This is a genomic window from Sulfitobacter sp. CW3 (genome assembly GCF_019392245.1).
Lineage (GTDB): Bacteria > Pseudomonadota > Alphaproteobacteria > Rhodobacterales > Rhodobacteraceae > Sulfitobacter.
Genome location: NZ_JAHXRL010000003.1, coordinates 502904 through 558644 on the forward strand (window position 1 = coordinate 502904; position 55741 = coordinate 558644).

The 55741-nt window shown below is 58.5% G+C and carries 58 protein-coding genes, 1 tRNA gene and 1 riboswitch (2 of these 60 cut by a window edge); of the genes, 37 read left to right on the forward strand and 22 right to left on the reverse strand.

The window, feature by feature from the left end:
- Positions 1-456 carry the 5' end (the start) of a valine--tRNA ligase gene (locus tag KZZ06_RS09390; protein ID WP_219579767.1) on the reverse strand. It extends 2559 nt beyond the left edge of the window, so 456 of the gene's 3015 nt are visible here — the first part of the coding sequence; it begins with the start codon at positions 454-456; the stop codon falls past the left edge of the window.
- 184 nt (positions 457-640) lie between these two features.
- Here KZZ06_RS09390 and KZZ06_RS09395 point away from each other — a divergent pair, with 184 nt between their 5' ends.
- Positions 641-2938 (forward strand): xanthine dehydrogenase family protein molybdopterin-binding subunit, encoded by a 2298-nt coding sequence (locus KZZ06_RS09395; RefSeq protein WP_219579768.1) that lies wholly within the window; start codon positions 641-643, stop codon positions 2936-2938.
- A 94-nt stretch (positions 2939-3032) separates the two neighbouring features.
- Here the strand turns inward: KZZ06_RS09395 and KZZ06_RS09400 are convergent, their stop codons facing one another.
- Together KZZ06_RS09400 and metF are read right to left on the reverse strand one after the other, a co-directional pair.
- On the reverse strand, positions 3033-3518 hold the full coding sequence (locus KZZ06_RS09400; protein ID WP_219579769.1) for a PaaI family thioesterase: 486 nt from the start codon (positions 3516-3518) through the stop codon (positions 3033-3035).
- A gap of 73 nt (positions 3519-3591) precedes the next feature.
- A complete protein-coding gene (metF, locus tag KZZ06_RS09405) occupies positions 3592-4458 on the reverse strand; it encodes a methylenetetrahydrofolate reductase [NAD(P)H] (protein ID WP_219579770.1) in 867 nt (288 codons plus the stop codon).
- A gap of 95 nt (positions 4459-4553) precedes the next feature.
- On the opposite strand from metF, the gene KZZ06_RS09410 reads away from it, so the two are divergent.
- On the forward strand, positions 4554-5459 hold the full coding sequence (locus KZZ06_RS09410; RefSeq protein ID WP_219579771.1) for a LysR family transcriptional regulator: 906 nt from the start codon (positions 4554-4556) through the stop codon (positions 5457-5459).
- A gap of 33 nt (positions 5460-5492) precedes the next feature.
- On the opposite strand, the gene KZZ06_RS09415 is transcribed toward KZZ06_RS09410, so the two are convergent.
- The gene (locus tag KZZ06_RS09415; RefSeq protein ID WP_219579772.1) at positions 5493-6533 is read right to left on the reverse strand and encodes an NADP-dependent oxidoreductase; all 1041 of its coding nucleotides are present in this window, start codon (positions 6531-6533) and stop codon (positions 5493-5495) included.
- A 185-nt stretch (positions 6534-6718) separates the two neighbouring features.
- Between KZZ06_RS09415 and KZZ06_RS09420 the strand changes: the two genes are divergently transcribed.
- A complete protein-coding gene (locus tag KZZ06_RS09420; RefSeq protein WP_219579773.1) occupies positions 6719-7504 on the forward strand; it encodes an inositol monophosphatase family protein in 786 nt (261 codons plus the stop codon).
- Between the two features lie 89 nt (positions 7505-7593).
- Here the strand turns inward: KZZ06_RS09420 and KZZ06_RS09425 are convergent, their stop codons facing one another.
- A complete protein-coding gene (locus tag KZZ06_RS09425; RefSeq protein WP_219579774.1) occupies positions 7594-8337 on the reverse strand; it encodes a rhomboid family intramembrane serine protease in 744 nt (247 codons plus the stop codon).
- Between the two features lie 60 nt (positions 8338-8397).
- Here KZZ06_RS09425 and KZZ06_RS09430 point away from each other — a divergent pair, with 60 nt between their 5' ends.
- Positions 8398-9021: an aspartate/glutamate racemase family protein gene (locus tag KZZ06_RS09430; RefSeq protein WP_219579775.1), complete on the forward strand. Its 624-nt coding sequence runs from the start codon at positions 8398-8400 to the stop codon at positions 9019-9021.
- A 4-nt stretch (positions 9022-9025) separates the two neighbouring features.
- Here KZZ06_RS09430 and putA read toward each other — a convergent pair whose 3' ends face one another.
- Positions 9026-12445 carry a bifunctional proline dehydrogenase/L-glutamate gamma-semialdehyde dehydrogenase PutA gene (gene putA / locus KZZ06_RS09435; RefSeq protein WP_219579776.1) on the reverse strand — a complete coding sequence of 1140 codons (3420 nt, stop codon included), beginning with the start codon at positions 12443-12445 and terminating at the stop codon, positions 9026-9028.
- A gap of 128 nt (positions 12446-12573) precedes the next feature.
- Here putA and KZZ06_RS09440 point away from each other — a divergent pair, with 128 nt between their 5' ends.
- The 19 genes from KZZ06_RS09440 to KZZ06_RS09530 all read left to right on the forward strand — a co-directional run bounded on the left by KZZ06_RS09440 (position 12574) and on the right by KZZ06_RS09530 (position 28275).
- Positions 12574-13029 carry an Lrp/AsnC ligand binding domain-containing protein gene (locus KZZ06_RS09440; RefSeq protein WP_219579913.1) on the forward strand — a complete coding sequence of 152 codons (456 nt, stop codon included), beginning with the start codon at positions 12574-12576 and terminating at the stop codon, positions 13027-13029.
- A 31-nt stretch (positions 13030-13060) separates the two neighbouring features.
- Positions 13061-13612 (forward strand): hypothetical protein, encoded by a 552-nt coding sequence (locus KZZ06_RS09445; RefSeq protein ID WP_219579777.1) that lies wholly within the window; start codon positions 13061-13063, stop codon positions 13610-13612.
- Positions 13613-13653: 41 nt separating this feature from the next.
- Positions 13654-13740 (forward strand) — tRNA-Leu (locus KZZ06_RS09450).
- A 185-nt stretch (positions 13741-13925) separates the two neighbouring features.
- Positions 13926-14025: riboswitch (TPP riboswitch) on the forward strand.
- 58 nt (positions 14026-14083) lie between these two features.
- Positions 14084-14890, forward strand: a complete 807-nt coding sequence (gene thiD / locus KZZ06_RS09455) for a bifunctional hydroxymethylpyrimidine kinase/phosphomethylpyrimidine kinase (protein WP_219579778.1) — start codon at positions 14084-14086, stop codon at positions 14888-14890.
- Complete coding sequence (locus tag KZZ06_RS09460) at positions 14890-15885, forward strand: FAD-dependent oxidoreductase (protein ID WP_219579779.1); 996 nt, start codon at positions 14890-14892, stop codon at positions 15883-15885. Before thiD ends, KZZ06_RS09460 begins: the two co-directional genes overlap by 1 nt.
- Positions 15869-16066, forward strand: coding sequence for a sulfur carrier protein ThiS (gene thiS / locus KZZ06_RS09465; RefSeq protein ID WP_219579780.1), 198 nt, complete (start codon positions 15869-15871; stop codon positions 16064-16066). The genes KZZ06_RS09460 and thiS overlap by 17 nt, the downstream gene beginning before the upstream one ends.
- Before the next feature lie 3 nt (positions 16067-16069).
- Positions 16070-16843, forward strand: coding sequence for a thiazole synthase (locus KZZ06_RS09470; protein ID WP_219579781.1), 774 nt, complete (start codon positions 16070-16072; stop codon positions 16841-16843).
- Positions 16840-17436 (forward strand): thiamine phosphate synthase, encoded by a 597-nt coding sequence (locus tag KZZ06_RS09475; protein WP_219579782.1) that lies wholly within the window; start codon positions 16840-16842, stop codon positions 17434-17436. The genes KZZ06_RS09470 and KZZ06_RS09475 overlap by 4 nt, the downstream gene beginning before the upstream one ends.
- On the forward strand, positions 17433-18431 hold the full coding sequence (locus KZZ06_RS09480) for a HesA/MoeB/ThiF family protein (protein WP_219579783.1): 999 nt from the start codon (positions 17433-17435) through the stop codon (positions 18429-18431). Before KZZ06_RS09475 ends, KZZ06_RS09480 begins: the two co-directional genes overlap by 4 nt.
- A complete protein-coding gene (locus KZZ06_RS09485) occupies positions 18428-19366 on the forward strand; it encodes an ABC transporter substrate-binding protein (RefSeq protein ID WP_219579784.1) in 939 nt (312 codons plus the stop codon). The genes KZZ06_RS09480 and KZZ06_RS09485 overlap by 4 nt, the downstream gene beginning before the upstream one ends.
- The gene (tenA, locus tag KZZ06_RS09490) at positions 19366-20046 is read left to right on the forward strand and encodes a thiaminase II (protein WP_219579785.1); all 681 of its coding nucleotides are present in this window, start codon (positions 19366-19368) and stop codon (positions 20044-20046) included. Before KZZ06_RS09485 ends, tenA begins: the two co-directional genes overlap by 1 nt.
- A complete protein-coding gene (locus KZZ06_RS09495) occupies positions 20043-20768 on the forward strand; it encodes an ABC transporter ATP-binding protein (protein WP_219579786.1) in 726 nt (241 codons plus the stop codon). The genes tenA and KZZ06_RS09495 overlap by 4 nt, the downstream gene beginning before the upstream one ends.
- Positions 20765-21514: an ABC transporter permease gene (locus KZZ06_RS09500; protein ID WP_219579787.1), complete on the forward strand. Its 750-nt coding sequence runs from the start codon at positions 20765-20767 to the stop codon at positions 21512-21514. Before KZZ06_RS09495 ends, KZZ06_RS09500 begins: the two co-directional genes overlap by 4 nt.
- 97 nt (positions 21515-21611) lie before the next feature.
- Entirely contained in the window at positions 21612-22454 is an 843-nt protein-coding gene (locus KZZ06_RS09505; RefSeq protein WP_257884271.1) for a hypothetical protein, read from the forward strand.
- Positions 22451-23392, forward strand: a complete 942-nt coding sequence (gene cbiB / locus KZZ06_RS09510) for an adenosylcobinamide-phosphate synthase CbiB (protein ID WP_219579788.1) — start codon at positions 22451-22453, stop codon at positions 23390-23392. Before KZZ06_RS09505 ends, cbiB begins: the two co-directional genes overlap by 4 nt.
- Positions 23393-23402: 10 nt before the next feature.
- Positions 23403-24392, forward strand: coding sequence for a threonine-phosphate decarboxylase CobD (gene cobD / locus KZZ06_RS09515; protein WP_219579789.1), 990 nt, complete (start codon positions 23403-23405; stop codon positions 24390-24392).
- 879 nt (positions 24393-25271) lie between these two features.
- A complete protein-coding gene (gene dctP, locus KZZ06_RS09520; protein WP_219579790.1) occupies positions 25272-26315 on the forward strand; it encodes a TRAP transporter substrate-binding protein DctP in 1044 nt (347 codons plus the stop codon).
- An 83-nt stretch (positions 26316-26398) separates the two neighbouring features.
- Positions 26399-26965, forward strand: coding sequence for a TRAP transporter small permease subunit (locus KZZ06_RS09525; protein WP_219579791.1), 567 nt, complete (start codon positions 26399-26401; stop codon positions 26963-26965).
- The gene (locus KZZ06_RS09530; protein ID WP_219579792.1) at positions 26962-28275 is read left to right on the forward strand and encodes a TRAP transporter large permease subunit; all 1314 of its coding nucleotides are present in this window, start codon (positions 26962-26964) and stop codon (positions 28273-28275) included. Before KZZ06_RS09525 ends, KZZ06_RS09530 begins: the two co-directional genes overlap by 4 nt.
- 76 nt (positions 28276-28351) lie before the next feature.
- Here KZZ06_RS09530 and KZZ06_RS09535 read toward each other — a convergent pair whose 3' ends face one another.
- From KZZ06_RS09535 to KZZ06_RS09565, 7 genes are all read right to left on the reverse strand, one after another.
- Positions 28352-29449, reverse strand: a complete 1098-nt coding sequence (locus KZZ06_RS09535) for a C45 family autoproteolytic acyltransferase/hydolase (RefSeq protein ID WP_219579793.1) — start codon at positions 29447-29449, stop codon at positions 28352-28354.
- 1 nt (position 29450) lies between these two features.
- Positions 29451-30545: a PHB depolymerase family esterase gene (locus tag KZZ06_RS09540; RefSeq protein ID WP_219579794.1), complete on the reverse strand. Its 1095-nt coding sequence runs from the start codon at positions 30543-30545 to the stop codon at positions 29451-29453.
- A 30-nt stretch (positions 30546-30575) separates the two neighbouring features.
- The gene (locus KZZ06_RS09545) at positions 30576-30992 is read right to left on the reverse strand and encodes a CopG family transcriptional regulator (protein ID WP_219579795.1); all 417 of its coding nucleotides are present in this window, start codon (positions 30990-30992) and stop codon (positions 30576-30578) included.
- A gap of 208 nt (positions 30993-31200) precedes the next feature.
- A complete protein-coding gene (locus KZZ06_RS09550) occupies positions 31201-31572 on the reverse strand; it encodes a response regulator (RefSeq protein WP_219579796.1) in 372 nt (123 codons plus the stop codon).
- On the reverse strand, positions 31572-32663 hold the full coding sequence (locus KZZ06_RS09555; RefSeq protein WP_219579797.1) for an HWE histidine kinase domain-containing protein: 1092 nt from the start codon (positions 32661-32663) through the stop codon (positions 31572-31574). Before KZZ06_RS09555 ends, KZZ06_RS09550 begins: the two co-directional genes overlap by 1 nt.
- Before the next feature lie 247 nt (positions 32664-32910).
- The gene (gene metG / locus KZZ06_RS09560) at positions 32911-34623 is read right to left on the reverse strand and encodes a methionine--tRNA ligase (RefSeq protein WP_219579798.1); all 1713 of its coding nucleotides are present in this window, start codon (positions 34621-34623) and stop codon (positions 32911-32913) included.
- 56 nt (positions 34624-34679) lie between these two features.
- On the reverse strand, positions 34680-35918 hold the full coding sequence (locus KZZ06_RS09565) for an MFS transporter (RefSeq protein ID WP_219579799.1): 1239 nt from the start codon (positions 35916-35918) through the stop codon (positions 34680-34682).
- 161 nt (positions 35919-36079) lie between these two features.
- On the opposite strand from KZZ06_RS09565, the gene KZZ06_RS09570 reads away from it, so the two are divergent.
- From KZZ06_RS09570 to KZZ06_RS09595, 6 genes are read left to right on the forward strand one after another with little or no spacing between them, the layout of a single operon-like run.
- Complete coding sequence (locus KZZ06_RS09570) at positions 36080-37120, forward strand: aldo/keto reductase (protein ID WP_219579800.1); 1041 nt, start codon at positions 36080-36082, stop codon at positions 37118-37120.
- Between the two features lie 22 nt (positions 37121-37142).
- A complete protein-coding gene (locus tag KZZ06_RS09575) occupies positions 37143-38051 on the forward strand; it encodes a 3-keto-5-aminohexanoate cleavage protein (RefSeq protein ID WP_219579801.1) in 909 nt (302 codons plus the stop codon).
- On the forward strand, positions 38048-38542 hold the full coding sequence (locus tag KZZ06_RS09580) for a lipocalin family protein (protein ID WP_219579802.1): 495 nt from the start codon (positions 38048-38050) through the stop codon (positions 38540-38542). Before KZZ06_RS09575 ends, KZZ06_RS09580 begins: the two co-directional genes overlap by 4 nt.
- Complete coding sequence (locus tag KZZ06_RS09585; protein WP_219579803.1) at positions 38539-40014, forward strand: carnitine 3-dehydrogenase; 1476 nt, start codon at positions 38539-38541, stop codon at positions 40012-40014. Before KZZ06_RS09580 ends, KZZ06_RS09585 begins: the two co-directional genes overlap by 4 nt.
- Positions 40011-40757, forward strand: a complete 747-nt coding sequence (locus KZZ06_RS09590; protein ID WP_219579804.1) for an SDR family oxidoreductase — start codon at positions 40011-40013, stop codon at positions 40755-40757. The genes KZZ06_RS09585 and KZZ06_RS09590 overlap by 4 nt, the downstream gene beginning before the upstream one ends.
- 43 nt (positions 40758-40800) lie before the next feature.
- Entirely contained in the window at positions 40801-41718 is a 918-nt protein-coding gene (locus tag KZZ06_RS09595) for a DMT family transporter (protein WP_219579805.1), read from the forward strand.
- 45 nt (positions 41719-41763) lie between these two features.
- Here the strand turns inward: KZZ06_RS09595 and KZZ06_RS09600 are convergent, their stop codons facing one another.
- Together KZZ06_RS09600 and KZZ06_RS09605 are read right to left on the reverse strand one after the other, a co-directional pair.
- Positions 41764-42459, reverse strand: a complete 696-nt coding sequence (locus KZZ06_RS09600) for an NUDIX hydrolase (RefSeq protein WP_219579806.1) — start codon at positions 42457-42459, stop codon at positions 41764-41766.
- A gap of 50 nt (positions 42460-42509) precedes the next feature.
- A complete protein-coding gene (locus KZZ06_RS09605; protein WP_219579807.1) occupies positions 42510-42911 on the reverse strand; it encodes a DUF983 domain-containing protein in 402 nt (133 codons plus the stop codon).
- A gap of 202 nt (positions 42912-43113) precedes the next feature.
- Here KZZ06_RS09605 and KZZ06_RS09610 point away from each other — a divergent pair, with 202 nt between their 5' ends.
- The 5 genes from KZZ06_RS09610 to KZZ06_RS09630 all read left to right on the forward strand — a co-directional run bounded on the left by KZZ06_RS09610 (position 43114) and on the right by KZZ06_RS09630 (position 45785).
- Positions 43114-43689, forward strand: coding sequence for an EF-hand domain-containing protein (locus tag KZZ06_RS09610; protein ID WP_219579808.1), 576 nt, complete (start codon positions 43114-43116; stop codon positions 43687-43689).
- Positions 43690-43744: 55 nt separating this feature from the next.
- Entirely contained in the window at positions 43745-44344 is a 600-nt protein-coding gene (locus KZZ06_RS09615) for an RNA polymerase sigma factor (protein WP_219579809.1), read from the forward strand.
- Entirely contained in the window at positions 44325-44678 is a 354-nt protein-coding gene (locus KZZ06_RS09620; protein WP_257884272.1) for a hypothetical protein, read from the forward strand. The genes KZZ06_RS09615 and KZZ06_RS09620 overlap by 20 nt, the downstream gene beginning before the upstream one ends.
- Before the next feature lie 3 nt (positions 44679-44681).
- Complete coding sequence (locus KZZ06_RS09625; protein WP_219579810.1) at positions 44682-45188, forward strand: periplasmic heavy metal sensor; 507 nt, start codon at positions 44682-44684, stop codon at positions 45186-45188.
- A gap of 78 nt (positions 45189-45266) precedes the next feature.
- Positions 45267-45785: a hypothetical protein gene (locus KZZ06_RS09630; protein ID WP_219579811.1), complete on the forward strand. Its 519-nt coding sequence runs from the start codon at positions 45267-45269 to the stop codon at positions 45783-45785.
- Between the two features lie 52 nt (positions 45786-45837).
- Here KZZ06_RS09630 and KZZ06_RS09635 read toward each other — a convergent pair whose 3' ends face one another.
- The 4 genes from KZZ06_RS09635 to KZZ06_RS09650 all read right to left on the reverse strand — a co-directional run bounded on the left by KZZ06_RS09635 (position 45838) and on the right by KZZ06_RS09650 (position 49366).
- Entirely contained in the window at positions 45838-46797 is a 960-nt protein-coding gene (locus KZZ06_RS09635; protein WP_219579812.1) for a hypothetical protein, read from the reverse strand.
- A gap of 139 nt (positions 46798-46936) precedes the next feature.
- A complete protein-coding gene (locus tag KZZ06_RS09640; protein WP_219579813.1) occupies positions 46937-47383 on the reverse strand; it encodes a hypothetical protein in 447 nt (148 codons plus the stop codon).
- 118 nt (positions 47384-47501) lie between these two features.
- Positions 47502-47960 (reverse strand): MaoC family dehydratase, encoded by a 459-nt coding sequence (locus KZZ06_RS09645; protein WP_219579814.1) that lies wholly within the window; start codon positions 47958-47960, stop codon positions 47502-47504.
- On the reverse strand, positions 47957-49366 hold the full coding sequence (locus KZZ06_RS09650; RefSeq protein WP_219579815.1) for an MATE family efflux transporter: 1410 nt from the start codon (positions 49364-49366) through the stop codon (positions 47957-47959). The genes KZZ06_RS09645 and KZZ06_RS09650 overlap by 4 nt, the downstream gene beginning before the upstream one ends.
- Before the next feature lie 193 nt (positions 49367-49559).
- Between KZZ06_RS09650 and KZZ06_RS09655 the strand changes: the two genes are divergently transcribed.
- Entirely contained in the window at positions 49560-50003 is a 444-nt protein-coding gene (locus tag KZZ06_RS09655; RefSeq protein ID WP_219579816.1) for a helix-turn-helix domain-containing protein, read from the forward strand.
- 117 nt (positions 50004-50120) lie between these two features.
- On the opposite strand, the gene KZZ06_RS09660 is transcribed toward KZZ06_RS09655, so the two are convergent.
- The 3 genes from KZZ06_RS09660 to KZZ06_RS09670 are packed head-to-tail and all read right to left on the reverse strand — an operon-like array spanning position 50121 to position 52647.
- On the reverse strand, positions 50121-50678 hold the full coding sequence (locus tag KZZ06_RS09660; protein ID WP_219579817.1) for a TadE/TadG family type IV pilus assembly protein: 558 nt from the start codon (positions 50676-50678) through the stop codon (positions 50121-50123).
- On the reverse strand, positions 50678-51205 hold the full coding sequence (locus KZZ06_RS09665) for a TadE/TadG family type IV pilus assembly protein (RefSeq protein WP_257884273.1): 528 nt from the start codon (positions 51203-51205) through the stop codon (positions 50678-50680). The genes KZZ06_RS09660 and KZZ06_RS09665 overlap by 1 nt, the downstream gene beginning before the upstream one ends.
- Positions 51206-51213: 8 nt before the next feature.
- Entirely contained in the window at positions 51214-52647 is a 1434-nt protein-coding gene (locus tag KZZ06_RS09670; protein ID WP_219579819.1) for a Tad domain-containing protein, read from the reverse strand.
- Positions 52648-52994: 347 nt separating this feature from the next.
- On the opposite strand from KZZ06_RS09670, the gene KZZ06_RS09675 reads away from it, so the two are divergent.
- Together KZZ06_RS09675 and KZZ06_RS09680 are read left to right on the forward strand one after the other, a co-directional pair.
- Positions 52995-54425 (forward strand): Glu/Leu/Phe/Val dehydrogenase, encoded by a 1431-nt coding sequence (locus tag KZZ06_RS09675; protein ID WP_219579820.1) that lies wholly within the window; start codon positions 52995-52997, stop codon positions 54423-54425.
- A gap of 163 nt (positions 54426-54588) precedes the next feature.
- Positions 54589-55741, forward strand: partial view of a sarcosine oxidase subunit beta family protein gene (locus KZZ06_RS09680; protein WP_219579821.1) — the 5' portion only. Its footprint extends 101 nt past the window's final position; 1153 of the gene's 1254 nt are visible here — the first part of the coding sequence; its start codon is at positions 54589-54591; its stop codon lies off the right edge, out of view.

Sequence of the window (55741 nt, forward strand, 5' to 3'; positions counted from 1 at the left end):
ACCGGGGGCACCGGACATAGTAAAGGCGTTGCGCGACCAGTCGCAGGATGAGCCCAGACGCTTGAGCTGGCCGACGATGGTGTCAGCGGTGCTTTCTTTATAGGCCCACGCGTGTTTCAGGAATTCTTCGCGCGTCAGGTCCGTGCGTTTGATCTGGCTTTCGGCCAGCTTGTTTTCGACGGCCAGTTGCAAGGCGATGCCTGCGTGATCCTGTCCGGGCTGCCAGAGCGTGTCAAAGCCGCGCATACGGTGCCAGCGCACCAGAATATCCTGAAGCGTGTTGTTGAAGGCGTGACCGACGTGCAGCGATCCGTTGACGTTGGGGGGCGGGATCATCACGCAATAGGTGTCATCGCGGCTGGCATTTGCACCGGCTTTGAAGGCGCCTGCGGCCTCCCACGCTTTGTACAAACGGTCTTCAGCTTGGGCGGCGTCAAAATTCTTGTCGAGTGCCATGATCAGCGTCCTTCTTTAAACTTGATGATGATCTAGCGGAGCAAGGCGCAAAGGGGAAGGCTGGCGGGTGGAAAACTTGGGGGTGCGCAGGACGCGGGGTTTTACCCTTGGGCGTCTGGACATCGTGTTTTTCGCGGCTACTGTCTGCGCCAACAGTTGCAGATTTTCCAAAGGATGCGTGTAGATGGATAAGTTCGGGAAAAGCCAGTCGGTCAAACGGGTTGAAGACGTGCGGTTTTTGACGGGCGAAGGGCGTTATGTTGATGATATCGCACCTGAAAATTCGCTGCATGCCTATTTCTTTCGCTCGCCTGTCGGGCATGGGGTGATCACGTCACTTGATGTGTCAGATGCGCGCGAGGCCGAGGGCGTGCATGCAGTGCTGACCGTCGAAGATCTGGAAGCCGCGGGAATGGATATTTCCATGGCCGGTGCGATTTTGAAAAACCGCGATGGAACGGATGGTGCAAAGCCGTTGCGCCCGTTGTTGGCCAAAGGGCGTGTGCGCTATGTTGGCGAACCTGTGGCGGCTGTAATCGCCGAAACGTTGGATCAGGCCCGTGATGCGGCTGAACTGATTATGTTGGACGTCGAAGACTTGCCCACCCACATGACGTTGGAACGTGGCGGAGAGGCATTGCACCCCGAGGCACCAGACAATCTGGCGTTTGATTGGGGGATGGGCGACGAAGCAGCCACGCAAAAGGCGTTTGATGCGGCGGCCAAGACTATCAGCCTTGATGTGGGCGACAACCGGATCATCGTCAATTCCATGGAGCCGCGCGGCTGTTATGCCGAGTGGGCGAACGACAAGCTGCATGTGGCCAACAACGCCCAAGGCGTCTGGGTGCATAAGGGCCACCTGAAACGTGCATTTGGTCTGGATGACGACCATGTGCAGGTCACCAACCCGGATACCGGCGGCGGTTTTGGCATGAAGGCGGCGGCATATCCTGAATATTTCTCGGTCGCGCAGGCATCGCGTGCCTTGGGGCGTCCGGTGCGCTGGATGTCCGACAGGACCGAAGCGATGCTTAGCGATAATGGGGGGCGCGATCTGACATCGCTGGCTGAATTTGCCTTTGACGAGAATAACAAGATCACCGCCTACCGTGTCAGCACCAAATGCAACCTTGGTGCCTATAACAGTCAGTTCGGCCAGCCCATTCAGGCGACCCTGTTCAGCAAGGTTTTGATGGGTGTTTATGACGTGCAGACCACATGGTTGCAGGTCGAAGGATACTATACCAACACGGTGCAGGTTGACGCCTATCGTGGTGCCGGCCGGCCCGAAGCGATTTATGTTCTGGAACGTCTGATGGACCGTGCCGCGCGCGAGCTGGGCGTAGACCCGTGGGAATTGCGCCGCATCAACTTTATCAAGCCCGAACAGTTCCCCTACACCTCTGCCACGGGCGAGCTGTATGACGTCGGTGAATTCGACCGCTTGCTGACCCGCGCTGCGATTGAAGCAGACCACGACGGCTTTGCCGCGCGCAAGGCTGCGGATGCGGCCAAGGGGCTGCTGCGGGGGCAGGGGCTTTGTTACTATATCGAGAGTATCCTGGGCGATCCGTCCGAGGGGGCCAAGGTCGAGTTTAACGAAGACGGCACCGTGTTTATCTATGTCGGCACGCAGTCGAACGGGCAGGGTCACGAGACTGTTTATGCGCAGTTTCTGGCGGACATGACGGGTATTCCGGCTGATCTGATCCATGTCATCCAGGGCGATAGCGACCTGATCAAGCAAGGCGGCGGGACAGGCGGGTCACGATCCGTCACGACCCAAAGCACGGCGACATTGGCCACGGTGGCAAAGATGACCGACGCCTTTACCGCGTTTCTGGCCGATGAAATGGGCGTGCCTGCCTCCGAGATCAGCTTTGACGATGAACGGTTCCGCGCCGAGGGGTCGAACATGACCCCCACGATGCTGGAGGTCGCCGAAATGGCCCGTGAAAAAGGCCGCAACGATCTGTTGGTCCATCACGAGCGCGCGACCTTGCCGGGGCGCAGCTATCCCAATGGCGCGCATGTGTCAGAGGTGGTGATTGACCCCGAAACCGGGGTTGTCGTGGTCGAACGCTATACCGTGGTGGATGATTTCGGCAATCTGATCAACCCGATGCTGGCAGCAGGCCAAGTACATGGCGGCGTTGTGCAAGGCATCGGGCAGGCCATTCAAGAGCATGTTGTCTATGACGAGGATGGCCAGTTGTTAACGGCATCCTTCATGGATTACGCGGTCCCGCGCGCGGCGGATGTTCCTTATATTGCGTTTAACTCTGAACCCGTGCCCTCAACCGCGAACCTGATGGGGATGAAGGGCTGTGGCGAGGCAGGCACTGTGGGGGCGCTGGCCGCGATTTCCAATGCGGTGCAGGATGCGCTGTGGGATCACGGGGTGCGTCAGGCAGATATGCCGTTCACGCCCCATAAGGTTTGGGCCTTATTGAATGATCAGGCCATCGCTGCCGAATAACTGGCGGGTTTTTGTGATGTAGGCCGGGAGGGGGCGCTGCCCCCGGCCCTGACGGGCCACCCCCGGGATATTTTAGAGCCAGAGAAGCGGCGGGTTACTTCACGATTTGCATGACAATGCAGGTGGTGGAGCCAGTGGCGTAAAGGCGGCCGTCTTCGATGCCGCGTATTTCGCCATGGGAAACGCCGGTGGAGCGACCGACATGATCAACGGTGCCGATACATTCGATTTCGGTGCCCAAGGGAATGGCGCGCAGAATGTTGATTTTATATTCCAGCGTTGTGTAGATCGAGCCGCGCGGGATTTTGGTTTGCACAGCACAGGCCATCGCTGAATCAAGCAATGTGCCATACCAGCCGCCATGCACCGTGCCCAACGGATTTGTCACGTTGAATTGAGGGGCACCGCGGAACACGGCGCGGCCTTCTGCGACCTCGTGCAGGGTATAGCCCATGGTTTGGCCAATGGGCGGGCCGGGGTTGGTGCCGTCCAGAATTTTTTGCATGAATTCAAGGCCTGACAGCTTGAGCGCTTCTTCTCGGGCGAGCAGGTCTTGGGGGCCGTTAGCGACACGTGGCATAAAAAATCTCCGGCAATTGCGTGCCGGAGAAGCTTGTTGAATTTGCGGGCCTAGGGCAAGCCCGCGTGCGGTCTTACGCCACGTCCGACAGGGTCGTTTGTGCTGTGACGTCCAAGGCGCGGCAGACGCTGCGGGTCAGTTCGGGGCGGTTAAGCGTGTAGAAATGCAGGTTTTCAACGCCCTCATCCACAAGGGTACTGCACATTTCGGTACACAGCGCCGTCGACAACAGATCGTGACGGTCATCGCGGATCGCTGTTTCAAAGGCATCATCCAACCATGCGGGCACCTGAGTACCACAGCGCGTGGCAAAACCACGGGCGGATTTCCAGTTGGTGATCGGCATGATGCCGGGTGTGATGGTTTTGGTGATGCCAGCCGCCGCGCAATCGTCGCGGAAACGCAGGAAGGTGTCTGCATCAAAGAAGAACTGGGTGATCGCCTCGTCCGCGCCTGCGTCGAACTTGCGCTTGAGCCATTCGATGTTTTGCGCCTGATCCGCGCTTTCGGGGTGGGGTTCGGGATAGGCCCCGACGCGCAGTGTGAATTTGCCCGTGGCGGCCAAGGCTTCGATCAGTTCGACGCTGTTGGCAAAGCCTTCGGGGTGGGGGGTAAACACCTTGGCACCGTTTTCGGGGTCGCCGCGCAGGGCAACAATATCGGTCACGCCGATTTCGGCAAAGCTGTTGGCGACTTCCATTGTTTCGACCTTGCTGGCACCCACGCAGGTCAGGTGTGCTGCAACGGGCAGGCCCGAGGTGCGGCGCAGAACATGGGCAGAATCATGGGTCAGATCGCGGGTTGTGCCGCCAGCGCCATAGGTGACCGAAAAGAAACGCGGCGCCAGAGGGGCCAGCGCCTGCGCCGTGTCCCAAAGGCGGAACGACGCATCGACAGACTTTGGTGGGAACACTTCGAAAGAGACGGCGGGGCTGGTCATTTTTAGTATCCTGTTCTGGCTTTCGTATCTTGTCGCACAGATTTAGTTGTGAAACAAACTCATAACTTTCATCTTCAACATGAGGAACGCCTCATATGCATATTGAGTTCCGCCATCTGCGTACTATTCAGGCCATCCACGAGGCGGGCGGGTTGGCGCGTGCTGCCGAGCAGATGAACATTACCCAGTCGGCGCTATCGCATCAGGTCAAAGGGCTTGAGGATCAGGCAGGCGTCGAGCTGTTTGTGAGGCGGTCTAAGCCGCTTAAGCTGTCGCCCGCGGGATTGCGATTGTTGAAACTGGCGCAGCAGGTGTTGCCACAGCTTGAGGCGGCGCAGGCCGAGTTTATGGGATTGCGGGCGGGCAGCACCGGGCGGATGCACATTGCGATCGAATGTCACGCCTGTTTTGAATGGCTGTTTCCGGTGCTCGAGCAGTTTCGCAAATTATGGCCGGATGTGGATGTGGATATTCGCCCGGGTCTGGCATTCGACGCCCTGCCTGCATTGCTGCGCGAGGAAGTCGATCTGGTGGTGTCGTCGGACCCGGAGGAACTGCCGGGGGTCGAATTTGTCGAGCTGTTTGATTACAACCCGGTGTTTGTCGCGGCCAGCAGCCATCCCTTGGCAGCAAAGCCCTATGTAGAGGCCAAGGATTTTCGCACCGAAACATTGATTACCTATCCGGTGGAGCGGACGCGTCTGGATGTGTTCAGCCAGTTATTGATCCCGGCCAAAGTTGAACCATTGGCGATCCGGCAGGTGGAATTAACGGCGGTGATCTTGTTGTTGGTTGCGTCCAATCGCGGGGTGGCGGTGTTGCCGGACTGGGTGGTGCGCGAAGTCAAATACAGCAGCGACTATGTCACGCGGCCGCTGACGGAAAACGGGATCACGCGCAGGCTGTATGCAGCAGTGCGGCAGGATGATCTGGGCAAGCCGTATATGGAGAAACTGCTGAAGCTGGCAGGCCAAGAGGCGCGCAAGCTTCAGCAGAGCTAGGGATCGGGCGGGAACGGTCCCCGCCCGACAGGCTTAGACCACCTTGACGATGGCCTTGCCGTTGTTGCCACCGGTCAGCAGATCCATGAACGCTTGTGGTGCGTTTTCCAGACCTTCGGTGATGTCTTCTTGGATGGCGATCGACCCGTCCGCGACCTTTGGTGCGACTTCTTTCAGGAAGTTGGGGAAGTTGGCCCAGTGGTTCGAGATGATGAAACCGTTCACGCTAAGGAAGTTCACGAGAATCGTGCGCCACAGTTTGGGGGCGGTCAGCGCTTCTTCGGCTGCGTTCGCGCCCAGACCACCGGCGTTGTACCACGCGATCATGCCGCAGATCGGGATGCGGCCAAAGGGGTTCATCAACGGCATCACGGCCTCAAGCACTTTGCCACCGACGTTTTCGAAATAGATGTCGATGCCTTTGGGGCAGGCTTCTTTCAATGCGGCGCGCAGGGATTTCGCATCCGGATAGGCGCGGTGATCCAGACATTCGTCAAAGCCAAAATGTTCCTTGGCCGTCGCGCATTTATCCGCACCGCCTGCGATGCCGACCACACGCAACCCGTGGGCCTTGGCGATCTGGCCGACCATGGAGCCAACAGGGCCGGTAGCGGCGGCAACGACCAGCGTTTCACCGGCTTTGGGGCGGCCATATTCCATCAGACCCTGCCAGCCGGTAAAGCCGGGCATGCCCAAGACGCCCAATGATGTGGTGATCGGCACCTGCGCGGGGTCGACTTTGCGCAGCATTTTGGCGGGTTGCACGCCGTGGGTGGACCAGCCGAACATGCCAAAGGCAAAATCGCCGGGTTTGAAATCGGGGCTGTTGGACGCGATGACCTCGCCGACCGATCCGCCTTCCATGGTGCCACCGATGGGCACCGGGGCCGCATAGGATTTCGCATCATCCATGCGACCGCGCATATAAGGGTCAAGCGACATATAGTGCACGCGCACCAGCACTTCGCCATCGCCCGGCGTTGGCACGGCGGATTCTTCTAGACGAAAGTTATCGGCTGTGGGCGCGCCATCGGGGCGGGATGCCAAGACGATATGTTTCATTGTATCGGTCATTTCGGGGTCCTCCATTCATGTCCTCAGGGGGCACCGTATCTGGAAACCCTTATCACGCAAGGCAGGTTCAACCGACACGTTGCGTCAGAGCCTCGTTTACCATCATGCGCCTTTGGCAATCAGGCCCTTGGCAATCTGGGCTCGCGGGCTTAAAGGGAGGGCTGATTGAATGAAGGGCGCGGAAAATGGTTGGCAGTGCAAATCTAAACATCATGATCAAGGCCGCGCGGCGCGCTGGCCGTGGGCTGGTCAAGGATTTCCGTGAGGTAGAGAACCTTCAGGTGTCTATGAAAGGTGCCGGCGATTTTGTCAGCCGCGCCGATCTGCAGGCGGAAAAGATCATCAAAGAAGAATTGATGGGCGCACGTCCGACCTATGGCTGGTTGGCCGAGGAAGGCGGCGGCGAAGAGGGCCAAGACCCCACACGCCGCTGGATCGTCGATCCGCTGGATGGCACAACGAACTTTCTGCACGGTTTGCCGCATTGGGCGATTTCCATCGCGTTGGAGCACAAAGGCCAGATCGTTGCCGGTGTGGTGTTTGACCCTGCCAAGGACGAGATGTTCTTTGCCGAAAAAGGTGCCGGTGCGTGGATGAATGACATGCGTTTGCGTGTTTCTGGCCGTCATCGGATGATCGAATCTATTTTTGCCACAGGCCTGCCCTTTGCTGGTCGTGCCGATCTGCCCGACACGCTGCGTGATCTGGGGCGCATTCTGCCGGTTTGTGCAGGCGTGCGGCGCTGGGGCGCTGCGGCGCTGGATTTGGCCTATGTGGCGGCCGGTCGTTATGACGGCTATTGGGAGCGTCGTTTGAATTCATGGGATCTGGCGGCGGGCATGCTGATCGTGCGCGAAGCCGGTGGCATGGTCGAACCGATGAACCCTGCGGGCGACATTCTGGCCGACGGCGAGATTGTCTGCGCGAACGAGGCGTTGTTCTCGGGCTTTGCGAAAATCGCACGCGGCTGAGCGCGTTGCCGGGGGCGGGATGCCTTCGGCGAGGATTTAAGTCCATTTGGAATTAAGACGTTGATTTATCGATCAGCTGTTGGTGCGCGCTATTTGCGTTTCACCTTTGGAATATGGCTGCGCCGCGTTTTATAGGTCGCGTCGGGGTGGGGCGGATGCCCTTGGGTTTGCGACCAGAAATTTGGCCCGCCTAAGCGCAGCCAGATCGGGATGGTCAGGATCACACCGACGATAAAACCGCCCGCATGCGCCCAATATGCCACGCCGCCCGACGATGGGTCGGCACCGACGCCGCCGATGAATTGCATGCCCAGCCACAGGCCCAGCATGATCCACGCGGGGATCGGCAGGATGCGGAAAAACACGATGAAGATGATCAGAACATCGACTTTAGCCTTGGGGTACAGCAACAGGTACCCGCCCATCACGCCGGCGATAGCCCCCGAGGCACCCACGGTGGGCACGCCCGACATCGGGGCCGAGATCACATGTGCCGCCGCCGATAGGACACCGCAGGCAAGATAGAAGCCCAGATATCCCATATGGCCCATCTCGTCTTCGATATTGTCGCCGAAGATGTACAAAAACAGCATGTTACCGGCCAAGTGCATCCAGCCCCCATGCAGGAACATGGACGTAAAGACCCCGGTGTAGCCACCGCCCATGGTCACGCGTTCCGGTAAAAGTGCCCAATTGTAAAAGAAGAGGTTGATCGCGCGTGGATCGTTCATCAAGCTGGCATAGCTTAGAAACACGCCGATGTTCACTGCCATCAGCATGTATGTCACGTAAGGTGTGCGCCCCGAAGGGTTATGGTCGCGGATCGGAAACATGACGCGACCCTTAGCCATCGTCGTGGCAGGGTCAAGAGCTTGGATGAGGCAGAATATCGAATGAAGATCACATGTTTGCACACGGACCAAAGCCATGTTGAAGGGTTCACCCGCCTGTTCGCCAATGAAGGCTGGGAGGGCGCGTTGGAGCATATCGTCCGGCCCGACCTGTTAGCGCGTGCCCAATCAGACGGAACCGAGGCTGTGGCAGCAGATGTGGCTGCGCTGCTTGATCCGTTCGCGCAGGCCGACACGGTGCTGTTTACCTGTTCGACGCTGGGGGCGATGGTCGAGCGTTTGGGCGGCGATAACGTCTTGCGCATCGACCGGCCCGCGATGGAGGCGGCCGCATCTTACCGGGCGGTGATGTTGGCGATTTGTCTGGAAAGCACGCGTGGCCCGAGTGTCGCGCTGTTCGAGGACTGCAGCAAAGGGCGCGCGCCCGATGTCGTGTTCTGCGAAGATGCGTGGCCGCATTTCGAGGCAGGGGACAGCCCCGGTTTCTACCGTACTATTGCGCAATCGGTTGGGGCGGCAATGATCGACGCACCTGACACCGATTGTATCGTTTTGGCGCAGGCATCCATGCAGGGGGCGGCCCCCTATCTGATGGATATCGGCGTGCCTGTGCTGGCAACGCCGCCATTGGCCGTGCGGCGGGCAATCAAGATCGCCCGCCGATAGCCCATTACCCGGCAGCGCCCAGCAATTTCGCGTTCCCGCCCGAGGCGGTGGTATCCACACATAGATGCCGTTCGGCCCGGACATGGGCGGTATCAGGCAAGCCGCGGATCAGCGGCACAATCGGGCCCGTGCGTTTGGCAAGCGCCTGTTCAATGGCGCGGGCGGTTTCTTCGTCGCCCCACCACAGGATGCCGCCATAGCTGGGACCATCCGCAAGCGATGCAACGTCAATCTGGCCTGTCAACTCGAGCGTGTCGCCGCCAAGTGCCGAGACCGCGCGGGCCTGTTCGGTGGCGGTGGCTTTGCCCGGCCCCATGCACAACAAGGCAGGGCGCGGCATAGAGCTGAGACGGTTTGTCTCGCCCGTTGGGCCGGGCAGGGTGATCGTGTCAAATACAGCGCCGATGTGATCGGGCAGCGTGGGCAGGGCTTTTTGCGTGCCCTCCCATTTTTCATCGACCGATTTCATATCCGGCACGTCGAAACGAAGCAGATAGTTCGGACCGCCCGCTTTGGGACCAGTGCCAGAAAGGCCTTCTCCGCCAAAGGGTTGCGAGCCGACGATGGCACCGATCTGGTTGCGGTTCACATAGATGTTGCCCGCCTCGATCCGCTCAGAGACATGTTGCACGCGGTCATCAATGCGGGTTTGCAGACCAAAGGTCAGGCCATAACCCGTGGCGTTGATATCATCGATCACCTTGTTCAACTGCGTGGATTTAAACGTCGCGATGTGCAGCACGGGGCCGAAAATCTCGCGCTTCAGGTCCGAGATGCTGTCGATACGGATCATTGTGGGCGGAATGAACGTGCCTTCGGTCGGGGCGGTCATTTCGGCGATCACGCGGCCTTCGGCGCGGGCCTTGTCGATGTGATCGGCGATGCCTTTGCGGGCTGTCTCGTCGATGACGGGGCCGATATCGGTGGAAATATCCCACGGGTTGCCCATGACCATGACCTCGATCGCGCCTTCGATCATCTCGATCAGCTCTTTCGCGATGTCCTCTTGAACATAGAGGCAGCGCAAGGCGGAACAACGTTGACCTGCCGACTGGAACGCGCTTTCCACGATGGCTTGAACCGCTTGTTCGGGCAGGGCGGTGCTGTCGACGATCATGGCGTTCAGCCCGCCGGTTTCGGCGATCAGCGGCGTGCCGGGGGCACAGTGATCGGCCATGGACTGGCGTATTTTCAGCGCCGTCGCGGTCGAGCCGGTAAAGGCCACGCCCCCAACGCGCGGATCAGAGGTAAGCGCTGCGCCCACATCACCGCCACCGGGCAGCAATTGCAGCACCTCGCGCGGAACGCCCGCCTCGTGTAGCAAGGACACCGCCAGAAACGCGATCAGCGGGGTTTGTTCCGCTGGTTTTGCAAGCACAGCATTACCCGCGGCCAAGGCGGCGCTGACCTGTCCACAGAAAATCGCCAGCGGGAAATTCCACGGCGAGATACAGGTGAAAATGCCGGCCGGAGGGACATTCGTCGCTTGCGAGGCGTAATAGCGCAAGAAATCAACGGCTTCGCGCAGTTCACCGACACAGTCGGGCAGGCTTTTGCCAGCTTCGCGGGTCAGCAGCGCAAAGATTTCGCCGAAATGCGCCTCAAGCATGTCGGCGGCTTTCAACAGCACCTCTTGGCGCGTCTCAAGCGGGGCGTCCCAGGTTTGCGCCTTGTCAAACGCGTTTTTCACATCCGCTTCGGACGCATTGCACACGGTACCGGGGCTGCGGCCTGCGGCTGCGGGGTTCTGCAAACGCACCGCTTTTTGCGGCTTGGCCTCGGCTGCGATCAGTGGCGTGGCGGCCCAACGGTGGGCTTTCCACGGGGCACGCGCGGATTCGATCATATCCAGCGTGGGTGTGTGCATCAGATCGAAGCCCAGCGAGTTGACGCGCGCCGGTTGGAACAGCTCGGGTCCGGTCGGGATTTGCAGCACAGCGTCAGAAAGGCTGTCAAACGGGTCGGCGGCGACTTGTTCTGGCGATACGTTTTCGTCGACGATCTGGTTCACAAAGCTGGAGTTCGCCCCGTTTTCCAACAAACGGCGCACGAGATAGGCCAGCAGATCCTTGTGCGCCCCCACAGGGGCATAAACCCGGCAATGGGTACCGTGTTTTTCCATGACAATGTTGTGCAGGGTTTCGCCCATGCCATGCAGACGTTGGAATTCGAATTTTTCCTTGTCCTCGGCCATGTGCAAGACGGCGGCAACGGTGTGCGCATTGTGGGTGGCGAACTGCGGATAAATCCGGTCGGTCATGTTCAGCAGTTTACGGGCATTCGAGATATAGGACACGTCTGTCGCGGCTTTTTGGGTGAAGACGGGGAAACCATCGACGCCTTTGACCTGTGCGCGCTTGATCTCGGTATCCCAATAGGCACCTTTGACCAGACGGACCATGATCTTGCGGTCGTGGCGGATTGCCATATCATAAAGCGCGTCAATCACGACACCGGCACGCGGGCCATAGGCCTGCACCACGATGCCAAAACCAGCCCATCCCGACAACGCCGGTTCGGACAATACTTTCTCGATTACATCCAGCGAAAGCCCCAGACGGTCGGCCTCCTCTGCGTCGACATTCAGCCCCATGCCCGCGGATTTGGCCAGCAGGGCCAGCGCACGCAGACGCGGTACCAGATCGCGCATGACGGATGCTTCCTGCGCGACCTCATAGCGGGGGTGCAGCGCGGATAGCTTGACGGAAATGCCGGGGTTTTTGCGGCTGTCCTTGTTGGTGCACGCAATCGCAATGGCCGAAATCGCACGGCTATAGCTTAGGTGATAGCGTTTGGCGTCGGCCTCGGTGCGGGCGGCTTCGCCCAGCATGTCATAGGAATAGGTGTAACCCTTTTTCTCCATGCCTTTGGCGCGCTCCATCGCGGCATTGATGTTTTCACCCAGAACAAACTGGCGGCCCATTTCTTTCATCGCGCGGCTGACGGCAGTGCGGATAACGGGTTCGCCCAGACGTTTGATGGCGGCGCGAATATGCCGGACGGGGCCGGGTTGTTCATCGTCCAGAACGCGGCCTGTCAGCATCAGCGCCCACGTCGACGCGTTCACCAGGGGAGAGGTCGAATGCCCCATGTGGCGGCCCCAGTCGGAGGGGGCGATTTTATCCTCGATCAGCGCATCGATGGTGTCGGCATCGGGCACGCGCAACAGCGCTTCGGCCAGACACATCAGGGCAACGCCTTCGTCCGTGGACAGGCCATATTCGGCAAGGAATACTTCCATCAGGCCGGGGGCGGTGTGGTTGCGAATTGCGCGCACAATGTCGGCAGCGTCTTTGGTGATCTCTACCCGATCCTCAGGTGATAGCTGGGTGTTGCGGATCAGTTCACGCAGAACATGTTCCTGATCGGCGTAGGTGCCTGCATCGATCTGATGACGCAAAATCGGGGAAGAATCACGTGCCATTTTAGGCTCCTATGTTTAATTGGACTAGTCTAGCGCGCAATTTGAAGTAAGAGTGACTGATTGCCGGCATTTTGATAGGCAAACCGATTTAAAATTGGGTGTTGGACGTGACAAATGACGATTTCAAGATGGACCGCTTTGACGCGGCGATTCTAACGGTGCTGGCCGAAGACGGCCGGATCAGCATCACTGACCTTGCCAAGCGGATCGGGCTGTCGAAATCCCCCACTCAGGCACGTCTACGCCGGCTTGAGGTTGCAGGCGTTATTCTGGGCTATCGCGCGCTGCTGGATCCGATCCGGCTGGGGCTTGATCACGTCGCATTTGTCGAAGTCCGCCTAAGCGACACGCGGGAAGTCGCGCTAAAGGCGTTTAACGCCGCCGTCCTTAAGGTGCACGAGATTGAACAGGTTCACATGATCGCGGGCAGCTTTGATTATCTGCTAAAGGTGCGGACCCGCGATATGGCGGCCTACCGGAATTTTCTGGGCGAAACGATCACCACGCTGCCCTATGTGTCGAACACATCGACCTATGTGGCGATGGAAGCCGTTAAGGAAATCATGCTCGCAGATGTGACTTGACTGAAACGACGCTGCTGCGGTTCACTGTGGTATGCGCCTTTCATTCGCCCTTGTTTTGATCTGTGGCCCTGCTTTTGCTGCCTGTCCCGCCCCGCCTGATATCGCAGGCGAGCTGACGCAGCTTTTTGAAAAATCCCGATCCGCCAGTAATTTTCAACAAGGGCAATCCCTGTCAAACAAGATGTGGGAGGTTTGGCTGCGCGCCCCTGATGATGCCGCCCAAGAAGTGTTGAACCGCGGGCTGCGCAAGCGCGATGCTTTCGACTTTGTTGGTGCGTTGGCTGACTTTGATCGTCTGGTGACCTATTGCCCCGCCTATGCCGAAGGCTACAACCAGCGCGCCTATATCCTTTACCTGCGCGAAGACTATGAAAACGCGCTGGTTGATCTGGATATTGCCTTGGAACTACAGCCTTTGCACGTTGCGGCACAGTCGGGCAGGGCGCTGACCCTGATGAAGCTTGGCCGCATCCCCGAGGCCCGCGCGCAGCTGCTTGTAGCCGTTGAAAATAACCCGTGGCTGTCAGAAGCAGCCCTTTTGGCCAAAGGCGCACCACTTGAACCGGTCGGAGAAGACATCTGACCATTTACACCGCCAAGAACCAAGCTATTGTGCGCGGCGTTGCGGGCGTGATGGAATGGTAGACATACCAGACTTAAAATCTGTTGGGCCTTGTGCCCGTGTGGGTTCGAGTCCCACCGCCCGCACCACTGTTCCTTGGCCGACCGCCTTCGGCTACTTGAGGCCGGTTTGCTTCTTGGGTTTCTCATCCTCTATTCCCTTCCCAGAATTAACGACCCGCTTGTGCAAAAGCCTATTGCGGTCTTGGAAAAGCCGAACTAGCGTTCGGCCTTGAGTGTAGTCGGCGCGTTCTAAGGTCGACAGCTACCAGAAATATTATCCGTCGGGGGGCCCTTTGGGCTGAGAGGTGCACGCACCGACCCGTCGAACCTGATCCGGGTCATACCGGCGTAGGGAACGGGTATTCTGCGAATGACATCGCAGGCTCTTTCTTGCGTCCGTACGTCCCGCCCAAACGGAGACATGTGCGCAATGATAGCCCCAACCCCCATCGCCCTGACGATTGCTGGCTCGGACAGTGGCGGCGGTGCTGGCGTTCAGGCCGATATCAAGGCGATGTCGGCGAACGGTTGTTATGCTGCCAGCGTGATCACCGCCATCACCGCGCAGAACACGACGGCTGTCACCGCAATTCACGAGGTACCCGCCGATTTGGTGGCAGCCCAGATCGAGGCGGTTCTGTCAGACATTGATGTGCGTGCGATCAAGCTGGGTATGCTGTTTTCGCAACCCATCATCGATGCGGTTGCAAACGGCATTCGGGGGTTTAGTGGGCCTATTATTGTCGATCCGGTGATGGTCGCCAAATCGGGGGATACGCTGCTGCAGCGGTCCGCCATAGACGCCATGATCGACAAGATATTACCGCTCGCGACGCTCATAACCCCCAACCTGCCCGAGGCGGCGCAGTTGCTGAACGAAGCACCGGCCCGCACGCCAGATGACATGGTCGCGCAGGGCATGCGGTTGCTCGGCATGGGGCCGGGCGCGGTTTTGATGAAGGGCGGCCATGCCGAGGGCAGCACCTGCACAGATGTGTTGGTCGACGCGACGGGGGTTCTTGCGACGCTGACCTCGGATCGGGTGGCGACGCGTAATACCCATGGCACAGGATGCACCTATTCTGCGGCGATTGCGGCAAACCTGTCCAAGGGGTTGGAACTGGACGTCGCCGTGGGGGCCGCGCATCGCTATCTCCAGGGCGCTATCTTAGCGGCGGATGAGCTGCACGTTGGCAAAGGTCACGGCCCCGTGCACCATTTTTACGGTCAGTGGTAATGGACCGGATCACCATCATAGGGGCGGGCGTTGCCGGGCTGTGTGTGGCGCGTGCGTTGTTGGATCGCGGGGCCGATGTCTGCGTGGTGGACCGTAACGCGGCGCTTGGTCCGCAGGCCTGTTCATGGTGGGCGGGCGGTATGCTGGCCCCCTATTGCGAGGGCGAAAGTGCGGAAGAACCCGTTGTGCGTTTGGGCCAAGAGGCTGCGGATTGGTGGGCAGCAAAAACAAGCGCCGTGCACCGCTGTGGCACGCTGGTTGTGTCACCAGCCCGGGACCGGGCAGATCTGAACCGCTTTGCCCGCCGGACCCAAGCATTTCGCGAAGTCGACGCTGACGAGATATCGCAGCTTGAGCCTGATTTGGCCGGTCGCTTTACCAAAGGTCTGTTCTTTGAAAGCGAAGCGCATCTGGCACCGCGCGAGGCGTTGGCGCAATTGCGCGCGGGGTTGGTTTCGGATGGTGTGGTGTTTGAGGTGGCGGATGCCGATCCGGACGATTTTGCGCAGCGCGGGCTGACCATAGATTGTCGCGGGTTTCAGGCCCGAAGCCATGACGCAAGCCTGCGCGGTGTGAAGGGTGAGATGCTGATCCTGTCTTGCCCTGACATTACCCTTAGCCGCCCCATACGCATGCTGCATCCGCGTGTTCCGCTGTACATCGTGCCGCGCGGGGATGGTGTGTTTATGGTCGGTGCGACGATGATCGAAGGCGGCAATGGCCAACGTGTCACCGCCCGATCCCTGCTTGAAATGCTAAGCGCCGCCTATGCCCTGAACCCCGCGTTCGGAGAGGCCGAAGTGATCGAGATCGGCGTCGACAGCCGCCCGGCGTTTCCCGACAATTTACCCCGCATCAGCCGCCGGGGAAATCTGATCAGCGCGAACGGGCTGTACCGGCATGGGTTTCTGCTGGCCCCCGCGATGGCGCGGATGGTGGCAGAGCTGATTTGTGACAATAAAATACCGGAGATACTGCATGAAACTGCTACTTAATGGTGAGGTGATCGAGGCGGAGGCCGCGACCTTGGCTGATCTGCTGGAACAGGTGGGCTTTGGCGGGGCCAAGGTTGCGACAGCCGTGAACGGCAATTTTGTCGCTGCGGCTGCGCGCGCGGGGCATGTGCTGGCCCAAGATGACCGCATCGAAGTCCTTGCGCCGATGCAGGGGGGCTAGGGGATGCGTGATTTTTACGGCACGACGCTGGCGAACGGCTTGATGCTGGGCACGGCGCAATACCCGTCGCCCGCGATTTTGGCAGATGCGTTCGCACGCAGTGCGGCAAGCGTGGCGACAGTATCGCTGCGCCGCGAAAGCGGGCGTGATCGCGGGGGGCAGGATTTTTGGACATTGGTGCAGGGCCTTGGCGTTCACATTCTGCCCAACACGGCAGGCTGCCATTCCGTCAAAGAGGCGGTGACCACCGCCCACATGGCGCGCGAAGTCTTTGACACCAAGTGGATCAAGCTTGAGGTGATCGGCGAGGAAGATACCCTGCAACCTGATGTATTCGGCTTGGTCGAAGCGGCGCGGATTCTGACCGAAGACGGCTTTCAGGTGTTTCCCTACACGACCGAAGATCTGGTTGTTGCTGACAAATTGTTGCAGGCCGGGTGCGAGGTGTTGATGCCGTGGGGCGCACCGATTGGATCGGGGTTGGGGCTGAACAATATCTTTGGGCTGCGCGCCATGCGGGCGCATTTCCCCGATGTGCCGTTGGTGATTGACGCAGGGCTTGGGCTGCCATCGCAGGCCGCACAAGCGATGGAGATGGGGTTTGATGCGGTGTTGCTGAACACCGCCGTGGCCAAGGCAGGCGACCCTGCGGCGATGGCGATGGCCTTTGCAATGGCGGTCAGCGCCGGGCAGCTTGCCCATGCCGCTGATCCGATGGACCCGCGCGATATGGCCACGCCGTCCACGCCGGTGCTCGGAAAGGCGTTCCTAGAATGACACTAGATCGGTTTTACCCCATTTTTGACAGTGCCGATTGGCTGGAACGTCTTGTGCCGATTGGTATCAAACTGGTGCAATTGCGGATGAAAGACGCCAGCCCAAAGGCGCTGTGCGATCATATCCGCCGCGCAAAAGCGATCTGTGCTGCGCATGACTGTACGCTTGTTATCAACGATCACTGGCGCGTCGCGATTGACGCGGGTTGCACGTATATCCATCTGGGTCAGGAAGACCTTGATGATGCCGATATGGTTGCCATTCAACGTGCGGGCATCCGCCTTGGGGTCAGCACCCATGACAAGGCCGAACTTGCCCGCGCACTGAACCTGCGCCCCGATTATATCGCACTTGGCCCGATATACCCGACGATCCTGAAGCAGATGAAATGGCATCAGCAAGGTGTGGAAAAGCTGACCACATGGCGCGCCGCGATCGGGGATACGCCGCTGATTGCCATCGGTGGCATGAACATCGACCGCGCCACGGGGGCCTTTGCTGCCGGGGCGGATGTTGTGGCGGCGGTGACCGACATCACGTTGAATGACAGCCCCGAGACCCGTGTGCGTGCATGGCTGGCGGCGACAAGATGAGCAGGTATATCCGCCAAGAAACCCTTGCCGAGGTGGGCAAAGCTGGCCAAGAGCGCCTGCGTGCCGCGCGGGTGTTGGTTGTCGGGGCAGGCGGGTTGGGCGCGCCTGTGCTTCAGTATCTTGTGGGCGCGGGCATCGGGCATCTGACGCTCGTGGATGGGGATCATGTCTCGCTCAGCAATCTGCACCGTCAGGTTCTGTTTCGCGAAACCGATATCGGCGCGCTAAAGGTCGAGGCCGCGGCGGCTAGCCTGCGCCATCTGAATGCCGAGTGTGAAATAGACACCGTTCCGCAGCCGCTTGATCCGGTAAATGCGCCGCAACTTGTGGCGGGCAGCACTCTTGTGCTGGATTGCGCCGACAGTTTCGCGGTCAGCTATATTCTGTCTGATATCTGTCGCGCGGCGGGCATCCCGTTGATCAGCGCGTCGGTGTTGGGGTTTGCGGGGTATGTCGGTGGGTTCTGTGGCACGGCCCCGTCGCTGCGTGCCGTGTTCCCCGATCTGCCGGACCGCACGGCCAGCTGCGCCACGGCCGGGGTCATGGGGCCTACGGTGGGGCTGATCGGGGCGGCACAGGCGCAAATGGCCTTGGGCTGTTTCATCGGGCAATCGCCGTCCCCGTTGGGGCAATTGATCAGCTTTGACATGCACAGCCTTCGCACGGGCGGCTTTCGCTTTGATACCGCCCCCGAGCCTGATGCAGAGCTGGGGTTTATCGCCGCATCGGCCATTACGGCATCTGATTTTGTCGTGGAGCTGCGCGATGAGACCGAGGCACCAACGCCCGTCGCCCCTTTTGCACAGCGTTTGACTGTCGCGCAGTTCACCCAGCAGCAAAACGCCGCCCCGAACACGGGCGCGCGCGCAGTGTTTGCCTGTCGATCCGGGCTGCGGGCCTGGCAGGCTGCGACACATCTACGGTCCTATTGGGCTGGTGAAATTTCCCTTGTCGCCGCTGGCGACACAGTACAACCCGAAAGGCAAAACACATGAAACTGACCTCGTTTACCGTCGCATTATCGCTGGCTGCATCGCCCTTGGCCGCCGCTGACGAAATGACCGTGCTGCTGGACTGGTTCGTGAACCCCAACCACGGCCCCATCATTATCGCGCAAGAAAAAGGTTTCTTTGCTGATCAAGATCTGGACGTCACGGCCATCGCGCCGGCTGACCCGTCGGACCCGCCCAAGCTGGTGGCCGCAGGCAAGGCGGATCTGGCGATTTCCTATCAGCCGCAATTGCACCTGCAAATCCACGAGGGGCTGCCCCTGAAACGGGTCGGCACCTTGGTCGCGACGCCGCTTAACTGTCTTTTGGCGCTGGCAGACGGCCCGATCAAATCCCCCGCAGATTTGGCCGGTAAAAAGGTTGGGTTCTCTGTCGGGGGCGTGGAAGAGGCCGTGCTGGGCGCGATCCTGCGCCACAACGGGGTCGCGCCGGATGATGTCGAACTGGTCAACGTGAACTGGTCGCTGTCACCATCGCTGATGTCTGGACAGGTGGATGCGGTTATCGGTGCATTCCGGAATTTCGAGCTGAACCAGATGAAAATCGAAGACATCAAAGGCACGTGTTTCTTTGTTGAGGAAGAGGGGCTGCCCTCTTATGACGAGCTGATCTATGTCGCCAACAGTGACAGCATGGACAAGGATATGATCGCCCGTTTTCTGGCCGCGACCGAACAGGCGACACAGTATATCGTGAACAATCCCGAAGAAAGCTGGGCGGTATTCTCGGGCACCTCGGCCGAACTGCAAGACGAGCTGAACGCGTTGGCATGGGCCGATACCATCCCTCGTTTCGCGCTGCGTCCTGCCGCCATGGATGCCGGTCGCTATGCCGCGTTCGAGGCTTTTTTAAACGAGGCGGGGTTGATCCCAAGCCAGAACCCCGTGTCGCAGATCGCCATTGATGTGACGGCAGACTGATGGCCCCCGACTATGGCGAAACCTTTGCCCTGTGGCGCGCAAAGGCGGCAGACCCGTGGCGTGACTATACCCACCATCCTTTTGTCGAAGGGCTGCGTGATGGGTCGCTGCCGCGCCATGCGTTCCTGCATTATCTGGTACAGGACTATGTCTTTTTGGTGCATTTCGCGCGGGCGTGGTCGCTGGGTGTGGTAAAAGCCGAAACGCTGGACGAAATGAAGGTCTGTTCAGCCACTGTTGATGCGCTCGTTAATCACGAGATGGCATTGCATATTCAGGTTTGCGCCACCGAGGGCATTGACGAGCAAACGCTTTTTAACGCGGCTGAGGCACCCGAAAACCTAGCCTATACGCGCTATGTGCTGGATGCGGGCCATCAGGGGGACTTCCTTGATCTGATGGCGGCATTGGCCCCTTGCGTGATGGGTTATGGTGAAATCGGTCTGCGGCTCGCGCAGGATAAGGCCCCCGATACGCCCTATGCCGATTGGATCAACACCTATGCCGATCCCGGTTATCAATCGCTGTGCAAAACGGTTGGCGCAATGATCGATGATGCGGTCGCGCGGCGGATTGGCGACCTTGCCAATTCTCCGCGTGGCGCTGTGCTGCAAAACCGGTTTACGACCGCCACAAGGCTTGAGATTGCGTTTTGGCAAATGGGTCTAAACGGTCAATGACGGTGCCGCCGGGGATCAATTTTGCGGGGCAGCACCGGATCGGCGGGCTGGTCTTGTTCGATGCCGATATCGAACTGCCCGGTGGCCAATGGACCTGTCTGTTGGGGCGGTCAGGAGTGGGGAAATCCACCATCCTGCGGCTGATCCTTGATCTGGAAACCGGCGGGCAATTTGCGGGCAGTATTACGGCCACGGACGGGGCGGGTTTGGCGGGGCGCATCAGTTATATGGCGCAATCCGACCTGTTGCTGCCTTGGCTGTCGGTGATTGAAAATGTCTGCATCGGTGCCCGTCTGCGTGGTGAAAAGCCGGATACAACCCGTGCTGCCGATCTGTTGGCACGGGTCGGGCTGTCAGAGCATACACATAACAAGCCAAACACCTTGTCCGGCGGCATGCGCCAGCGCGCGGCGCTTGCGCGGACCTTGTTCGAGGACCGCCCGGTTGTATTTCTGGACGAACCGTTTTCGGCCCTTGATGCAGGAACCCGCGCGGATATGCAGGAACTGGCCGCCGAGGTTTTACATGGGCGCACCGTATTGCTGGTGACCCATGACCCGTCAGAGGCGACCCGCCTTGCGCATCAGATCATCATCATGTCGGCCCAAGATGCGCAAGCGTGGCCGGTGCCCGACACACTGCCCCCGCGTTCCATCGATGACGCGCAAACGCTTGCGTGTCAGATCCGCCTATTGGCACATATGCGCGGGATCGCCGCATGAGGGGTCGCGACATCCTGATCGCGGTTCTGGTGGGTTTGGCACTGTGGCAGACAACTGTATTGCTGACAGATGCGCCACATTTCATATTGCCCTCGCCGTGGCGTGTGGCGCAGGCGGCCTTTCACAGCCGTGCGATCATTGCCGAAAACGCTTGGGTCACCACGGTTGAGGTTCTGCTGGGCCTGACGTTGGGCACCGTGCTGGGGGCCGCGACTGCGATCCATCTGGCCCTGTCAAAAACCGCTGAACGTTTGATGCTGCCGCTTTTGGTCTTTACCCAAGCGGTGCCGGTTTTTGCATTGGCCCCGCTGCTGACGCTTTGGTTCGGCTATGGCATGGGGTCAAAAATCGTGATGACGGTGATTATCATCTATTTCCCCGTGGCATCGGCATTCCACGATGGCCTGACGCGTATCGATCGGGGCTATCACGATCTGTCCGTCTCGATGGGGGCGGGGAAATACCATTTTATGCGGCATGTCCGGATACCAAGCGCGCTGCCCAGCCTTGGTACGGGTCTGCGGCTGTCTGCTGTTTATGCCCCGATCGGGGCCGTGATTGGTGAATGGGTGGGCGCGTCCAAGGGGCTTGGCTACCTGATGCTGCTCGCCAATGGCCGTGCCAAGATTGATTTGATGTTCGCAAGCCTGATCGTGTTGGCCTGCCTGACCGTGGCGCTGCATATCGCCGTTGGCCGTCTGGCGGACTGGTTGTCCGATTACGCCCGCGGGGTACGTCACCCCTAAGGGCCAATGCATATCTGCGGTCTTGGCTGTTGTCGTTTCGGGTTCGATGATCAATATGACTTGATTTTACCGAGGTAGTTCTGATTTGAGCAATCACATGCGGACGTTATGCGAAAACACTCAGCCAATCGGGCGTACTGGCAGGGCTGCTGGGCATTTCGGTGAATGGCTGCAGGGGCGGTTTGGCCCTGACGGACCAGTGGTTGTGATAACGATGACCTGTAATGTGCTTTATGCGCAAGCGACCTATACCCCCGCCACGGATTTACGATTGCGTCATTCGGGCTTGGCAGCGGTGACCCAAGATCAATTGCAAGCCTTGCTGTCTGCCGTCGGAAAACCCGAGGGCGGAGATTTCAGCCTGTCTGGAAATATGACGTTGGGGGTTGGGGCAGGGTCGTCAACGGCGAGCCTGATTGCGCTTGCGCGGGCGGCGGGCGCTGATGAAACGTTGCTGCCAGCGGCGTGTTTGCGGGTCGAAGGCGCGACAGATCCCTTGATGCTAACCCAGCCGGATGCCGTGCTTTGGTCCTCGCGGCGGGCGGAAATTTGCGGGGAATTCAAGGCACCGCCAAAATGTGAGATTGTGGGCGGCTATCTGGGCGACCCGATTAGAACCGATCCGGCGGACAGTGATTTCGCGGATATCTCTGATCTGGTGCCGCTTTGGGCAAACGCCGCAAACAGGTCTGACTTGGCCAAGCTTGCAATGCTGGCGAGTGAAGCGGCTGATCGCACGACCCGCCTGCGTGGGCCATCGGGCGATCCAAGCGCTTTAATCGCAAAGCAGTTGGGCGCATTAGGGCATGCGCGGGCGCACACAGGATCGGCGCGCGCGTTCATTTTCGCGCAGGGGGCGGTGCCCGCAACGGCCACAGCGGTTCTAAAAGGCGCGGGATTAACCGGGGCGTTCCGGTTTTCCACGGGATCAGAGCGTTGAGCTTCGCAGCAGCCTTATTGATCGGCTTCGTGATCGAAGCTGTGTTCGCATGGCCTGCGCGGTTGTTTCGCCTGATCGGCCATCCGGTGACGTGGCTGGGGCGCGCGATTACCCTGCTTGAGGCGCGGATGAACGATGCTGGCCAATCTGCGGGCGTTCAAAAAATCCTCGGGGCGGCGCTCGTTCTCATTATCCTAGGTGGGGCGGTTTTACCCTGCATCTGGATCAGTTCCGTTCTGCCGGACGGATGGGTCGGCGTTGTGATCGGCGGCATTCTGGCGTGGCCGTTCGTGGCTGCCCGGTCGCTGTATGATCATGTGGCCGCCGTCGCGCGACCGCTTGAGCAAGGCGACACGGACAAAGCCAGACATGCGGTGTCAATGATCATCGGACGCAACCCGAATACACTGGATGACGCAGGTATCGCGCGCGCATCGTTGGAAAGTTTGGCCGAAAACGCATCAGACGGGATTGTCGCGCCGGTGTTCTGGGGTTTGGTATTCGGCCTGCCGGGCTTGGTGGGATACAAGGCGATCAACACGATGGATTCAATGATCGGGCACCGATCTGCGCGCTATGAGAATTTTGGGATGGTCGCGGCCCGGCTGGATGACATCGTTAATCTGATCCCGGCGCGGTTGACGGGGGTGCTGTTTGCGCTTCTGTCTGGGCGGGTCTCACAATCCTTTGGCACCATGCTGCGCGATGCGGGCCATCACAGATCGCCCAATGCGGGCTGGCCTGAATCCGCCATGGCGGGGGCGTTGAATGTGCGGCTGTCCGGTCCGCGTATCTATGATGACAAAATAGCGGACGAGCCGTGGTTGAATGCCGAGGCACCCGATGCCGATGCAACGTCTATTGCGCGCGGGCTCGCGCTTTATCTGCGGACTATGGTTGGGCTTGCCGCTATCATAGCGCTGTTTGCGATTGTGTAAGGATCACGGAATGCGAGACCACGGCGGCAATATGGGGTTGGCGATAGCGGAATTCGGCGGTGACCCCGCTGATTGGATCGACCTGTCGACGGGTATCAACGGGTCCCCCTATCCGGTCGGCCAGCTATCAGCGGCAGCTTGGACGCGTCTTCCCGAACGCGACAGCCTGATCGGGCTAGAGCGCGCGGCGCAGCGTGCGTATGGCACGTCGCTTGACGTGGTCGCCGTGGCGGGGGCCCAAGCGGCAATCCAGCTCGTGCCGACATTGAAACCCGTGGGATGGGCCGCAATTCTGACGCCGACCTATAACGAACATGCCGCGGCCCTGCGATCGGGCGGCTGGGACGTGGACGAGGTCGCGACCTTTGGCGCACTCGAAGGGGCCGACCTTGCCGTGGTGGTTAACCCCAACAACCCTGATGGTAATGTTTACACAGCCAAAGCCCTGTTGGCGCTGGCCGCAACGGTCGGCCTTTTGATCGTCGACGAAAGTTTTGCCGACCCCGAACCGGAGATGTCGTTGGCCAGCGCATCGCTGGTGCTTCCGGGTAACGTGGTGATCCTGCGTTCCTTTGGAAAGTTTTACGGACTGGCGGGGGTGCGCCTTGGATTTGTGCTGGGGGCACCTGCGCTGGCGGATAAAATCCGGGATATGGTTGGCCCGTGGCCCGTATCGGGTATGGCGATCGAAGTTTGCAAACGCGCATTTGAGGATGATGCGTGGGCGGATCAGACGCGCGCACAGCTACGGCGTGATGTGGCCCGCCTTGATCTGCTTGCGCGGGACGCGGGCTGGGAGCTGATCGGGGGCACACCCTTGTTTCGCACCTACGCGACGCTGGATGCGGCCAAGGCGCAGCGCGATCTTGCCGCGCGCCATATATGGACCCGGATTTTCCCATACTCGGATACATGGATCCGGCTTGGTCTGCCCGGCAATGAGGGCGATTGGTCACGGCTTGAGGCCGCGCTGAACATAGCAAAGCCCGTCGCTACGTAACCGTCAGCGGCGCGCTGCATACATCGGTTTTGTGCTTCAAGTACGACGACGGTTGCGCATTACATGTGTGATCCAGACCCAAATCTTGAAAAGCAAAGCAGCTATTGTCGCCCCAGCCGCGCCACCAAACCAAAAAACAAGCAATCCCTGCCAAATCGGCTGATTGATCGCATAAACACCACTGACGACAGCACCAAAGGCATAGCCGACTGCGAGAAGTATAACGTGCGTATCCACTATTACTAATTATCCACTACTACTAATTAAACTGGCAACATTACCTGCGTACATCGGGCGAAAAACCTATTCGCCTAATCAAACACCGCATTCTCGTAAAAGGCAGGTCATTGATCGCGCCGGCATCCAAAACGGATGGCGCACCTCTAGCAATCCTATGACCCGGACAAGACGTGACGCGGAAATTATGAAAGCCCTTTTTGTTGGTCTGACTGTTAAAAGCTTCACACAAAAGCGCTTACTACTTATCAGTTTCACACATATATTGTGGTGTTCAACCCGCAATAGAAGCGCAAGGCGGGTCGTAAGGTGATTTTCAGCCGTATCTGCAGCAACTGCGACAAAATGCGCAGGGGCAGGTTTGTGCCGCAGGAATAATCCACGCAAAATTCGCCGCGTCGATGCCGAAATTGCCACAGCAACTTTGAAGGTATAGAGATGCGGTAAACATAGCCTGTGCGGGATTTTTGGGTGATTTTTTCACTTAACTGCGACCTTGCTCACTTTCGGAAAAAATTCTGTTGAGGTTCAACCGGACATTTGTCAGGGTCTGGTTACGGGAGTAGCGTTCGTCGGACATCTTGGCGAAACGGACGGGCCAAACCGAGGCACGTCGATCTATGAAATCAACGGGAGGAAGACATGACAAAAGAGAATATGAAGCTGAACCGCCGGTCCATGCTGCGCGGCGCGGCCGTCGCAGCGGTCGCATCACCTGCGCTGGTTGGCAAAGCGATTGCCGCAGGCGAGGTCACGTGGCGCGTTCAGGCGCATTGGCCCAAAGCATCCAGTTCCTTTACCGACAGCTTGGGCGTCATCGCGTCGCAGCTAGAGGAAAAAACCGAAGGCGCGTTCAAGCTGGAACTGCTGGGCGCGGGCGAATTCGCCAAGGGGCCTGACATTTATAACATCGTGCGCAAGGGTGTTGTGCCGATGGGCACGATCAGCCCGTCCTATATTTCGGATCAGGCGGAAGCGGCGACATTTGCCTATGGCATCCCCGGTACCCTGCGCCAAGCGTGGGAAATGGAACACGCGATTAAGAACCTCGGCGTCGAGGCGCTGGTGAACGAAGACCTGAACGCTGACGGCGTTCACATGATGTGCGAAAAGGTACTGCCAACCGAAATGGTTGTGTCGAAAAAGATCGAATCCGCAGCCGATTTCAAAGGCCTCAAGATCCGGTCCTCGGGCGCGATGCTGGATTATCTGGCCGCTGCCGGTGCAGCCCCGCAGTACATTCCCGGATCGGAATTGTATCAATCGCTGAGCTCGGGTGTTGTGGATGGCGCACATTGGGGCGCTGCCATTGGCGCGCAATCCATGTCGCTGTGGGAAGTTTGCAAATACCACTACAAGCCGGTTCTGGCGCAAACCACAGATGCGTTCATCTTTAACCAAGATGCGTTGAACGGTCTGCCCGATGACCTGCGCAGCGCCTTGGTTGATACGATCACGACACGGTTCTTCCTGCGGTCGGCTGAATATCAGCATTTCGAAGCGATTGCGTTGGCCGAAGGTGTGGCCAACGAGGGTATCGAAGTGATGCAACTGCCTGACGATGTGCTGGAAATGCTCTCGACCGCCTCGGCTCAGATCCTTGAGACCGAAGGCCAGAAGGGCGAGAAAGCAGCCAAAGCGGCTGACATCTATCGCACGCTGATGAAGGACATGGGCTACGTCTAAGCCCAATTTCCTATAGCTTTGATGAATCGGGCGGCGCGCATGTGGTGCGCCGCCCGGTTTTCGCACAAAAGGAGCATGCCGCCATGATGCAACTGGCCCGTACTATTACGCGTGTGAACCAATTTATCGGGCGATGGGTGTCGCTGGGTGTCTTGGTGATTTTTGTCCTGCTTCTGGCCGATGTCGTGATGCGATATCTGGTGGGAAGCCCGACTATCTGGACAGCTGAACTGGCCACGTTGATCTTTGGTGTCTACGCGATCATCGGCGGCGGCTATCTGCTGACCGAGCGCGGGCATGTGAATGTCGATATCTTCTATGGCCGCATGTCGCGCGGGCGCAGGGCGTCGGTGGACATCCTGACATGGCCGCTGTTTTTGCTGTTTGTGGGCGTGCTGCTTTGGCAAGGTTGGGACATCGCATCCGAGGCGATTGCCGATATGGAACGGTCAAATTCCGTCTGGAAAGCCCCGCTGTGGCCCACCAAGGCGCTTATCCCCGTGGCGGCCATTTTGCTGTTGTTACAAGGCATCGTGCGCTTGTGGTCGGACATCCGTGTGTTGCGCGGGCTGCCGATCCCCGAGGATGTGTTTGGCAAACCCGGTGATCCGGACCGAGACGAAACAAATACTCAGGAGAAGCAAAGATGAGCGTCGAACTCCTTACCTTGCTGTTTTTCGGCGCATTGCTGTTGTTTTTGATGCTGGGAACGCCGCTGGCCTTTGTGCTGGGCGGTGTTTCAGTGGTGTTTTTGTACTTTGAGATGGGAACAATCGGGTTCTATCTGCTGGCCTCGAAGATGTGGGAGACGATGCAATCGCCGACCCTGATGGCGGTGCCGCTTTTCGTGTTCATGGCGATCTTGTTGGAAAAATCAGGGGTCGCGAATGACCTTTACGATATGATGCACCAATGGTTTGGGGGCCTGCGCGGCGGCTTGGCCATCGGGACGGTTCTGATCTGCGTGATCTTTGCCGCCATGTCGGGGATCTCCGGTGCGGCTGTTGTCACAATGGGGACCATCGCGCTGCCCAAGATGCTTGAGCGGGGGTATGATAAAAAGCTGGCGCTAGGGGCCATTAATGCGGGCGGCGGATGGGGCATCCTGATCCCGCCCTCGATCCTGATGGTGCTTTATTCGCTGCTGACCGAAGTATCGGTTGGCCGTCTTTTCGCAGCGGGCATTGGGCCGGGGTTGACCCTGTTCGTGCTGGTCTCGCTGTACATCGGCGGGCGCTGCTGGCTTCAACCGCATCTGGGCCCGGCCTTGCCCGTCGAGGAACGTGCTGATTGGTCGCAAAAGATCAGATCACTCAAGGCGGTGATCCTGCCGATCATGATTGTGGTGATTGTTCTGGGTGCTATTTTTGGCGGTTTCGCCACCCCGACCGAGGCCGCAGCCATCGGTGTGTTCGGGTCACTTGTAGCGACTTTGATCAACGGGCAGCTCACCTGGAAGGTGTTGCACGACGCGTCGATTGCCACGCTCAAGCTGACGGCGCTGGTGATGTGGATCCTGTTCGCGGCACATGCGTTTTCGACAGCCTACACGGCATTGGGCGCGCAAAGCTTGATCTCTGATCTGATGGGATATATTCCCGGCGGGCGTTGGGGCGCGTTGTTCTTTATGCTGGTCTTGCTGTTCTTTTTCGGGATGGTTCTGGACCCTGTCGGCATTATGCTGATCACCTTACCGGTGTTCTTGCCCGTGGTGCGCGATGCAGGGTTTGACCCGATCTGGTTCGGCATCTTGTTCATCATCATGATGGAGGTGGGATATATGACGCCGCCCTTTGGCTTTAACCTGTTCTACCTCAAGGGGGTGGCACCGCCTGATGTCACTATGGGCGACATCTATGCATCGGTCTTCCCCTATGTCGTGGTGACGCTGATCGGGGTTGCGCTGATCATCCTGTTCCCGGAAATCGCCTTGTATTTCCCACGGTTGTTCTACGGCTGATCCGGGGCGCAAGATGCGTCATTCGAAACTGTAAACGCCGGCCCGAGACAAATCGGGCCGGCGTTTTTATGCGGTCTCAGGCAACGTCGACGCCGCTTGGTAAGAACCTGCGCCAGTCGGGGTGTCGCCCTGCGGCATAATCCATGCCGATCTTGACCCAGTCGATATCGCCAGCGTGATACGAGGCTGTCGCGCCCACAGAGCCGTAGCGCACTTCACGCGTACCTTCCTCGAACGCATCAAGCGACTGCGCCCAGACGTCGCCATCCCAATGCAGGGTCATCTGGCGACGCAGCGGTTCGTATTCCGCGGTAAACAGCGTGCCAAACCCTTCGGCATAGCGATCCTGTTTCAGCGGGGCTTGGGTGAACCGACCGACGAGGGTGGCGGGCGCGGCACCCTCGGACAACACGCCGTTCAGGTGCTTTGACCGCTCGAACGTGCGGGTAAAGGTGCCGCGATCAGGTGTGCTGCCATCGGTCTGGTGGTTGGTGGCGACAAGGCGTGGCTGCACCTTGGCACCGCCGCCAGCATACATTTCAACACTCGCCGCCGCCCCCGACGCATCTGCAACGACCACGTTGTAGGGCATATGGGATGGCACGCGTTGCAATACACGCAAAGCCTGAGGGACGGTTTCGCAGGTCTCGAGCACGTAGCGCAGGATCGTGGTGATCCCGAAACCGCGCCCGGTTTCCTGCCGCCCGCCATATGCCAGCGCGATACTAAGGCCTGCGTCATTGATCCCGTCGGATAATCCCCACAGGAATTCAACCATGCCCATGACACGCCTGCCGGTCCACGCGCTGTGCAGCAGCAAGCCTTCGTTCAGGTCGGGCGACAGATCGTAATTGCGCACTAGGCGGATGTCGTCATTGGATGTTGCAACAGCCAGCGAACAACCCCCCAGATAACTGGGCGGACACCATGTGGACAGGAACTGCGCCGCGCGGTCCGATCCACCGGCAAGCTTGGTCAGCTTGGCATGCACGGGGGCCAGCTCGGGCATATATTGGCGCAATGCGGCTTCGCAGGCGGCGCGGTCGGGGCCGTTGTCACCGCCGCGCGCGGTGAACCATGCCTCGTAAGCGGGCCAGGAACGTAGCCAACGTGCGGCCCATTTGGGGCCGGGGGTTGCTTCGCTGATGGCGTCAAAGGTCAGGGAATGGGTCATATCATGCGCCTTTCGTAGGCAAATTAAGGAAGAACCGCACCATTTCGGCGCTGGCAGCGGGGCCATCGGGATCAGTGTATGATCCGGTGCTGTCGCCGCCTGACCACGCGTGCCCAAGACCCGCGATTGTCCAATGCTCCATCACGGCATGGCCTGCGGGGGAAAGGGTTGTGCTGCGGGTGAAGTTGCGGTTCTTGATGCTGCCATCGTCGACCACTTGTGTACCTGTTGCAGCATCTTCGGCGATATGCTGGCCGTTTTTTACATGCACTGTGGCGTCGGCGTCGCCGTGAAACACAATTGACGGGATCGGTCGTGTTTCATGGTTGCGCGCACTGCCCGCGCCCATCGCGGTAAAGGCCGATGGCACGTCATGCGCGGCCTTATAGGGCAGCCCGGAATGGGCACCGATGGCGTTGAACACGTCAGGATGGGTCTGGCCCAGAACAACCGACATTGCCGCACCGGCAGACAGCCCGGCGACAAAAACGCGGCCCTCGGCAACCCCATGATCGCCCTGCATCTGACGCGCCAAACCCGCAAGGATCGCAGGCTCGCCCGCATCGCGCGTTTGGTCGCCGGTGGAATACCAGTTCCAGCAGGATTGCATATTCGCGCCGCGTGATTGCGCGGGGTACACCACGATCAGCCCATGGCTATCGGCCAACTGGTTCATGCCCGTACCTTTGGCGAAATCAACGGGCGATTGTTTGCAGCCGTGCAACATCATGATCATGGCCGCCGGTTTACGCCCCTTCAGGTCAGGGATGTAAACGCGATAATCGCGGCTGCCTTGGGGGCATTCAAAACGTGCCGCCTCAAAGCGCGCGCCCGGTGTCAGGGGCGGTTCCGTTACATCGGCGGCAGTCGTTGCCGATTGTGCCATGCCCGCGTTGAGACCGGCAAGCGTTTCGCGCAGGCTTCGTCCGACCCTCGGTTTCCCGAACGGTTTTTTCGAGGATTTCGCCATCTCATCCAGCGCGGCCAAGCCACCACCCCGAAGCGCAGTTTGTATCGTCTTTGTGGCCCCTACAGGGTTGCCTGCGCGAACCAGCTTGGTCGCGCGACGTAGGGCCGACGTGAATTTATCTGTCATTTCGGTATCCTTAACTGAATTAAGAAGGGGTTAGCTGATCCGTGCGCCAAGGGCCTTTTTCACCTCTGGGCTGGCTTGTAGTGCGCCCAAAACGTTGATTGACCCGATGGTGGCAAGGGCAAGTTCGGGCGTCACGTCATGCGCGATCCGGGCAAGGCCCACGACCTTGATGTGCAACAGCTCGTTGGCGGCCTGCACGGCCTCAAGATCGGCGGCGGTATAGTCGCGCAGGCCCATTTCCATGGTGTGCCGGTCAATTGACTGGGCCACGCTGCTTGACTGGTGATCCAGCTGCTTGCGAATGGCGGTGCGAATGAAATCGCTCCGGTTCGAATAGAAACCTTCTTGTACCAGCAAATCAATCCGGCCCAGATCGACAAAGCCTAGATTGATGGTGATTTTCTCATTGTCCGGCATCTTGTCCCGGATTTTTCTAACGTTGCTCAAATCAATTCTCCATCCATGTGGATGGTATATGGATGTCTTTCGCTGGTTTGCAACCGGTGCGCTGGATTTATCGCCATATTCGGCCAACATCCGCTGGGGTAGCGGCAGTTGCGCAAATCTTAGGCGGTGCGGGCACGAAAATAGGCCACGACGACATGTCGCGGCCTATCAATTACGGCGCAATCATCGGTGGTTGAAACCGGCTAGGTCACGTTTCGAGGTCTGGGTACACGCGGCGCAACGTTTCAATCAGCTTTTGGCTGCTGACCGGCTTTTTCACAACGCGATCATCAGGCCCGAGAAAGCTGATCTGATCCGCGTCATAGGCGGTAATAAAGACGAACGGGATGTTGCGTTCGCGCAGGATGTCAGCAACCGGTTTTGAGGTTTTGTTGTTCCCCAAATTCACGTCAAGAAAGGCAATGTCGATATCGCCTTCACGTGCTTTGGCTTTGGCATCTTCCAGATGGATGGACGGGCCTATGACGTTAAAGCCGATATCCTCGAGGATATCAGTCATTTCAAACGCCACAACGACTTCGTCTTCTACGATAAAAATATTCTGAGGTGTATTGCCCATTACTCTGCCTGATCTTCCGTGTTTTCCGGCATTCTAAGATGCCATTTATATCCCTCAGGCCCGAAATCCGTTGTGATTTCTCCGCCTGTCTCCATTTGTAATGCACGGCCCGTGATAAAGCTGCCAAAACCCGTTTCGCTTGGTTTCTCTGCAGCGGGGCCGCCTTCCTCATTCCAGTGGAGTTCTATAACCGAACCATCCGCAGTATCAGTTTGTTCCCAAGACAAATTGACGCGCCCCTCGGGGACCGACAGCGCGCCGTATTTCAGGGCGTTGGTGGCAAGCTCGTAAAATGCCATCGAGAACGACAATGCTTGGCGCGAGGGGACCTCGATCTTGGGGCCGTTCAGAAAAATGCGGCCATGTCCGATGGGGTCCAATACGTCTGCGGCAACGGCACCGATCTCGGCCCGGCCCCATGTGGTGCCGACCAATTTGGAATGCGCCAAGGCATAGGCGTTTAGCCGTTGATCGATGGTTTCACGCAGCCCGCGTTGAACGCTCATTTTCCGCAACGATTGGCTGACGATGGATTTGACCACGCTGAACGCGTTCTTCACGCGGTGGTTCAGTTCGGCAATCAGGATATTTTGAGCCTCACGTAGGCGGCGTTCTTCGTCGATATCGATCAGCGCGACCGATGCACCGATGCGCGTGCCATTGGCGTCTACCACGGGTTTGCCGATGATGCGCATCCAGAACCGCGTGCCGTCACCCCGTTGGTAATTCACGTCAATTTCGGAATGCTCTTCGCCATCGCGTATAACGCGCGAAAGCGGGTATTCGTGGCTTTTAACCTGGCGGCCATCCTCGTGAAACGACACCCATCCACCGTAAGAGTCGGCATCTTCGGAATGGATCACAGGGTGGCGCACCATCTTTTCGACATGGCTGTTGCCATAGATGATCTTGCCGGTCTCATCGGCCATTACGACGCCGACCGGCACAGTTTCCATCATTGCCTCAAGAAAGGTCAAGCGAACGGATTTACTTCCCGAGTTATTCTTAGCTGTTTCGGCTTCTTTGGCCGCCAATGCGTCTTGTAGGTGCACAAGTTCTGCCGCCATCTCGTCAATAGATCTTGTAGGCATTTAAATCCTAGGCCCTTTCGCTGTGTTTTATGTGACATAATCCGCGCTAACGATCTGTCCAACGCAATGATGCGCGCGCGGATCGAAAACGATACATCTTTTTTGCGCACGCTCTCTAATCAACTGAAAATACGTAAGATTCAGTTCGTCACCTTTCAAAGGCGCGTGCGGTTTTTTGCTCACGGGGTACCCGCGCCGCGAATGAACACAGCGTTTGGTCACCTGTCAGCGGACGGTATGTGCTGTGTCAGTTCCGCACACCCGCGAATTTTTCGGCCCATTCCTCGCGCTGTTCGTCGGTGATTTTGGCGAATAGAACCTCGGGCACGTCAAAGACGTGGCCTGGGGCAAGCTGGCCAAGTGCGGCGGGCACATCATCGGGCCATTGGGCATTTTCCACATGCATGCTTTCCAACATGCTGGCGGCTGCGGTGGGGATAAACGGCGCAGACAGCACCGCGTATAGCGGGATCAGATTTAGCGCCAGACGCACCTGAGCCGCCGCTTTGTCGGGGTCGGTTTTGAACGTGGTCCAAGGTGCCTCGGCTTGCAGGTATTCGTTGCCCGCAGCCCAGATCGCGCGCAGCTCGGCGGCGGATTTACGGACTTCCATGGCCTCCATCGCGGTTTGGTACCGCGCGACGCGTTCGGTCAGGTCCGCGATCAGCGCATGTTCGGCAGGGCCGTATTCGCCAGCCGATGGCACGTCTTCGCTGAATTTCGAGCGGCAGAATTTGGTGATCCGGCTGATGAAGTTGCCCAAGACGTCGGCCAAATCCTTGTTTACCGAGGCTTGGAAATTTTCCCATGTGAATTCCGCATCCGATGTTTCCGGCGCATGGCTCAGCAGCCACCAGCGCCATGTATCGGCGGGCAGGATTTCCAGCGCCTGATCCATGAACACGCCGCGCCCGCGCGAGGTCGAGAACTGCCCGCCGTCATAGGTCAGGTAGTTGAAGGATTTGATGTAATCGACCAGCTTCCATGGCTCGTTGCTGCCCATGATCGTGGCCGGAAAGCTCAGCGTGTGGAAGGGCACGTTATCCTTGCCCATGAACTGGGTATAACGCACGTCGTCGGCACCTTTGTCGGTACGCCACCAGCGTTCCCAATCGGTGCCTTTGCCCGCGTCGACCCATTCCTGGGCGCAGGCGATATATTCGATGGGGGCATCGAACCAGACATAGAATACCTTGCCCTCCATGCCCGGCCAGTCCTCGTTGCCGCGTTTGACGGGGACGCCCCATTTCAGGTCGCGGGTGATGCCACGATCCTGAAGGCCGTCACCGTCATGCAGCCATTTCTTGGCGATGGAGGTGGTCAACACGGGCCAATCGGTTTTGGATTCGATCCACGCGTCCAGACGGTCTTTCATCTGGGACTGCTTGAGGAACAGATGTTTTGTGGCGCGCATTTCCAGATCGGTGGCTCCCGATACGGTCGAACGCGGGTTGATCAGGTCTTCGGGGTCCAGCTGTTTGGTGCAGTTGTCGCATTGATCGCCGCGCGCGTCTTCGAAGCCGCAGTTGGGGCAGGTGCCTTCGACATAGCGGTCGGGCAGAAAACGGCCATCGGTTTCGGAATAGATTTGCCGTTGCTCAACTTCTTCGATCAGCCCTTGGTCGTACAAAGCGCCGGCAAAATGCTGGGTCAGCTTTTGGTTCTGCATGCTGGACGACCGACCGAAATGATCAAATGACAGGCCGAACCCTTCGGCAATCCGCGCCTGAACGTCGTGCATCTCGGCGCAATATTCCTCGACGGGTTTGCCCGCTTTGGCGGCGGCAAGTTCGGCGGGGGTGCCGTGTTCATCTGTGGCACACAGGAACAGAACCTCGTGGCCGCGCGCGCGCAGATAGCGGGCGTACAAATCCGCAGGCAACTGGCTGCCCACAAGGTTACCAAGGTGTTTGATCCCGTTGATGTAGGGAATGGCGGAGGTGATAAGGTGGCGTGTCATGGTAAATGGCCCCGAGAATGCTTTGGCATGTCTCTAACGCAGGGACGCGCCAAGGGCTAGGGGGCGTTATTATCGCTTGCGTCGCGTTGGCGGCGCATCAGGCGGCCAATGGTAAAAGACGTGCGCGGGGCATAGACGTAAGGTGTGCGTTTCCGTGCCGTGGGGCGTGCGCGCATGCGGGTCAGCCCGAAGATGACCAAGACCCCATGCCCCACCGATATCATCGTAAACAACGCCGCCGGGCCGTAGCTGTCGATCAGCACCGACGCCAGATAGGGGGCAAAGATCGCGCCGACGGCGAACCAGAACATCAGCGCGGCAGACAATTCGACGCGTTCCTCGCTGGTGGCAAAATCATGGGCATGGGATGCCGCGACGGAATAGATCGGGAATGTGGTCAGCCCGAAAAATGTTGCGGCAAAGAATATCGCTTGGGTACCCATACCTGCCGTCATCACCGTGACCGCACAGCTTACCATCGACGCGGCAGACATCCAGATCAGCACCCAGCGGCGGTCGAATTTATCGGCCAGCCAGCCAACGGGAAATTGCGCAAGCGCACCGCCCAAGACAAAGGCCGACAGGAACCACGCAATCTGGCCCGCGCTCAGGCCGACCTCTTCGCCATAGATCGGGCCGACCATTCGAAACGACGCACTGGACAGCGCGGCAACCACGACGGCCGCCACCGCCAAAGGGGACCGGTCAAGCGCCAGCCGTGGGCGCAAACGCGGCTGCGCAGGTGTTTCAGGCTGAGGCAAAGTGGTGAGGGTCAGCGGGATCAGCGCCGCACAGCACAGGATCGCCAGCAGATTATACGACACATAGGATGCAGGGGTCAAAACGCCGATGATCATTTGTGCCGCCAGGGACCCGCTCATGTCGACCACGCGGTAGGCCCCCATGGTGCGGCCCCGGGTTTCGTTTGTGACCTTGGCGTTCAACCACGCCTCGACCACGGTATAGCAGCCCGCGACGCACAGGCCCGACGCCACCCGCATCAGCGCCCATGCATAAGGGTCCAGCACCAGCATATGCGCCATCAACCCGATTGCGCCCGAAGCCGTGAACGCCGCAAAGGCGCGACTGTGGCCGACGCTGCCCATCAGACGCGGTGCCCACCAGCAGCCGATGAAAAAGCCGACAAAATGCGCCGAGCCCAACAGGCCGATTTCCTGATTGGAAAATCCGATTTCAATGCCCGAAAGCACGTCCAGCGGCCCCACACCGCCCGACGACAGTTGCAGCAAGATGACGGATAAAAACAGGGCGGCAAATGAGATGAGCAAGCGCATGGTTTCACCTTGTCGGCAATCATCGGGGAAACCAACGGGCAAAACGACATCGGTCCGGAAAAAACGCCGCAAACAGTGTTTTGTTGCGCAGGGTGGAAAACGCTCTTGCGATGGGGCAGCCGAAACGAGAGGGTGGCGCAACAGCAGACAAGGATGACACGATGAAGATGAATAAACTGGGTCGCACCGATATCGAAGTGACGGATTTCTGCCTTGGATCAATGACATGGGGCACACAGAACACGCCCGAGGAAGGCCATGCGCAAATCGAGCGCGCATTGGCTGCGGGCATCAACTTTATCGACACGGCCGAGATGTATCCGGTGAACCCGATCAAGGCTGAAACCGTCGGGCTGACCGAAGAAATCATCGGCCAATGGATCGCCAAATCAGGCAAGCGCAAGGATTTTGTGCTGGCCACCAAACATTCAGGCGCGGGGGCGGCACCGCGTGACGGGGCAGGGATTTCGTCAAAGACCATCCGCCAGACCCTTGAGGGATCGTTGAAGCGGTTGCAGACGGACTACATCGATTTGTACCAGTTCCATTGGCCTGATCGCGGCAGCTATATGTTTCGCAAGAACTGGGACTATGATCCGTCCTCGCAAAACCGTGCCGATGTGATTGCCCACATGGAAGACTGCTTGGGCGCGCTGCAAGACGAGGTAAAACGCGGCACGATCCGCAGTTTTGGTCTGAGCAACGAAAGCGCGTGGGGGCTGACCCAGTGGGCCAATGCCGCCGAGCGCACCGGCGGTCCGCGCCCTGTGTCGGTGCAGAACGAATATTCGCTGCTGTGCCGTCTGGCCGATACCGATCTGGCCGAAGCTTGCCACAATGAAGATGTTGGATTGCTGTCCTTTTCGCCCCTCGCAGCGGGTCTGTTGACTGGCAAATATCAAAATGGCGCAGTGCCTGACGGGTCGCGTATGGCGATCAACGGTGATCTGGGCGGCCGCAAATCCGACCGCGTGTTTGATGCGACAGCCGCCTATCTGGATATCGCGCAGAAACACGGGCTGGACCCGACGCAGATGGCGCTGGCCTGGGCACGGCAGCGGCCCTTTATGACGTCAATCATCTTTGGCACGACGTCTATGGACCAGCTTGAGGTCGCTTTGGGCGCCATTGATCTAGAACTAAGCGACGAGGTCTTGGCCGACATCGCCACCGCGCATAAAGCGCATCCAATGCCGTATTAACCTGATCTAAAGGAGCAAACCCATGCCACTTACCATGAGCAAAGACGTGTTTATCACCTGCGCTGTGACCGGATCGGGCGGTAGCCAAGACCGTAGCCATCATGTGCCGCGCAGCCCTGAACAGATCGCCGACAGCGCAATTGCAGCAGCCAAAGCCGGGGCCGCGGTGGTGCATTGCCACGTGCGCGACCCTGAAACCGGTGTGCCAAGCCGCCGGTTGGATCTGTATCGCGAGGTCACGGAACGCATCCGCGAATCCGAGACCGACGTGATTTTGAACCTGACGGCTGGCATGGGGGGCGATATTATCTTTGGCCCGACCGAACGCCCGATGCCCCCGATTGAAGGCACCGACATGATCGGCGCATCCGAGCGCGTTCAGCATATCGCCGAATGTCTGCCCGAGATTTGCACGCTCGATTGCGGCACGATGAACTTTGCCGAAGCCGACTACGTGATGACCAACACCCCCGGCATGCTGACCGCGATGGGCCAGATGATGACGCATCTGGGCGTAAAACCCGAGATCGAAGCGTTCGATACAGGTCATCTGTGGTACGCCAAGCAGCTGGTCAAAGACGGTGTGCTGGACAGCCCCGCCTTGGTACAGCTGTGCATGGGCGTGCCGTGGGGCGCGCCGGATGATCTGAACACGTTCATGGCAATGGTGAACAACGTGCCGGACGACTGGACGTTCAGCGCCTTTGGTCTGGGCCGCAACCAGATGGCCTATGTCGCGGCATCTGTTCTGGCCGGTGGCCATGTGCGCGTGGGTCTTGAGGATAACCTGTGGCTGGACAAAGGCGTGTTGGCCGAAAACTGGCAGTTGGTTGAACGCGCGGGCACGATCATTGAAAACATGGGCGCACGGTTGATGACCCCTGCACAAGTCCGCGAAAAGCTGGGCCTGACCAAACGAGCGCCGAAGTGAAGCGTGCGCTGCTGGCGTTAATATTGCTGGCGGGGTGCGGGGCGCAGGTTCCGTCGCTGACTGAGGGATACCGCGACCAGTCGGCCTTGATCGGGTCAACCAGCCGCTACGATGCGGCGCGGTTCAAAGGGGCGTGGGTGATGCGCGGCAGCTTTGACGCCGATGCACCTGCCACCGTTGCCTTTGTCGACAGCACTGGCGGGCCAGCCTTTCAGTTCTGTGATGGGGCGGGCATTTGCGATGGCGTTTGGCGGGCGACGTCCACAGGGCAAGGCCGCTATGCCCTGACCCGGCCAGATGGCGGCACCCGCGAGTTTTGGGTGCTGTGGGTCGACGAAGGGTTTCGCACGGCGGTCATTGGCAACCCTGCGGGGGATTTCGGCTGGATACTGGACCGCAAGCCCACCGGCGGGGCGGACCGGATAACGGCCGCACAAGAGATATTGGATTTCAACGGCTATGACATCAGCCAGTTAAGGATGCGAAAATGACAAAGATTGCAGCAGTTATTGGCGGTGGCGTGATCGGGGGCGGATGGGCTGCTCGGTTTGCGCTGAACGGATGGAATGTGCAGGTCTTTGACCCCGATCCCCAAGCCGAACGCAAAATCGGTGAAGTCATGGCAAACGCGCGGCGCTCCATGCCGGGCCTGACAGATGTGGCCCTGCCAGATGAGGGTGTGATCAGTTTTCACGACAGCATCTCGGACGCCGTTCAGGGCGCGTCATGGATTCAGGAAAGCGTGCCAGAGCGGCTCGAGATCAAGCACACCACCTTTGGTGCGATCCAGCAGGCTTGCGATCCGGATGCGGTGATCGGGTCGTCCACGTCGGGTTTTAAACCCTCCGAGCTGCAAGACGGCATGGCGCGCCCCGAACAGATCATGGTCGCGCATCCGTTCAACCCCGTCTATCTGCTGCCGCTGGTCGAATTGGTGCCCGGCAATGGCATCGACGGGCCGATGGTGGACAAGGCCAAAGAAACGCTGACCTCGATCGGGATGTACCCGCTGCATCTGAAAAAAGAGATCGACGCCCATGTCGCGGACCGCTTCCTTGAGGCCGTCTGGCGCGAGGCCTTGTGGCTGGTCAAAGACGGTATCGCCACCACGGAAGAAATCGATAACGCCATCCGCTATGGTTTTGGCATCCGCTGGGCGCAGATGGGTCTGTTTGAAACCTACCGTGTCGCGGGTGGCGAGGCAGGGATGAAGCATTTCATGGCGCAGTTCGGCCCTGCGTTGAAATGGCCGTGGACCAAACTGATGGATGTGCCCGAGTTCAACGACGAATTGGTCGATCTGATTGCGGGGCAATCTGACGAACAGTCCGGCGCTTACGGCATCCGCGATCTGGAACGCATCCGCGACAACAATCTGGTGTCGATGATGCGCGCGCTAAAACAGCAGGACTGGGGCGCGGGCCGGTTGATGAAAGCACACGAGGCGACATTGCGCGCAGGCACGGTTCTGGACGCGCGGGCCGATGACATTGCAGACGCCAGCCAGCCGGTGCTGACCGTGCGCCGCGCCGTGCCGCTGGACTGGACCGACTACAACGGCCACATGACCGAGGCGAAATACCTGCAAGCCTTTGCCGATGCGACGGATCGGTTTATGGAACTGATCGGTTGTGATGCCGACTATATCGCGTCAGGCGGCAGCTATTTCTCCGCAGAAACTCATATCCGTCATGTCGACGAGGCACATGCCGGTGCCCTGATCGAGGTGCGCACGCGGGTGTTGATGGGGGCGGGCAAAAAGATGCACCTGTGGCACGAAATGTACGAGGGCGACCGCCTGCTGGCCACGGGGGAACATTTCCTGCTGCACGTCAGCCTGCAAACCCGCAAGCCGTCAAACCCCAGCCCAGAAATCGAGGCCGCGCTGGTGCGGTTCGCCGATGCGCACGCCAACCTGCCCAAGCCCGAAGGCGTTGGCCGCTATGTCGGCGCGCCCCGTTGAAACGGGTTCTGATCACGGCGGGCGCGTCAGGCATCGGGCGCGCCATGGGCGACGGTTTTGCCGCTGCGGGGTTCGAGGTCTGGGTGACCGACACCGACCGCGCAGCGCTGGATCATTGTCCTGCGCAGTGGCATCACCGCGTGGCCAACGCCACCGACGAGGCCGCCATGGCGTCGATCATCGCCGAAATGGGCCATATCGACGTGCTCTGCGCCAATGCGGGGATTGCGGGGCCGACGGCGCTAATCGAAGACGTGGCGCTGGATGATTTCCGCGCCTGCGTCAGCGTCAATCTGGAAGGTGCGTTTATCGCTGCGAAACATGCCGCACCACTGATGAAGGCGGCGGGCAGCGGTGCCATCGTGATCACCTCGTCCACGGCGGGCATTTACGGCTATCCCAATCGCGCACCCTATGCGGCGGCGAAATGGGCGATGATCGGGCTGATGAAAACCCTCGCGATGGAGCTGGGCCCCTTTGGTATCCGCGCCAACGCAATCTGCCCCGGTTCGGTCGAAGGCCCGCGCATGGAAGGCGTGCTGGCCCGCGAGGCCGCAGCCAAAGGCATGACCCGAGATCAGGTCTATGAAGGATACGCGTCGGGCACGTCGATGCGCAGCTTTGTCGAGGCGCGCGACATTGCGAATATGGCGGTGTTTCTAGGATCAGACGGGGCGCGACTGGTATCCGGTCAGGTGATCGCCGTGGACGGGCATACGGAAAACCCCGATCCCAAACTGTGATTGAGGGCTGGTAGGCGGCTTTTAAAAGCGCATAAGAGACAGCATGATAGATGCATTGCCCGATCTGTGGATCCTCGTCACCCTTGCCGCCGCTTTTTTTCAAACGGCGCGGTTCATGCTGCAAAAATATCTGGCGACAGCAACGCTGTCGGCAGCAGGGGCCACATTCTCAAGGTTTCTATATTCAGCGCCGTTTATCGTTAGCGGTCTGGTAGCCTATCTGTTGGTCAGCGGGATGGGGTTGCCTCAGATTGGCCCGGGGTTTTGGGCCTACGGTTTGCTGGGTGGTACGGCGCAAATTTTGGCAACCGTCTGCGTCGTTTTGCTGTTCAAGCAACGTAATTTCGCCGTTGGCATCACCTTTAAAAAGACTGAAGTCATCCTGACGGTTTTGACCAGCTGGCTGATCTTAGGCGAAGGAGTGACGGTCTGGGGCTTTGCGGCAATTGGGCTGGGCGTGCTGGCGCTGTTGCTTTTGTCCGCCAAGCAGGGCGAAAACGGTTTTCGTCTGCGTGATCTGGGCAACAAGGCCACGGGTTTGGGCATTGCTTCGGGGTTCTTGTTCGCGATTTCGGCGGTGACCTATCGCGGGGCGACTTTAGCCGTCATGTCCGACATGCCGGTTTTGCGGGCCGGGGTGACCCTTGCCGCTGTGGTATGCATGCAAGCGGCCATCATGGCTGTGTATCTAAAGCTGCGCGAGCCGGGCCAGATGACCGCCGTTTGGCAGGCGCGCAAGGTGGCCGCGTGGGTCGGGATGATGTCCATGGGCGGATCGCTGTGTTGGTTCATCGCCTTTACCCTGCAAAATGCGGCCTATGTCAAAGCGTTGGGGCAGGTCGAGCTGATCCTGAGCGTTGCGGCATCGACCCTGTTTTTCCGCGAGAAAATCACCGGCCGCGAATGGGCCGGAATGGCGGTTTTGGTTGCCTCTATCTTGATGCTGGTGCTTGTCGCCTGAGGTGGGCGCGGAGTTTTTCAAAATAAAGAGCTGCCCGAAACTGGGTTAGTCTGCCATCGGGCGGCCGCGCAGGCGCAGGAACAGGCTTTCCTCGTCGTTGTTCTTGAAGAACGGGACAGACTCAGGTGGGGTCAGTTCTTTGGCGCGGGCCTCGACTTCTGCCAGAACCACCTCGGTGATAAAGGGCATGTCGAAAGACCGTGCATCCGACAGGGCAATCCACTGCAAGTGTGAAAGTTCATCACAGGCGGCATCAAAATCATCCAGATCCGTGGCGACATCATCGGCATCCACCAAAAAGAACCGCGCATCAAAGCGGCGGGGCCTGCCGGGGGGCGTCAGGGCGCGAAACACGAATTGCAGCGGTGCGGCGTTTGGCAGGTATCCGCGCTGCGCGAATGTTTCCCAATCGGGTGGGGGCTTGCCCTGCCATTGTCCCTTTTCGCCCAAGATAAGCCCGGTTTCTTCCCACAGTTCGCGAATGCCCGCGACGGCCAAAGCATGGGCAAGCGATGCATCGGCATCTTCGGCCAATCGGTTCAAGCAGGTGTCGGGCAAGGGGCTGGCCAAGGGGATATGCGCATCGCCTGCGTCCAGCGCACCGCCGGGAAACACAAACTTATTGGGCATAAACACGGCCTGCGCACCGCGCTGTCCCATCAGGATGCTGGGGTTTTCGTGGCGGTCGCGAATCACGATCACCGTGGACGCGTTTCGGATTTGGCTTTTGTCGATGCTCATCAAGTGGCCCTTATTCATGCGATCAGCAGGGCCGGTATAGGTGTCGCGCGTTAGTCGCGCCCAAACCCGCCCATGCCCTTTGCCCATTGGAAACCGATCAAGGCCCCCTTTAGTCTGGGCAGAAGGTAGAGCGACAAGCCGACGCAGCCAACCGCAAAGATTGTAAACAGCGTCAAAGGTTCGGGACGCCATGTCACAAATACCACGTGCAACATGGGGGCCATCAGGTGCCCGACGATCAGGATTGTCAGATAGGCGGGCCCGTCGTCTGCCCGGTGGTGAAAGAATTCCTCGCGGCACACGGTGCAGCTGTCATTGACCTTGAGATACCCCTTGAGCAGGGGACCAGCCCCGCAGTTCGGGCATTTGCGTCGCCAACCGCGCAGCAGCGACGGGGCCATCGCGCGTTCGTTTGTATCTGTCTGGGCAAGTTCGGTGCTGTGATCTGTCATGTTCTCAATCCTGATGCCCTTCTCATATGCGTGCGTTTGGATGCAATTGAAAGGTGGGATACCGCTATAGCGACGTGATGTCGCAAATTGAACCGGGAAAGTTTTTTACACTTTTTGCGACGGAAGTTTCCAGCCGCGGCGTTTGACCCAGTATCACCACGCCAAACGGTAGGTGAAATTGAGATCACCAAAGGAAAAACAAATGACAAACCGAGCAAATTTCCAAATCGCATTGTTGAGTGGCCTGATTGCCTTGGGCGGTACCGCCTTACTGGCGCAAGAACCGCCACAGCAAGATCGCTTTGTTCAACTGGATACAAACGGCGACGGTCAATTGACGCAGGAAGAAATGAAAGCGCATGCAGAGGCGCGTTTTGCCAAAGCCGACACAGATGGTGACGGTTTTCTGAGCGAGACCGAAATGCAAGCCGCCGCTGCCGAGCGCCGCGCAGAACGTAGCCAGCGCATGATGACCAAGCTGGATAAAGACGGCAACGGGTCGTTGTCCGTAGAAGAGCTGCAGGCCATGGGCGACGACAGGATGGACAAGCGGTCCGGCAAGATGATGAAGCGGATGGATGCCAATGACGATGGCAAGCTGTCGATGGAAGAAATGGCAGGTCGCCATTCGCCCGAGAAAATGTTCAACAAGCTGGATGCCGATGGCAATGGCACACTAAGCGCTGAAGAATTCGAGAAAGCGCGGATGGGTGGCAAGCACGGCAAACACCACAAGCATGATGACCATGGCAAGCGCCACGGCGACAAGTCCGAGTAATCTAGTGGCGCGGGCGCGCTTGAATGGTGCGCCCGCAGCCGTTAGCCCTAAGATTATGAGCTTTGATGCCTCCATTGACGATGTGGTCGAGGACCCTGATGCAGCGCTTTTGGCGCGGTATGCGGGTGGCGACGAGGCCGCCGCGCGTTTGTTGACAGTTCAATTGTCGCCGCGCGTGTTCGGTCATGCATTTCGGGTGCTGGGCGATGGCACCGAGGCCGAGGACGTGACCCAAGATGCCTTGATGCGGCTGTGGAAAATAGCACCGCAGTGGCGGACAGGAGAGGCCAAGGTGTCAACCTGGATGTACCGGGTGGTGGCAAATTTGTGCACGGACCGGCTGCGCAAACGCCGCGGTGGTGTCCCGCTTGAGGACATCGCAGAGCCCGCCGACCCAGCCGAAAGTGCCGAGGCCAAATTGCAACGTGGCGCGCGCGAAGACGCGCTTCAGACCGCATTGGACGCCTTGCCAGAACGCCAAAGACAAGCGGTTGTGCTGCGCCACATTGAAGGCTTGGCCAATCCAGAGATTGCCGAGATCCTTGATATTGGGGTCGAAGCTGTGGAAAGCCTGACAGCGCGGGGCAAACGCGCATTGGTCGCTCTGTTGGCCGGACAGCGCGAAGCATTGGGATATGATGATGACAAAACCTGACACAGATATGCTCGAGGCCTTGTTCCAAGACGCGCGGGCGACCCCGCCTGCCATGCCCCAAGGGCTGATGGACAGGATCATGGCCGATGCCGTGGCACAGCAACCCAAGGCCAAGTCGGGCGGCTGGCGTGCAATCTGGCAAGCCATCGGCGGCGCACCTGCATTTGGCGGGTTGGTGACGGCCACCGCTGTCGGGTTCTGGATCGGGGTGGCCCCGCCCAACAATCTGCCTGATATTGCGACGCAAATAATTACGGGCACGGCTTATGCATCCGTAGACGACACTGCATTGCCGGACCTGTCAGCCTTTGGCTGGGACATTGAAGAGGGATAGACCATGGCATCGAAACTGACAGGAAACGGCAAATGGATGCGGTGGGCACTGGGGCTATCGCTCGGGGTGAACCTACTGGTTGCCGGGTTGGTTGCAGGGGCGGCGTACCGTTTTGACGGACCGCACGGCGGGGCCGGTGGCAACATGCGCGACTATGGCACCCCTTACATCATAGCCCTCGAGAAAGAGCGCAGGCGTGATATGTTCAACGAACTGCGGCGAAACAAGCCAGCGGGTCATCTGACCCGGACAGCACGGCGGGAGCTATATAGCGAGGTCGTATCGGCCATACGCGCCGAACCTTTCGACATTGCCCGCGTCCGTTCGGCGCTTGATCAACAGGCCAACGCGAGTGTCGCCGTCCAGCAGGCCGTGCAAGACGCGTGGCTGAAAGAACTTGCAAGCATGGATGATACTGCCCGTGCAGCCTATGCGGGTCGCCTGCAAGAGGTGCTGTCGCGCCCGACCAAAAGGGAACCGGACCGGCGCAAGCCATCGCGGAACGATTAAACGCTGCAAGCGACCAATAGGCTTGCCAAACAGGGACGGGGCAAGGTACGCAAAGCGACCCTAACCTGAGGCTTTGCCATGACGCTGGATTTTCCCGAAGACGACACTGTTCTAGCCACTGCGCGCGCCTCGTCCGGGCGGCGGTTGATCGGGCTGGTTTCGCTGGGTTTTCTGGGCATGTTTCTGATCTATGTGGCGTTCACATCGTCACCCGGTTTGGGCTGGCAGTTGTTTTTGCTTGTCGTGGGCGGCGGCGCAATCTGGATGGCCGATTTCATGCGGCGCGCAACCGAAGGCACGATCGAACTGACGGCGAATGTATTGCGGGGCAGTGACGGCACATTGATCGCGCGTGTCGAAGACATCGAACACATTGATTGTGGCGTCTTTGCATTCAAACCGTCCAACGGTTTCTTGCTGCGTACAAAGCCCGGCACTGGTGCCGACAGGGTTTGGCGTCCCGGCCTGTGGTGGCGGATGGGCCGTCGGATTGGCATCGGAGGGATGACACCCGGAAACCAGACCAAATACATGGCCGAGGTTATTTCAACGATGATGGCGGTCCGCGACCAGCCAGACGAAACAGGCAAGCTTTAACCCGTTACCCGTTTCTAATCGTTCTTATTTTGCACCCGCGTGTGGTAACACGCTAAGGCGAAATACTCGCAAAACTTATGCTTTGGACGCGTTTATCGTGTCCAAAATTAATCACGACATACCATTCAGCAGCAGTCTCCCGATCGTCCAAGCAGACGAGGGCACCGAACTTTTTCGATGTGGCTGCGGCCCCATTGGGAACGCGGCCTAGAATGCTGATAACTTCTCCGCGTGTTGATCCGACTTTGATGCCTGACGGCATCTCCCAAAACGGCGTTGTGGCTTCCATTTCTATGATAGCGCCCTGGTATGTATCCATACGGAGGCCGTCATACATGAACCGTTCAAACTCAAGGCCGCGACCCGTGATCACCTCACCGACCACTGGCGGTACAAGTTTGGCAAGATCTGCTACGTGATACCCCAAGTTTATTCCGAACAGTTTAAATTCCTCGGGGGGTAGGCAGTCCTCAACCATCCCGACATCTGTGCCTTTTATCAAGATCGGTGCCTGCGCGGGTGGGGCCATTGGACGATTGGGATCAGGCCGCCATGTCTTGGAATAATCGTCCCATTCGAGGCCCGCAGCCACTTTGGCATCATAGATTCCGCCGCCAAACCCGTAGGTCACCGTTTCGGGGATGCAATCAAGCGTGTTCAGCGTCTCACCGTTTTGTGCAACGTCGAGCCAGCCAAAGCGCCGGGTTGGCAGCAACATTTCTTCCTCGGAAAAAGGTCGGTCAAACCCGCCTCCAACTTCGTAGCTGTAATCGCCGTTGTAAAATGTGATCTTCTCGTGGATCGCCTTGCCGATGCCCGACCACGGCTCGAAATCTACATCCTCGATGGTCTCGGACAAGAACAGGTCTGGTGCCCCGCCGATTGGTCCGTAACTATACGTCGCAATCTGATCGTCAAAGCAGGCAAAGACCTCGGTGTTTCGGCCCTTGATCTCGCATGATGTGATGGGTTCTTGTCCTTGCGGACAACCGGCCTGTGCCTTGGCGGACAAAAATATCCCGAAACATATAAGGCCCGCCCTGAAATATTGTCCCAAACGCTGACCCTTTCTGGCAATTTGTTTTGAGGGTTCTGGCAATAATGAACAGGTTGGTTTTCAAAGTCTACGACGGCCTCACTTGATTGGCTGGCTAATCCGTCAGATTAAGGTTCTGTGCGGCTTGGTCGACTGCTTGCAATGCATCCAATGACGGGCTTGCCGCACATATACGGGTTATTTCAGCAAAAAACTCATACTCCGGCCCTGATGTGGACAGGGAATGGGGTTTGGACAGATTGAACCCTTCAAGATCGTTATCCTGAATGAATTGTTCCATTAAAATGACATATGGCAAGTCATTCGCTTGTGGCAGTCCAAGGTCATCCGGAAACGCGCCGGTTCTGTTAAAGTGGCGAATTGCGGCGTCGTGATATGCAAAGATTACTTCCTCGTGCCTTTCGCCAAGCTCATCACATGTTAGCCCTATTAGTTCCTCTAGGGCGTAGTGCTTGATTTGATAAAAATATGGCCAAACGTATAAGGCCAATACCGCAGCTGAAATGCCCAGAAACAAACAAGAAATGACAATTTTCTTCATGCAGTAAACTACGCTTGCTCACGCCTGCCTGTCAAAGTTCAAAGGTATTGGATGCGCCCGACGGGCCGGCGGGGCACACTCGTTGCGTACCCTCAGACGGCAGCTTTCTCTGCGTGATTTACGGGGTGTCTGCGGGCCGTGCCATGATGACAAGATTACCAACAGAGTCCTGAACGATCTCGTCATTCTGGTTAAATGTTGTACTGCGCACTTTGATCATGCCCTGCGTCGGGCGGGATTTGGAAGGCCGCACCTCGAGGACTTCGGAAATGACGTGCAGCGTGTCACCGGGCCGGACGGGCCTCGGCCAGTTGAGCGATTCAAACCCCGCGCCGATAATCCCGTTGGCCGGGGTCATCTCACCACCAACAAGAAGCTGCATCGTCAGCGCCGCTGTGTGCCAACCACTTGCCGCCAAGCCGCGAAAAAAGGTGCCCTTGGCCAGCTCAGGGTCAAGGTGAAAGGGCTGCGGATCGAATTCGGTCGCGAAACGGATGATTTCTTCTTCGGTCACGTTTATGCGGCCAGAACCAAAGGTCTGTCCCGTTTTGTAATCCTCGAGATACAGTGCTGTCATGGTTTTTCCTTTCTCCAACCGCTGCGCCGGATGGCCAGCGCGATGATCATCCCATAGGCCAGCATGGCGCAGCCGATGGCGGCAAAAATACCGTTAACGCCCATTCCTGTGTATGTCGTCAGGATCAGCGCGCCAACCAGCGCCACGGCCATGCGGCTTAAGCTGCTGATCACTGGCCAGACCATACTGCCCGCGCCCTGCGATGCAAAATAAAGCGCGAGCCCCAGCCCGAAGAAGGCATAGAATGGCGCGACAAGGCGGAAATAGCTGCGGCCGGCATCAAGCGCTGTGGTGTTGGAAGGGTCAAGGAACATGCCCAGCCAGAGGTCCGGAAAGACCGCCAGCAGTAGACCGATGCCGCCCACGATACCCGCCGCAGCAAAGGAACCGGTCCAGGCCACGCGCAGCGCGCGGTCAGTACGGCCTGCGCCGATATTTGCCCCGACCATCGCGGTCATCGCAGCACCTATGCCAAAGATGACCGGGATCATCAGGAACTCCAGCCGCGCGCCAAGGCCGTAGCCCGCCAGCGCCCCTTCGCCGTAGCGGCCGACCAGTCCCGTCATCATGATGATGGTGACCGTCGTCAGCACCGTGTTGATCGCGGCCAGCGTGCCCACCCGCAGGATGTCGCTGAACATGCCAAGGTTAAGGCGTCCGATTGCACCCCGAAAGGACAGCCCCGTCCGCCCCATGACGATATACCCGATGGCGACGAACGCCCCGACCGTGAACGCCAAAACCACACCAAGCGGAAGCCCCGCCATGCCAAGCGCGGGCAACGGCCCCCAGCCAAGGGCAAATCCGCCCGAAAGCGGGATGGAAATAATCGACACCAGCAGCAACAAAAGCGCGGGCATCTGCATGTTTCCGGTCCCGCGGATCACGCTGAGCGAGGCATTACAAAGCCAGATTGCCGCGCAGCCGGGAAAGAAGACCAGCGCATAGGTCGTCGCGGCGGCCACCGTTTCGTTCCCGCCCCCCAGCATCATGAAAAATTGCGTGCCAAATAATGCGACCAGCACCGCCATGATCACAGCGAGGCCCGCCGCGATGATCCACGCCGCCAGCGTAAGCGTCGCTGCCCGTCCAACATCCGCCGCCCCGAGTGCGCGCGCGATGGATGCCGAAATCGCACCGCCGATTGCACCCGCCGAGAGCATTTGCGTCAGCATCACCAGCGGGAACACCAATGCCAGCCCTGCCAGCGCAGTTACGCCCAGCAGGCTGGCGAAATATGCCTCGGCAATGCTTTGGGCGGCCTGCACGAACATTGCGATCACATTGGGCGCTGCCAGCTTTGCAAGGGTGGGGGCGATGGGTGCCTCGAGCATGAGCCGTGTGCGGGACGCGCGCGCGTTCGCCGCCGCGTCGGAGAGCGCGGTGGCCGCGCCGCCCGAGGTCATCGGCCGACACCCTGGTGAAAACTAGAGCGTACTGCTGAGGTCAAAAATGGTCTCGCGTTGTTCATGGTCTTTGACCCACCTTTGCCTGCCTGCTGCCACCAATCAACGCACGGTTAAAAAGTGCATTCCTTTTAGGAACTCACTATCGGTAAGTTCTCTTTCGGAACCTGTCAATCCCTGCTACGATACTCGGATGAAATGGAACGATCTTCAAAGCGAAGCCTGCCCTGTCGCCCGGGGCCTGTCCGTGGTCGGCGACCGCTGGACCATGCTGGTGTTGCGCGACTGCTTTCTGGGTGTCCGCAGGTTCGAACAGATGCAAGAACGTCTTGGCATCACCCGCCATGTCCTGGCCGACCGGTTGCGCAAGCTCGAGGCGGCAGGCGTGCTGCGCCGCGAACCCTACCAGCAGCGACCGCTGCGCCAAGAATACCGCCTGACAGAACGGGGCAAGGCGCTGTATCCGATGCTGGTGTCCTTGATCGAGTGGGCGAATGCGCATGTCCCGCCACCGGGCGAGCCGTCTGTTACGCTGGTCTCACGCGAAACCGGAGACCCGATTGTGCCCGTTCTGGTCGACGCGAACACCGGCGAGAAGATTACCCACATGACCGTGAATGCCCTGCGGGCGGAATAGCCGCTCGGCCCACTTTACATGGCGGGTGTTCAATTTCGGAAAACTGCACAGAGATGCATTTTTCGGGCCAATTGGCCTATCGGCCAACCGATTTCACACCCCGACATCGGGCCTTGCTTACCTGCCGGTGTACAAAACCCGGGGGGCATAGCGGGGGCGGGTAAAGACGAAATTCTTGATCTCGGGCTGGCCTAGTCCGATGTTGAACGGCGGGGTGAATGTTGTCGTCGTTTCGGTCACCACGATATATTCGTCGTCGGGGATGCTGGGCAGCCGGTTTGTCCATGATGCGACGTCGGCATCTGTGACCGCAGAGTCAGCTCCGCGTGCGCGGGACCAGTGCACATAGAACCTGTTTTGTTTTTTGTCATACTGAAGCGAACTGACCCGCAACGTCGATGGGCCTTGCGACTGGGTGATATAGTCCAAAAGATCATGCGCGCCGCCCAGGTAATCACTGTCGATGGGCAACGTCTCGCGCGAGATCATGTCCCCGATTGTAAAGGCCGCCTTTTGGTTCAGGCTGTATTCTTCATAGGTCTCGAAGATCGAAAACATTGCGGCATATACCCACAATACCAAAGGCATCAGGATCAACGCTTCCAGCGATACGCTGCCATCTTCGTGGCTGGCGAACCGGCGCAGGCCGAAGAAGTTAAGACGTTTGCGCGACATTACCCTGGCTCCTGCACGAAGGCCGAGATGGCATACATCGCGGATTGACCGGACCCGTCGGTGGCGAACTTGAAGCCCAAACGCGAAGTCGGAAGCATCGGGTCAAATTTCAGACAGGCGCGCAAAATCATCAGATCATGTTGCTCGCCAAGGACGAAACCACGCTCTGGTGTCACGGGTTTGGATTGATCGATGCAGTCGACGTCAGACGACAGCTTTTTGAAATTACGCGGATCGACGGTGATCATCTCAAGGCGCAGCGTTTCAGCGCAGTTGCGCAGGTTGCCGGCCTTTTCGCAGATCAGGTTTTTGATCTGGGTATGGGTCATGTCGCTGCGCGTATTCAACCTGACAAACCGCACTGCGTCTTCCAGACCGCGGTTCAGATGCACCTGACGCAGGGAATATATGCTCATCTCGATCGAGCCCAGAAAGATGCCAAAGATCAACGGAAAGAGGATAACGAACTCGATCAAGAAGACCGCGCCGCTTTCATCTTTGCGAAAATGCCGAAGGGCTTTTTGCATGCGGTGCCTCATTCGATGAGTCTGAGTTGGTTGATTTGACGGGCGATGGCGCGGAATGCTTCGGACAGTTCTATGCCGTCGACATCAAAGAAATGGCTTGGCGAAGAGGCGCAGTTGCGCATGACATCGGCACCGTCGTCGTTATCATAGGGGTCATCGTCGACCTCGAATCCGATGGTCCAGATCACGATGTGTTTTGCTTTGGCGGCCGAGCAGATGTCGCTGAGCAAGCTGTTCCCGATCGACCGGTCATATTTGCGCCAGTAAAAGTCGGAGCGGTCTCTGGAATACACATATTTGCTTAGATACCAGTTCAGGTTGTATCTGTCCCATTGCACATATTCGCTGTCGCTGTTGTAGTAACGGCTGGTGATCCGGTTGGAGGTGGCGTTTTCACCGTCGGTCATCAGAATAACGGTCTTGAGCGTTTCCGTATCGTCGTAATTTACGGGGCGGCCCCGGAATTGGGTGTCAACTTCCCCTGCGGACACTAGGGAATTGTTGATGTCACGGAATGAAGGGTCCAGCATCGCGGCGGCCCATTTCATCCCGATAAAAATAGACGTACCCGCACGCGGGGTCAGATCGTCGATCTGGTCTTTCAACCTATCGCGGTTTTGAGAAAACGGTTTGATACGTTCATAGCTAAAGCGCGGGCATACAGTTTCGTTGCGGTCGTTGTTCCGGCCATCATAATTCCACTGATAATGCTGTGCTTGGTCGTGCCATCTATTTGTGTCCAAGGCCGCACTTTTGAATTCATCGTCGTCAAATTCAACGCAATGTGAATAGTTGTGCTTGGTGTACATTTTCATGCGGCTGGTAATGAGCGGGCCGGCATTCACATGCTCTGAATAGGGGATCAGGGAGATCGAAATCAGGTCTTCGTTTTCGTCCTGCAAGACTGTGTCGATAAAGACCTTGGCGGCATCGCGCATGTCAGAGATACGCGACCCCTGTGCCATGGATCCGGAAATATCCAGGACCAATGAAATTTCGACATTTGCAACGCGTTCTTCGGCCTTGCTGTGGGCGGGAACATCCAAGGTGTCATAGCCGAATTTACGCAGATATGGCGTGTCGAGAGGTTTGACCGCGTCCACGGTTACGGTGCGAAAGTTCAATCCGTCTTCGACGGTGACGTTTGACAGGTAATCCGTCATGCCCGATTTGGCGAAATAGTCTCTGACGACGCCTTCGGGGTCCAATGTCTGGTCCAGATCCGACGCGGCAAGAACCGCGCGATCCGATACGGCCTGCAGCTTGGAACGTTCCAGTTCATGGCGCATGAAATCCAATTGAATCCCGCCCACCATGATCATCATCAAGACCACGAACAGAACCCAGATCGTCATGATCCCGTCTTCTTCGCGGGCAAAACGCCGCGTTTGGGCGACGATTGCATCTTGGAGCGGTTTGATCGTCAGCAATGCAGGCGACATTTGAAATCCTTCTACCCGTTCGGCTTTGGCGCGATGGCCGGACCTATCGCATCAACCATCCCGTCATAGGGATAGAACATGGCCCAAATGGGGCGGGATTTTCTGCAAATTGAGGCGATTTTGTGAGTTTCGTGTGTAAACGGGGCAGTTTGCGGTGACTGTTTCATATTTGGGAACGATGCGAGGGCATTCTGAGGCTCGATCGATTCGTTCGGAAAAAGTTTTCATTCTGCCTAATTTATATGCATTTTATAACCTTTGAGGGTTCTAACTTCGCTCGGTACATGCTCAACAGGTGGCGCTACCGATATTTTACCTTAGGTCACATTGCCAAACAGGAGCACTCTATGACCCCCGTAAATGAACCCAGCTTTCGCGACAGTGTCGACATCATGTTTAACAGGGCCGTTGCCCTGATGGACCTGTCTCCGGGTCTTGAAGAGAAAATTCGCGTCTGCAACGCGACCTATACCGTACGCTTTGGGGTGCGTCTGCGGGGGCGCATACAAACTTTTACCGGTTACCGGTCTGTTCATTCGGAGCATATGGAACCGGTGAAAGGCGGCATTCGCTATAGCCTTGGTGTTAACCAAGACGAGGTCGAGGCGCTGGCGGCTTTGATGACCTATAAATGCGCGCTGGTCGAGGCGCCCTTTGGCGGGTCCAAAGGCGGGTTGTGTATCGATCCACGCGAATACGATGAAAACGAGCTGGAACTGATCACCCGCCGCTTTGCCTATGAGCTGATCAAGCGCGACATGATCAACCCTGCGCAGAACGTACCTGCGCCCGACATGGGCACAGGCGAACGCGAAATGGCGTGGATCGCGGACCAATATAAGCGGATGAACACGACAGACATTAACGGTGTCGCTTGCGTGACCGGCAAGCCGATTAACGCAGGCGGCATTCAGGGCCGGACAGAGGCAACAGGCCGTGGTGTTCAATATGCCCTGCATGCGTTTTTCCGCGATGCCAAGGGCCTTGTGAAAGCCGGGCTTGAGGGCAAGCTGAACGGCAAGCGGGTGATCGTTCAGGGTTTGGGTAACGTTGGGTATCACGCGGCCAAGTTTCTAAGCGAAGAAGACGGGTGCCTGATCACGGCGATTATTGAACGCGACGGCGGGTTGCGTAATGACGCGGGTCTGGACGTCGAGGCGGTGCATCAATGGATCGCCAAACACGGCACGATCACAGGCTACCCCGATGCCACGATGGTCGAAGATGGGGCGTCTTTGTTGGAACAGGAATGCGACATTCTGATCCCGGCGGCGCTGGAAGGCGTGATTAACCTTGGCAATGCGAACCGGATCAAGGCCCCCTTGATTGTCGAGGCGGCGAACGGGCCCGTCACCGCCGGTGCCGATGAAATCCTGTGCGCTAATGGCGTGGTGATCATTCCCGATATGTATGCAAACGCGGGTGGTGTGACTGTATCCTATTTCGAGTGGGTCAAAAACCTGAGCCACATCCGGTTTGGTCGCATGCAGCGCCGCAACGAAGAAAGCCGCCATCAGTTGCTGGTGGACGAACTTGAACGTCTGAGCGCCGACAGCGGTGTGGGCTGGCAGCTAAGCCCGAATTTCAAGGACAAATACCTGCGTGGCGCTGACGAGCTGGAGCTGGTTCGGTCAGGTCTGTACGACACAATGGTCGAAGCCTACCGGTCTATGGCGGACATTTGGCACAGCCGCGATGATGTGATGGATCTGCGCACGGCGGCCTATCTGGTCAGTATCACCAAGGTTGCCGCAAGTTACCGCGCCAAAGGGCTTTAATCCCCACTGCACTAAAGCGGAAATTGATAAAAGAGTGTCGCGGACGAACCCGTCCGCGGCGCAAAACGCGCCCCATTGGTTGTCCAGCCATTGCACCTTTGCAATGGACTTGATTGAGTAGCCCCAAGGTGCTGCTATCAAGGCGGATGAACTGGGGGATGTGATGCGGTTTTCAGGATTGCGCGTGCTGCGCGAAGGATTGACCGGAAACAAGGGATGGGCACCGCATTGGCGCGATGCCGAACCCAAGGCGGAATATGACGCGATCATCATCGGCGGTGGCGGTCACGGGCTGAGCACCGCGTATTATCTGGCCAAGGAACACGGGCTTACCAATATTGCCGTTCTCGAAAAGGGCTATCTTGGCGGCGGCAACGTCGGGCGTAACACCACGATCGTGCGCGCCAACTATTTTCTTCAGGGTAACTCCGAGTTTTATTCCCATTCGCTGAAGCTGTGGGAAGGGTTGGAAGAAGACCTGAATTATAACGTCATGCATTCGCAGCGGGGGTTGATCAACCTGTTCCATTCGGACGGTCAGCGCGACGCTTTTGCGCGGCGCGGAAACTCCATGATCAACCAAGGTGACGATGCGGTGCTGCTGGACCGCGAAGGGGTGCGTAAATACCTGCCTTACCTCGATTTCGACAATGTGCGGTTTCCGATCTACGGCGGGCTGCTGCATCCGCGCGGCGGCACGGCGCGGCATGATGCGGTTGCCTGGGGCTATGCACGCGGCGCGTCGGATCGCGGGGTTGATTTGATCCAGCAATGCGAAGTCACCGGGATTGATATCGAAAACGGTCAGGTGCGCGGTGTGCAAACCACGCGCGGGGCGATCCGCGCCAAGAAGGTCGGCATCGTGGTTGCGGGCCGTTCAGGTCAGGTGGCGGCCATGGCGGGGATGCGACTGCCGATTGAAAGCCACGTCTTGCAGGCCTTTGTGACCGAGGGGCTAAAACCCTGCATCGACCATGTGGTCAGTTTCGGCATGGGGCACTTCTATATTTCGCAATCCGACAAGGGCGGTTTGGTCTTTGGCGGCGATCTGGATTTCTATGCCTCTTACGCCAGCCGCGGCAATCTGCCGATGGCGGAACATGTGATGGAGGCGGGGATGACCCTGATGCCGATGATCGGCAAGGCCAAGGTCTTGCGCAGTTGGGGCGGGATCATGGACATGACGCCCGACGGCAGCCCGATCATCGACCAGACGGATACCAAGGGTTTGTTCATTGATTGCGGCTGGTGCTACGGCGGGTTCAAGGCGGTGCCCGGATCAGGGTTCAGTTTTGCGCATCTGATGGCCACGGGAA

Bases quoted from the DNA above. Each gene is read 5' to 3' on its own strand.
- KZZ06_RS09395 (WP_219579768.1), top strand. From the start codon at position 641: ATGGATAAGTTCGGGAAAAGCCAGTCGGTCAAACGGGTTGAAGACGTG.
- KZZ06_RS09400 (WP_219579769.1), bottom strand. From the start codon at position 3,518: ATGCCACGTGTCGCTAACGGCCCCCAAGACCTGCTCGCCCGAGAAGAA.
- metF (WP_219579770.1), bottom strand. From the start codon at position 4,458: ATGACCAGCCCCGCCGTCTCTTTCGAAGTGTTCCCACCAAAGTCTGTC.
- KZZ06_RS09410 (WP_219579771.1), top strand. From the start codon at position 4,554: ATGCATATTGAGTTCCGCCATCTGCGTACTATTCAGGCCATCCACGAG.
- KZZ06_RS09415 (WP_219579772.1), bottom strand. From the start codon at position 6,533: ATGACCGATACAATGAAACATATCGTCTTGGCATCCCGCCCCGATGGC.
- KZZ06_RS09420 (WP_219579773.1), top strand. From the start codon at position 6,719: ATGGTTGGCAGTGCAAATCTAAACATCATGATCAAGGCCGCGCGGCGC.
- KZZ06_RS09425 (WP_219579774.1), bottom strand. From the start codon at position 8,337: ATGTTTCCGATCCGCGACCATAACCCTTCGGGGCGCACACCTTACGTG.
- KZZ06_RS09430 (WP_219579775.1), top strand. From the start codon at position 8,398: ATGAAGATCACATGTTTGCACACGGACCAAAGCCATGTTGAAGGGTTC.
- putA (WP_219579776.1), bottom strand. From the start codon at position 12,445: ATGGCACGTGATTCTTCCCCGATTTTGCGTCATCAGATCGATGCAGGC.
- KZZ06_RS09440 (WP_219579913.1), top strand. From the start codon at position 12,574: ATGGACCGCTTTGACGCGGCGATTCTAACGGTGCTGGCCGAAGACGGC.
- KZZ06_RS09445 (WP_219579777.1), top strand. From the start codon at position 13,061: ATGCGCCTTTCATTCGCCCTTGTTTTGATCTGTGGCCCTGCTTTTGCT.
- thiD (WP_219579778.1), top strand. From the start codon at position 14,084: ATGATAGCCCCAACCCCCATCGCCCTGACGATTGCTGGCTCGGACAGT.
- KZZ06_RS09460 (WP_219579779.1), top strand. From the start codon at position 14,890: ATGGACCGGATCACCATCATAGGGGCGGGCGTTGCCGGGCTGTGTGTG.
- thiS (WP_219579780.1), top strand. From the start codon at position 15,869: ATGAAACTGCTACTTAATGGTGAGGTGATCGAGGCGGAGGCCGCGACC.
- KZZ06_RS09470 (WP_219579781.1), top strand. From the start codon at position 16,070: ATGCGTGATTTTTACGGCACGACGCTGGCGAACGGCTTGATGCTGGGC.
- KZZ06_RS09475 (WP_219579782.1), top strand. From the start codon at position 16,840: ATGACACTAGATCGGTTTTACCCCATTTTTGACAGTGCCGATTGGCTG.
- KZZ06_RS09480 (WP_219579783.1), top strand. From the start codon at position 17,433: ATGAGCAGGTATATCCGCCAAGAAACCCTTGCCGAGGTGGGCAAAGCT.
- KZZ06_RS09485 (WP_219579784.1), top strand. From the start codon at position 18,428: ATGAAACTGACCTCGTTTACCGTCGCATTATCGCTGGCTGCATCGCCC.
- tenA (WP_219579785.1), top strand. From the start codon at position 19,366: ATGGCCCCCGACTATGGCGAAACCTTTGCCCTGTGGCGCGCAAAGGCG.
- KZZ06_RS09495 (WP_219579786.1), top strand. From the start codon at position 20,043: ATGACGGTGCCGCCGGGGATCAATTTTGCGGGGCAGCACCGGATCGGC.
- KZZ06_RS09500 (WP_219579787.1), top strand. From the start codon at position 20,765: ATGAGGGGTCGCGACATCCTGATCGCGGTTCTGGTGGGTTTGGCACTG.
- KZZ06_RS09505 (WP_257884271.1), top strand. From the start codon at position 21,612: ATGCGGACGTTATGCGAAAACACTCAGCCAATCGGGCGTACTGGCAGG.
- cobD (WP_219579789.1), top strand. From the start codon at position 23,403: ATGCGAGACCACGGCGGCAATATGGGGTTGGCGATAGCGGAATTCGGC.
- dctP (WP_219579790.1), top strand. From the start codon at position 25,272: ATGACAAAAGAGAATATGAAGCTGAACCGCCGGTCCATGCTGCGCGGC.
- KZZ06_RS09525 (WP_219579791.1), top strand. From the start codon at position 26,399: ATGATGCAACTGGCCCGTACTATTACGCGTGTGAACCAATTTATCGGG.
- KZZ06_RS09530 (WP_219579792.1), top strand. From the start codon at position 26,962: ATGAGCGTCGAACTCCTTACCTTGCTGTTTTTCGGCGCATTGCTGTTG.
- KZZ06_RS09535 (WP_219579793.1), bottom strand. From the start codon at position 29,449: ATGACCCATTCCCTGACCTTTGACGCCATCAGCGAAGCAACCCCCGGC.
- KZZ06_RS09540 (WP_219579794.1), bottom strand. From the start codon at position 30,545: ATGACAGATAAATTCACGTCGGCCCTACGTCGCGCGACCAAGCTGGTT.
- KZZ06_RS09550 (WP_219579796.1), bottom strand. From the start codon at position 31,572: ATGGGCAATACACCTCAGAATATTTTTATCGTAGAAGACGAAGTCGTT.
- KZZ06_RS09555 (WP_219579797.1), bottom strand. From the start codon at position 32,663: ATGCCTACAAGATCTATTGACGAGATGGCGGCAGAACTTGTGCACCTA.
- metG (WP_219579798.1), bottom strand. From the start codon at position 34,623: ATGACACGCCACCTTATCACCTCCGCCATTCCCTACATCAACGGGATC.
- KZZ06_RS09565 (WP_219579799.1), bottom strand. From the start codon at position 35,918: ATGCGCTTGCTCATCTCATTTGCCGCCCTGTTTTTATCCGTCATCTTG.
- KZZ06_RS09570 (WP_219579800.1), top strand. From the start codon at position 36,080: ATGAAGATGAATAAACTGGGTCGCACCGATATCGAAGTGACGGATTTC.
- KZZ06_RS09575 (WP_219579801.1), top strand. From the start codon at position 37,143: ATGCCACTTACCATGAGCAAAGACGTGTTTATCACCTGCGCTGTGACC.
- KZZ06_RS09585 (WP_219579803.1), top strand. From the start codon at position 38,539: ATGACAAAGATTGCAGCAGTTATTGGCGGTGGCGTGATCGGGGGCGGA.
- KZZ06_RS09595 (WP_219579805.1), top strand. From the start codon at position 40,801: ATGATAGATGCATTGCCCGATCTGTGGATCCTCGTCACCCTTGCCGCC.
- KZZ06_RS09600 (WP_219579806.1), bottom strand. From the start codon at position 42,459: ATGAGCATCGACAAAAGCCAAATCCGAAACGCGTCCACGGTGATCGTG.
- KZZ06_RS09605 (WP_219579807.1), bottom strand. From the start codon at position 42,911: ATGACAGATCACAGCACCGAACTTGCCCAGACAGATACAAACGAACGC.
- KZZ06_RS09610 (WP_219579808.1), top strand. From the start codon at position 43,114: ATGACAAACCGAGCAAATTTCCAAATCGCATTGTTGAGTGGCCTGATT.
- KZZ06_RS09615 (WP_219579809.1), top strand. From the start codon at position 43,745: ATGAGCTTTGATGCCTCCATTGACGATGTGGTCGAGGACCCTGATGCA.
- KZZ06_RS09620 (WP_257884272.1), top strand. From the start codon at position 44,325: ATGATGATGACAAAACCTGACACAGATATGCTCGAGGCCTTGTTCCAA.
- KZZ06_RS09625 (WP_219579810.1), top strand. From the start codon at position 44,682: ATGGCATCGAAACTGACAGGAAACGGCAAATGGATGCGGTGGGCACTG.
- KZZ06_RS09630 (WP_219579811.1), top strand. From the start codon at position 45,267: ATGACGCTGGATTTTCCCGAAGACGACACTGTTCTAGCCACTGCGCGC.
- KZZ06_RS09640 (WP_219579813.1), bottom strand. From the start codon at position 47,383: ATGAAGAAAATTGTCATTTCTTGTTTGTTTCTGGGCATTTCAGCTGCG.
- KZZ06_RS09645 (WP_219579814.1), bottom strand. From the start codon at position 47,960: ATGACAGCACTGTATCTCGAGGATTACAAAACGGGACAGACCTTTGGT.
- KZZ06_RS09650 (WP_219579815.1), bottom strand. From the start codon at position 49,366: ATGACCTCGGGCGGCGCGGCCACCGCGCTCTCCGACGCGGCGGCGAAC.
- KZZ06_RS09655 (WP_219579816.1), top strand. From the start codon at position 49,560: ATGAAATGGAACGATCTTCAAAGCGAAGCCTGCCCTGTCGCCCGGGGC.
- KZZ06_RS09660 (WP_219579817.1), bottom strand. From the start codon at position 50,678: ATGTCGCGCAAACGTCTTAACTTCTTCGGCCTGCGCCGGTTCGCCAGC.
- KZZ06_RS09665 (WP_257884273.1), bottom strand. From the start codon at position 51,205: ATGCAAAAAGCCCTTCGGCATTTTCGCAAAGATGAAAGCGGCGCGGTC.
- KZZ06_RS09670 (WP_219579819.1), bottom strand. From the start codon at position 52,647: ATGTCGCCTGCATTGCTGACGATCAAACCGCTCCAAGATGCAATCGTC.
- KZZ06_RS09675 (WP_219579820.1), top strand. From the start codon at position 52,995: ATGACCCCCGTAAATGAACCCAGCTTTCGCGACAGTGTCGACATCATG.